Source organism: Vicinamibacterales bacterium (assembly GCA_035699745.1).
In the GTDB taxonomy this organism is placed as follows: Bacteria; Acidobacteriota; Vicinamibacteria; order Vicinamibacterales; family 2-12-FULL-66-21; genus JAICSD01.
Genome location: DASSPH010000032.1, coordinates 1 through 57671, shown reverse-complemented (window position 1 = coordinate 57671; position 57671 = coordinate 1). Strand labels below are relative to the sequence as shown.

Here is a 57671-nt window from a genome sequence, read left to right as displayed (position 1 = left end):
CGTTTGGCGCGTCGGCGCCGTCGCCGGCGTGACGAGTCAGCACCGTGTGGCCTGCGCGCTCGAGCGCGGCCTGCAGTCCCGCCGCCACGCCGCGGCGATCGCCAAGCAGCAGCCACACGCCCGGCGCACCGAGCGACGCGTCCGCGTCCGCGGCCGGAACCCACTCGGGCGCGTACTGGAGTTCGTCGGTCCGCTTGCGCGGGTCTTCGGCCGTACTGCCGGATGAGTCCGCTGCCGCGCCGGTGTAGGAACGGACGTGATCGAGCCAGAAGCGCTCGCGCTGCCAGGCATAGGTCGGCAGTGCGACCGGCTCGGCGCGTCCCGGATTCAGCCGCGCCCAGTCGATCGCGCAGCCGGCAGCGTAGAGGGTCCCGATCACCGCGCCGAGCGACGCATGACCGTCCCGCCCGCGATGGAGCGAGTGGGTCACGATCGGATCGCCGGCCGCCGCCGCAGACGAGGCGATCGCCGAACGAAGCGCCGGGTGCGGACCGATCTCGACGAACACCGGCGCATCCGCCGCGACGGCGGCAATGGCGTCCGCAAAGCGAACCGTCTCGCGCACGTTCCGCCGCCAGTACGCGGCAGTCAGATCCGTGCCGCTGCACGCGGCGCCGGTGACGCTCGAGATCATCCGGATCGACGGCGTGCGCGGCGTGAGTCCGGCGAGCGCCGCTTCGACTTCCTTCGCCGCGGCGTTCATCTGGTCGCTGTGGAACGCGTACTGAACCGGCAGGTAGCGCGCTTCGGCGCCCGCCGCGGTGAGCTTCGCGACGGCCGCTTCCACCGCCGCGGTCTCGCCCGACAGCACGGTCGACTGCGGACCGTTCACCGCGCCGATCGACAGTCCGCGCCAGTCGTCGAGCACCGCGCGGATCTCGTCGACCGACCGCTCGATCGACACCATGCGTCCGCCGCCGGTCGCGCGCTCCATCAGGCGGCCGCGAGTCACCGCCACGCGCATCGCGTCTTCGAGCGACAGCGCGCCCGCGCACCACGCCGCGGCGATCTCGCCGAGGCTGTGTCCGACCACCGCCGCCGGTTCGATGCCCCAGCCGCGCAGCGTCGCGGCCACCGCCGCCTGCACCGCGAAGATCGCCGGCTGCGCGACCTCGGTGTGATCCAGCCGCGATGGCTCCTCGCCGAGCGCCTCGATCAGCGACCAGCCCGCGATCTCCCGGACGATCGCGTCACAGCGCTGCAGGATGTCGGTCGCCGCGGGGACGCGGCCGAGCAGATCCACCGCCATGCCGCGCCACTGCGGGCCCTGGCCGGTGAACGCGAACACGATCGCGGGCTTGCGTCCGGGACGGACGCGCCCGGTCTGCACCGTCCACGACCGCTCGCCCGCCGCGAGCGCTTTCAGGCCGACGGCGAGATCGTGCAGCGAATCCCCCACGACCGCGGCACGATGCTCGTGATGCGTGCGCCGCCGTGACGCCGTTCGGCACACCTGTTCGACGGTGGCGCCGCCGGCGCCGTTCTCGATGAACGCCTGGTAACGGCCGGCGAGCGCCGCCACAGCCTCGGGGCTGCGCGCGCTCAACGGCAGCACGAGTACGGCGCTGTCCGCTGCTCCGCTCTCCGCTGCCCGCGCCGGCGGCTCCTCGACGATGACGTGCGCGTTGGTGCCGGACCAGCCGAACGAGCTCACCCCGGCGGTCAAGGGCACGTCCGCGCCCCACGACTCGACGCGCGTCGGGACGGGGAAGCTGCGGGCGTCGACCGCGATGTGCGCGTTCAGCTTCGAGAAATGCACCACCGGCGGCACCGCGCGATGGCGCAGCGCCAGCACCACCTTGATCAGCCCGGCGATGCCCGCCGCTCCTTCGAGGTGGCCGAGATTGCTCTTCACCGCGCCGATCCAGCAGGGGCGTCCCGAGGGACGGCCTTCGCTCAACACCTCGGCCAGCGCCTCGAACTCGATCGGATCGCCGAGCGCCGTGCCGGTGCCGTGCGTCTCGACATGAGTGATGGCGGACGCGGGTACGCCGGCGTTGGCCAGCGCGGCGCGCAGCAGGTCGCGCTGCGCCAGGCCGTTCGGCGCGGTGATGCCGTTGGTCCGTCCGTCCTGATTGACCGCCGAGCCGCGAATCACGGCGAGGATGGCGTCTTCATCCGCCTGCGCATCCGACAGGCGCTTCAGCACGACCGCGCCCGCCCCTTCGCTGCGGACGAAGCCGTCCGCGGAGGCGTCGAAGGCGCGGCAGCGCCCGGTCGGCGACAGCATCTGCATGCGCGAGAGCGGAATGCTCCAGATCGGGGAGAGCATCGCGTTGACGCCCCCGACCAGCGCCACGCGGCAGTCTCCGGCGCGCAGGCTCTGGCACGCGGTGTGGACCGCGACCAGCGACGACGAGCACGCCGTGTCGATGGTCAGCGCCGGTCCGCGCAGATCGAGCAGATACGCGAGCCGCCCGGCGGCGATGTTGTGCGCGTTCCCCGGCCCGGTGAACGCGTCCATCCGCTCGGGCTCGCGCAGCTGCATCCAGAAGTAATCGCTGCTGTGGCTGTGGAGCCCGAGGAACACCCCGGTATGGCTGCCGGCCAGCGCGTCGAGGGTCAGCCCGGCGTGCTCGAACGCCTCCCACGCGACCTCGAGCCACAGCCGCTGCTGCGGATCCATGCGCGAGGCCTCGCGCGGCGAAATGCCGAAGACATAGGGATCGAAATCGCCGATGCCGTCGACGAAGCCGCCCCACCGGGTCGCGACCTTGCCCGCCGCGGTGGCGTCCGCATCGTAGAGCGCCGCCGAGTCCCAGCGATCGGCGGGCACTTCGCTGACCGCATCCACGCGGTCGCTGAGCAGGCGCCAGAACGCCTCCGGCGTGTTCGCGCCGCCGGGAAACCGGCAGCTCAGGCCGACGATGGCGATCGGCTCGGCACCGCGCGGGGCGGGCGCCGACTCACCCAGCAGACGCCGCGCGAGCAGCGCGCGTTTTTCCGGCGAGAGCTGGGCCAGCCGCTCCAGCAACGGATCAGACATCCGCCACCCGCGTCCCGCCCAGGAGCGCGCGCCGCGCCGCATCGTCCAGCAACGACGCGCTTCGGGCGTCTTCGTCCGACATCGACTCGAGCGCCCCGAGCAGCTCGTCGAGTTCATCGGTGGGCGCGGTTCCCGCGGCGGCGACGCCATCGAGCGCGATGCCGAGCCGCTCCGCCACCTGCGGTGCGAGCTTGGCCACCGTCGGATAGTTCCAGATCAGGGTCGTCGGAATGCTGAGGCCGGTGTCGGCTTCGAGGCGGTTGCGGAACTCGACCGCGAGGAGCGAATCGAGCCCCATCGCGCGCAGCGGCTTGTCGACATCGATCTGGTCGGCGCCGAGCCTGAGCACGCGCGCGGCGCGGGCCGCGACGAAGCGCTCGACGATGCCGCGGCGTTCCGCCGGGGGTGCGGCGGTCAACACCTCGAGCAGCGCCGGTTCCCCGGCGGCCGGGCGATCCGCGGCCGCCTCGCCGTCGGCCTTGACGAAGTTGGCGAGGAACGTCGAGCGCGCCGCGCCCGACAGGTTCTGCCGCCACGCGTCGGCGGAGAAGCGCATCACCGATCCCTGCACGGCGCCGGACGCGAGAATGCGTTCCAGCGCCTCGCACCCTTCGGCCGGCGTGATCGCGCTCAAGCCCATCGCGCCGAGGCGATCCCCTCTGCCGGCGGCGGCGGCGCTGCCGACGCTCGACCACACGCCCCAGTTGACGCTGACCGCGGCCAGCCCGCGTCCGCGCCGGTAGTGAGCGAGACCGTCGAGGAAGGCGTTGGCGATCGCGTGATTCGCCTGACCGGCGGCGCCGAGGTAGGCGAGCACCGAGGAATACAGCACGAAGTAGTCGACGTCGTCGTCCTTGGTGAGCTGATGGAGCAGCCAGCCGCCGCGCACCTTCGGCGCGAGGACGTTGCGATACTGCTCCGGCGTCATCCGGGCGAGCACCGCGTCGTCCAGCACGCCGGCGGCGTGGATGACGCCGCGGATCGGCCGCATGGTCGCGCGGATCTCGGCGAGCGCGCGCGACAGATCGTCGGCGCGGGAGGCATCGGCCTGCAGCACCGCGACCGTGGCGCCGGCCTGGCGCATCCGCTCGATCGCGGTCAGCGCCGCGGCGGACGGTGCGCGGCGCCCGAGCAGCGCCACCGAGCGGCCGCCGTGTCCGACGATCCACTCCGCGGTGACCAGCCCGAGGCCGGTGAGTCCGCCGGTGACGAGACACGTGCCGGCGGAGAAATCGGGCAGCGTCCGCTCGCGGCCGAGCGCGGCGACCAGATCGTCGAGCCCTTCCAGCGAGCCGAGCGCGGCGCGGACCGCGGCGGGGTTGCTCTTCGCCAGCGCGGCGAGCGCATTGATGTTGTCCCCCGCGGCGAGCGCGTCGATGCCCTTCTTCAGGCGCGCGACGAAACGGCGATCGCGGCGGAACGCCACCTGATCTTCGTCGGGAGCCGCGGCCAGCTCGGCGGCCAGCGCCGCCGGCGCCGCGGCGTCATCGAGATCGATGCGCGTGCAGCGCATCTCCGGGTGCTCGACGGCGATCGCGGATCCCAGGCCCCAGAGGCCGGTGCGCGAAGGAGCCGTCACCTGCGCGCCGCCGGCGGGCTGCGCGCCCGAGGTCACGAGATACAGGCGCGGCGAGACGCCGACACGATCGAGAATCTGAACCAGCCGCACCGCGTTCAGCGTGGCCGCGTCCATCGCGTCGGCGAGCGCGTCCACCGCCGCGGGCGCGTCAGGCGCGTCGAATCCCCAGCCGTAGACGACGGCGTCGCAGTCGCTCAGCTCCGGCAGCAGCAGATCCTCGAGCGCGCGCATCTCTTCGTCATCGGTCGGCAGCCGATCGACGGCATGCAGGCGCCGCGGCGCGGGGACGATGTTGACGCGGTGGCCGCTGGACTCGAGCCGCTGCGCCGCGGCGGCGCATGCGGAGCCGGGATTCGCGAGGACCAGCCAGGTGTGCTGGCGGCCGGCGCGGACGTCCGGCAGCGGCTGCTCGATCCATTCGGTCTCGAACAGATAGCCGTCGGCCTGCTCCGCCGGCGCCCGGCGCTCGAGGTGCTCCGCGTCGAGCCAGCAGCGCTGCTTCTCGAAACAGTAGGGGCCGATCGGCACGACCCGGCCGCGATCCGCGAACACGTGCTGCCACTCGAGATCGTGGCCGTGGGCGAACAGCGCGCCGAGCGACGCCAGCATGCTGGCGCGCTCGTCGGCGTCGTCACGAACGAACGATCCGACCGCGACGCCGGCACGCTTCTCGGCGCGCAGGGATTCCTGGACGGCGGGAACGAGCAGCGGATGCGGGCTCATTTCGACGAACGTGTCGAACCCGTCGGCGCACAACCGTGCCACCGCCGTCGCGAACAGCACCGGCTCGCGCAGGTTGCGCGTCCAGTAGTCGACGCCGAGCTCGGCGCCGTCCGTGAGCGTGCCGGCGACCGTCGAATAGAACGGGACGGACGCGGCGCGCGGCGCGATGCCGTCGATGCCCCGGCGGAGATCGCCGAGGAGGACGTCCATCTGGGGGCTGTGCGAGGCGACGTCGACCTTGACGCGCTTGCAGAACACCCCTTCCGCGGTGAGCCGCGCCATCAGCAGATCGATGGTTTCGGGATCGCCCGAGAGGACGGTCGCGCGCGGCGCGTTGCTGACCGCGACGGATACCCGATCCTCGAGGCCGCGGATCGCCAGCGCCGCCTCGCTCAACGACAGCTCCACCGCCGCCATGGCGCCGCGGCCGCTGGTCGTGCGCATCAGCGCGCTGCGGCAGCAGATCAACCGCGCCGCATCCTCGAGCGAGAGCGCCCCGGCGGCATGCGCCGCCGCGACCTCTCCCATGCTGTGGCCGACGACCGCGTCGGGCGTGACGCCCCACGCGCGCCACAGGTCGGCGAGCGCGACCTGCACCGAGAACAGCACCGGCTGGATCACGTCGATGCGATCGAGACGCGACGCCCCGGGGGACGCGTTCAGCTCGTCGATCACCGACCAGCCGGCGGCGGCGCGGACGGCCGCGTCGCAGCGCTGCAGCGACGCGAGGAACGCCGGTTCCTCCTTCATCAGCCGGCGGCCCATGCCGAGCCACTGCGCGCCCTGGCCGGGGAACACGAAGGCCGTGCGGCCGGGCCCGGCGACCTCGCGCTCGCCGACCGATACGCCGGGCGCGATCTCCCCGCCGGCGAACCGCTCGAGCAGATCGGCGAGCTCCCCGGTACTGCGGGCGACCGCGGCGAGCCGCTGCGGCTGCGCCGCGCGGCGAGCGGCCGCGGTGTAACAGACGTCGCGCAGCATCAGCGCGGGATTCCCCCGCAGCGCGGAGGCGGTCGCGCGCGCGCGATCGGCGAGCGTCCGCGGCGTGTGCGCCGAGAGCAGGAACGGCAGCGCCGCGGCGTCCTCCGTGCGGCAGGTGCCGTTGGCGGCGACCCCTTCGGGAAGCGCGACGGTGTCGGCCGCCGGCGTGAACGCGTCCCAGCGCGGCGCGTGGCCGGCGACGTAGAGACGCGCCGCCGCATCGAGCAGCGCGTCACGCTCGGGCTCGGCACGGCGCATGGTTTCGATCACGCGTCCGCCCGCCGCCGAGGCCGCGAGCGCCTGCTCGATCGCCGGCGCCAGCACCGGATGCGGACCGATCTCGACGAACGTGGCAGGCCCCTCCGCCAGAATGGCGTCGACGGCCTGAGAGAACAGCACGGACTGCCGCAGGTTGCGGACCCAGTAGCTCGCGTCGAAGGCGGTTCCTTCGAGCACGCCGCCGGTGACCGTCGACACCATGGCGGCGCGGCCGCGCGACGGAGTCACCGACGCCGTCACCTCGGCGAGCTCCGCGAGGAGCGGATCCATGTGCGGGCTGTGCGCCGCGACGTCGACGCGGACCCGGCGGCAGAACACGCCGTCCCGCTCGAGATCGGCGAGCAGCGCGCCGAGCGTCTCCGGTTCGCCCGACACGAGCGTCGATTTCGGACTGTTGAACGCGACCACCCAGAGCTGATCGCCGCGCCCTTCGAGCGCGGTCCGTGTCGCCTCGGCGGAGAGTCCGACGACGGCAAGCGCGCCCTTCCCCGCTGTCTTCGCGAGCAGCCGGCTGCGGTGGCAGATGACCTTGACCGCGTCCTCGAGCGAGAGCACGCCGGCGATGTGCGCGGCGGCAACCTCGCCCATGCTGTGGCCGATGACGACGTCGGGCTGGAGCCCCCACGAGCGCAGCACGTCCGCGATGCCGACCTGGATCGCGAAGATGGCCGCCTGCGCGACGGCGACGTCGCCGAGGCGCGACGTCTTCTCGCCGGCGAGGATCTCGTCCAGGATCGACCAGCCGCCCTCGCGCTGAATCAACGGCTCGCACCGCTCGATCGCGGCGCGGAACGCCGGCTCGGCGTGCAGCAGTTCGCGCCCCATCCCGGTCCACTGTCCGCCGTGCGGGGAGCAGACCCACACGCGGCGGCCCGCCGGAACGGCGCTCGCCGGCGAGACGCCGGGGGCCGTCTGGCCGGAGGCCAGCAGCGAGAGCTGCGGTGCGAGATCGCGGGGCGCGCGCACGAGCACCGCGCCGCGGTGCGGCCCGCCGCTCAACTGTTCCCACGCGGTGCGGCTCCATGCGATCGGATCGGCGGCGTCACCTTCCGCCTGCGCCGCCGCGGCAAACGTGGCCGCCGCCTCGCGCAGCCGCTCGGGCGAATCCGCGGACAAGGGCACCACGACGCTGTCGGCGCCGCGCCACTGCTCGAGGACGACATGGCAGTTCGTGCCGCCGAAGCCGAACGAACTGACCCCCGCGATGACGGCGCGCTCGCGGACCGGCAGCGGCGACGTCTGCGCCTGCACCGCCAGGCGCAGAGCGGAGAAATCGATGTGCGGATTCGGCGTCTCGAAGTGCAGGTTGCCGGGAATCACGCCGCGGCGCAGCGACAGCGCCAGCTTGATCAGGCCGGCGATCCCCGCGGCCGCCTCGAGATGGCCGATGTTGCTCTTGAGCGAGCCGACCCGGAGCGGACGATCGTCGGGGCGGCCGGCGCCGAGCACGCGGCCGAGCGCCCCCGCTTCGATCGGATCGCCGAGCAGCGTGCCGGTGCCGTGCGTCTCGACGTAATCGACGTCGGCCGGCTGCACGCCGGCGCGCGCGCAGGCGATGCGCAGCATCTGCTCCTGCGCCTGCGGATTGGGCGCCGTCAGACCGTTGCTGAAACCGTCGTTGTTCACCCCTTCGCCGCGGATCAGGCAGTAGATCGGATCGCCGTCCTTCAGCGCGCGCGAGAGCGGCTTCAACACGACGATCCCGGCGCCCTCCGAACGGACGTAGCCGTTGGCCCGGGCGTCGAACGCCTTCGAGCGGCCGTCCGGCGCCATGCCGCCGAACTTCGACATCGCCACCGTGCTGTCGGGGGCCAGCACCAGGTTCACGCCGCCGGCGAGCGCCAGCGTCGCCTCGCCGGTGCGCAGCGCCTGGCAGGCGGTGTGGACCGCCACCAGCGACGACGAGCACGCGGTGTTGATCGCGACGCTCGGGCCCTGCAGACCGAAGGTGTACGAGACCCGCGCCGCGATGATGCTCGTGTCCTGCCCGGTCGCGGTGTGCTGCGTGATTGCCGACGGCGTCCCGGCGATGAGCCGCGCGTAGTCGCTCCACATCGCGCCGATGTAGACGCCGGTCGAGGAATCCTTGAGCGACGCCGGGCGGATGCCCGCGTCCTCGAGGGCGCGCCAGGCGAGCTCGAGCACGATCCGCTGCTGCGGATCCATGTGCTCGGCTTCACGCGGCGAGATGCCGAAGAACTGCGGGTCGAACCGGTCGACGTCCGAGAGGAACCCGCCCCAGCGGGTGCTCATCTTGCCCGGCACCGCCGGATCGGCGCTGAACATCTCGCCGATGTTCCACCGGTCCGCGGGCACTTCCGAGATCGCATCGGTGCCGTCGAGCAGCAGGCGCCAGAACGCGTCGGTATCGGGTGCGCCGGGGAAGCGGCAGGCCAGGCCGACGATGGCGATGGGTTCGCCGCTGATCCCGGATGGGGCAACGGCCACGGTGGAACCGCCGTCCGCGGACGCCGTCAGATGGCGCGCCACCGCGGCGATCGAGGGATGGTCCCAGAGCAGCGTGCGCGGCAGCGGCTGTTCCAGAAACGCCGACAGCTCCGCGGTGATGCCCGCCGCCTTCATCGAATCGATGCCGTAGCGGCTGAACCGCTCGGTCAGATCGATCCGGCGGCCGTCGATGCCGACGCGCGACGCGACCGCGGCGACCAGCCAGTCGCGAATCGCGGCGGCGCGCGACGCGGCGTCCTGCCCGAGTCGAGAGTCGCTCATACCTGCACCGCCACCTTGGCGCCGCTCGCCGGCGCCGCCGCTTTCGCCTGGACCCAGTGATCGAGGCTGCGGCCGATCGTCGCCGCCGTCTTGGCGATGTCGGGCGCGAAGCGCTCGGTGAGCCGGCGCCGCGTGTCGGGGTGCATCCGCTCCTTGCGATATCCCCCGAGCAGCGCGTTGATGCCGAGCGCGATCGGATAGTGCGTCTTGTCACGGCGCCGCACCGGGCCGCGCGGATACAGCGGGTGCGCGTTCCAGCGCCGGCTCACGAACGCCTGGAACTTCACCGACAGCGGGAAGCGGCTCTCGTTGCGCGCGTCGAGATCCGGCTCGAACGACGGATCCACGCCGAGGAACCGGTAGATCCCCTGCACCGTGCCGAGCAGATCCGACTTCAGATCGTCGAACAGGACGATGTGCACCTGGTTCCGCGGAAAGGCGTCGAGATAGCGCGCGACCTGCTCGGCATAGAGGCCCGAGTGGTAGTAGAGAAACGCGTGATAGAGCAGCTGCCATTCGCGGATGAAGCGGGGGTTGCCCAGCCGCTCCGCCTCGCGCGCCAGCCCCTTCTCGAACGTGGGCGCGTCCTCGAACCCCCAGCCGCAGATGTAGCGGTACAGCGAGTGCGCGCGCGCCACCGGGTTGCGCAGGATGATCAGAATCCTGGCGTGCGGATAGCGCTCGCGGATCCGGCCGGCGCTCTCCGGCGCCACGAGATAGTTCGTCGATCCGTCGCCGATCACCGGCCGGCCGGCCCCCTTCTCGAACAGCGAGAGGTACGAATCCAGGTCGCGGCACTCCGCCGCCCACGGCGGAACCAGGTCGCAGAAGAACGACGGCTCCTTGCCGACCACGGTCGGGGGCATGTAGATCTGCGGGTGCGCGCGCAGGTAGTCGTACATCGACGTCGTGCCGGCGCGCGCCGCGCCGACCATGAAGAAATTGGGCTCGACTCGCTGACTCATCGCATCACCTCGGCGCCGCGCGAACGGCGGACGCGCACGTCCGATCCGGCGGCGCGCCGCTGACGGACCGGCAGGTGCGCCGGAAGGCTCACGGCGACCCGCGGCAGCCGCGACAGCGCCGCCATCGTCACCACCGCGTCGTCTTCGCCGTACCGCGCGGTCTCGATGCACGTGGCGCCCCCCGCGGTCTCGCGCCGCACGATCGGCAGCAGCATCGGGTGCGGACCGATCTCGACGAACGTGCGGAACCCTTCCGCGTAGAGACGGGCGAGCGCGTCGCGAAACCGGATCGGCGCGCGGACCCGCGCGCCCCAGTACGACGGATCGTTCAGCCGGCGCCGGGACAGCCAGGTCGCGCTCACGCTCGAGAGCAGCGGCGTGGCCGGCTCCTCGAAAGACGGCAGCGCGGCGTCGCGCTCGAGCGCCGGCAGCACCGCGTCCATCCGGCTCGAATGGAACGCGCAGGCGGCGCGGATGCGGCGCCCGCGGATGTGCCGGCGGCCGGCGGCGATCAGCAGCGCGTCGAGCGCCGCCGAGGATCCGGACACCACCGTCTGGTCGGCCGCGTTCGCCGCCGCAATCTCCACGCGCGTCACGCCGGCCAGCAGGCCCCGCGTCTCGGCTTCGCCGGCGAAGAGCACCGCCATCCCCCCGCCGCGAAGGCGATCCATCTGGCGGGCGCGATTCAGGACGAGCGCCATCATCTCCTCGACGGGCGCCGCGCCCGCAACACAGGCCGCGGCATCCTCGCCGAGGCTGTAGCCCAGGACCGCCGCCGGGCGCACGCCCCACGCGATCCACGCCGAGGCGAGCGCGTACTCGAAGGCGAACACCGCAGGCTGCACGTACGAGGGACGGCCCGTCCGGAGCCGCCGGCCGAACGGCCGATCGCGCCGCGGCAGCAGCGGCGCCCCGGTCAGTTCGCGGTAAATCGCATCACAGCGATCCAGCTCCGCGCGGAAGACGCGCGACAGCCCGTACAGTCCCCGCCCCATCTCCGGGTACTCGGCGCCGAGCCCCGAAAACAGGAACACCGGCCGGGCAGCCGGCGACACCGCACCGAGCCGGCGCACGGGGCGCCGGCCGCGCGGGCCGAGCGAGGCGGACGAGGGCAGCAGCCCTGGCTTCATCTCCACAGAACGAAAGGGTTAGGAGCGAAGGACGGAATATCAAATCCCACGCCACCCCCCTGCCCCTTTTGGCGGGAGAGAGACGCGGGTTCAACGACAAAAGTCTGCTTTTTGAAGGACTTTATTCTGCCTGCTCTTAAGAGAGACGAAGAGGGCGCCGGAAAGTGTCCGGGTTCGGACACCTCGCCGCGCCCCGGAGGGGCTCAGGCGCCGGCGCTCTCCATCTGCTTTCGCAGGCTCAGAGGGCGCATGTCAGTCCAGACCTCGTTGATGTACGCGAGGCAGTCCGCCTTCGGGCCGCTCTTGCCGACCGCCGTCCAGCCGAGCGGAAGCTCACGGTCGGCTGGCCAGATCGAATACTGCTCTTCGTGGTTCTTCACGACCTGGTACGTGGTCGTGTCGTCGCGTTCCTCTGCCATGGACATCCTCCGTCTGAATTCGTGCCGGCATTTCCGGAAGCGCATGCCAGCGGACCGTGACTCCGGGCGCCGCCACCGCGACCGCCGCCTGCACGTCGGGCGCGGGTTCGAGCGCATCCATGCTCCACTCCGCCGCCGCCGCGGCACTGCCGCCAATCGCCAGCAGCCGCGCCGGGCCGTCCGGCCCGAGCGACACGTCGAAGTTCTCGAGCGGATACGACAAGCCGTCGCCGAGCGCCTTGATGAACGCTTCCTTCCGCGTCCAGCCCTTGAAGAACCCGCGGCAGCGCTCCGCGGGGGGCAGCGTGTCGAACGCGCGCTGCTCCGCGGGGGAGAAGCACTGCCGCACCAGCTCCGCCATGTCGTCGGTCGCGCGCACCCGCTCGACATCCACGCCGATCGCCGCGCCCCGGGTGACGCCCACCAGGCAGAACCCCTCGGTGTGCGAGAGATTGAACTGCAGGCCCGGCGGCGCATCCACGAGATACGGCTTGCCGCGCAGCCCCTGCCTGAACCGGAGCTGCGCCGGATTCTGGTGGCACACCATGCCGAGCACGCGCCGCAGGATGCCGTGCGACATCACGAACGTCCGGCGATCCCGATCGAATGCGAACCGCGCCGCACGCACCCGCTCGGCGGGCGACAGCAGCGCGTACATCCGCCGCACCGTCTGCGGTCCCGCATGCAGCGGGACGATGCACGCGTGGGCGACGCCTTCCTCGAGGACGACGGGGCGGCGGCGATCCGTCATTCGCCTCAGCCCGCCACGACCGCCGCCGGCGCCGCCGACAGATCGTCGACCAGCGCGGCGATCACCTCGTCGCGGCCGGTCTGCATGAAGAAGTGGTTGCCGGGGATCACGCGCACGCGGAAGCGCCCGGTCGTCTGCTCGCGCCAGCCGGCGATCTCGTGGCTCCGCACGTAGCCGTCCTGGTCGCCGCCGAACGCCGAGATCGGCATCTCGAGCGGCGGCTCGGCGCGATACTGATACGTCTCGAACGCCGTGAAGTCGGCGCGCAGGCACGGCAGCATCAGCTCGAGCAGCTCGCGGTTGTCGAGCACCGCCTGCGGGATCCCGTCGTAGCGCTTCCGCACCTCGGCGACGAACGCGTCGTCGGAGAGATGCGCGATCGGCGAGTGCGGGTTCGGCATCTGCGGCCCGCGGTGCGCGCCAACGAACAGCTGGCGCGGCATCGGGTGGCCGGCGGCCCGCAGGCGCCGCGCGACCTCGAACGACAGCAGCGCGCCGAGGCTGTGGCCGTAGAACACGAACGGCGGCTGCAGGTGCGGGACGATGGCGCGGGCGACGCGGTCGGCAATCTCCGGAATGCTGGTCAACGCCGGCTCGCGCCAGCGCCCTTCGCGTCCGGGCAGCTGAATGAGCCTGGCCTCGACATGCGACGGCAGCGCCGTCAGCCACGGCCGGTAAATCGACGGACCGACGCCGGCATACGGAAAACAGAACAGGCGGAGCGAGGCCTGCGGATTGGGCCGCGGCATCAACACCCACGGAGCCGGTACGGCGGCCGCACCACTGGACGGAACCTGCACGCGAGAATCCCCCTTCGGCATCAGATGAGGCGGGTATTTCAAGAGCTACGCCACGGAACCGCCCCCGAACGCGGACGAAACCGCCGCGCCTTCGGGCGCTCGACGACTTTAATCCGCCGAAAGGGAGACTTTAGTCACCCAGACTACTACCGGTACGGCGCGTAATAGTGCATGCCGTAGGCGGAAACGATTTCGTGCTCGGGGACCTTGTTCAGAACCACCCCGAAGATGCGATCCGCCCCGATCGACTCGACCGTCCGCTGCACCAGATCGTAGCGGGCCCGGCCCGCCTCGACGACGAGCAGCACCGCGTCCGACAGCGTGCTGAGGAGCCCGACGTCGGGGAGCATCCCGACGGGAGGGGTGTCGACGATCACCCAGTCGAACGCGGACGTCGCGCTCGCGACCAGCCGCTGCATCGCGTCGGATGCCAGCACGGAGATCGGATCGCGCACCGGCTTGCCGGCGGGCAGCAGCGCGAGACGCGGCGCCACTTCCTGCACCGAAACCGGCCTGCCCTCGCGCACCGCGTCGAGCGCGCCGCGGATGCCGTCGTTCGACGGCGTGCCGAACAGGCGGTGCAGGTTGGGCCGCCGCAAGTCCGCGTCGATCATCAGGACCTGCCGCATGTACGAGCGCGTGAGCGTCAATGCGAGGTTCGCGGCGAGCAGCGTCTTGCCTTCGCCGCTCACCGAACTGGTCACGGCGATGACCTTGAGCTCGCGTCCGGTGCGCGCCTGGTGCAGGCTGGCGGCGAGGCTGCGCAGCTGATCGAGCACCGGATCCGACTCGTCGATCACGTTGATCAGGCGCTGCATGTCGAGCGGACCCGACGTCTTGGTCTCGCGCGGGACGATCCGCGAGAACTCGACCAACGCACCGGGCTCGCCTGCCGGCCGCAGCCCGTGTTCCTCGACGGTAACGATCGCGGAGGGACGCGGCGCCGGCGTGATCAGCGCGGAGGGCGGAACAGCGGCAGGCGCCGGAACGGCGGCGACCGGATCTGGCGCCGGTTCGACCGCGGGCGCCGCGGCGGCCGCGCTCGGCGCCTCAGGCTCGGGCGCCAGCGACGCGCCGGACGCGGGAGCGGGGTCCGCAGCCATCACCGAATCGACGACGGCGACGTCCGCGTTGGACGCCTCGGCCGGATCCGCAGGCGGCACGTAGCGAAAAGGCTTCTCGAACAGTGCCATCGTCTTATCCGTTCCACCGCAGGGCCGCGAGCCCGACACAGAGCACGATGGCGGCAAATGACCAGAGCAGCCGGCGGCGGCGCAGCTGGCGCCGTTCCGGTGCGGTCACGATTTTCGGGACCAGTCCGACGACCGGCAGGTTCAGCGCGGCGAGCACTTCCTCTTCCGCGCGGATCGTCCGGTCCGTCAGCTCGCGGAGCAGGAGCAGGCCGAGGCCGAGACCGGCGCCCAGTCCGACGCCGATCAAGCCGATGGCGCGGCGGTTCGGGCTCACCGGCCTGGTCGGGCGCTTGGGCGTGTCGAGCACCTGCACCTGTTCGCCGACCGCCTGGCGATCGACGTTCGCGGCGATCCGCGATTCCTCGCGCTTGGCGAGCAGGCCGGAGTAGACGCCGTTCAGGGTGTTGTAGTCGCGCGTGAGCCGCATCCATTCGGCCTCGCGCTCCGGCACCAGGTCGACGCGGGTGCGATACACCGCCATCGCCTCGCGCAGCCGCTTCGACGTCGATTCCCGGGCGCTGATCTGCGCGTCCAGCGTCTTGAGCTCAGTCCGGAGCTGGGTGACGCGCGACGCCGAATCGCCGGCTGGCGCGGCCGGGTCACCCTGGGCCGCGGCGATCGCGACCTTCTCGGCCTGGACGATGAAGCGATCCAGCGCCACCATGTCGGGGTGCTCGGCGGTGAGCCGGCGCGCCAAACGGGCGCGCAGCGCCCGCGCCTGGCGCAGCTGCTGTGACGGCGGCCCCGGCGGCAGCGTCGCGGTCGGATCGCCGGCCGGCGGATCCGGGATCTCGGGGTCGAGCGCATCACCCGTCACCAACGCGGGTTTGGCAGTGGCGGCGTCGAGCTGACGGTTCAGATCGTCGCGGCGGGCGCGGTCCTTCGCCAGCGCGTCCTCGTTGCTCTGCAGCTCCGTGCTCGCCCCCTGCATCAGCTTCAGGTTGGCGTCGACCTGTGTCGGCAGCTGACCCGCGTAGCGGCGGCGGAACTCGGCGACTTTCTGCTCGTGCTCTTCGAGGCGCTTGCGCGCGTTCTCGAGCTCGGTCTCGAGGAACTGTCCCTGGTTGTCGGTCAGCGTCGCGCGCTGCTTCGCCGTCTCCTCGACCATCTGCGCCGTGAGGCGCCCGGCCACCTTCTCGACGCGCTGCTTGCTGTAGCCGAAGTACCCGACCGTGAAGACATCGGCGCTCACCAGATTGACGCGGACGCTGGAGCGCAGCCAGCTGAGCATCACGTCCTCGGGGACGCGATGACGCATCAGCGGGTAGATGTCGAACTCCTGAACGAGCGCCTTCAGCCGATCGTTGGTGAGGATTTGCGCGCGCGCGGTGGCCACGCGTTCCGGGATGCCGACCGTCGCCGCCCCCTTGACGTAGGCCTCCGACACGCGCGGCGGCACGATGCGCACGACGCCCTGCGCGTAATACACGTCGGGCAGCGCCTTCGCGACGACGATGGCGATGGTGCCGAAGATCACCAGCGGCGCGACCAGCATCCACCACGATCGCCGCAGCGATCGCACCGCGTACTGGACGTTGTAACGGCGGCCTGGAACCATAACTTACCTGTAGACCGGCACCGACAGCGTCACGCCGGCGCGCGTCCCGAACCGCTCGAGCGACGCCGGGATCCCCTGCAGGAGACCGAGCCGCCGCTGAAAATCGTGCTCCGCGTAGTACGCCTCGACGTAGGCCGAGAGCATCGACACCACCGGCACGCGCAGCCGGGTCGTCGCGGCGAGGGTGTCGAACGTGTTCTCCAGCTCGTCGAACGTGAAGCGGCTGTGCGAGTACGCCAGCCGGCCCGAGAGCGCCACGCCGCGCCCGAGATCGCCGGAGAACGATCCGGCGATCGTGTCGGAGAAGGTGAAGAACGGCGCGACGAATCCTTCGAGGACCTGCTGCGCGCGGAGATAGGTGAGGCCGCCGATCCACGTGCGCGCGAAGCGCCGGTAGATCCGCCCGTTGCCGGTGAGATACGCGCGGGTGAAGCGTCCGTCGTCAATCAGCGCCGTGCCGACGTTGAAGCCCACGGTGGTATGACGCCAGGCCGACAGCGGTCGGTTGTAGCCCAGGCCGAGCCCGATGTTGTGGCTCGCGAGCCGCCCGTAGCCGGAATGGCGGTACTCGTACGCCGTCAGTCCGTAGCTGGCGACGAACGACGCGTACCGGCTGAAGCGATGCCGGTAGCCGCCGCGCGGCGCGTGCGCGAGCAGATCGGGCGCCCGTTCCGCATAGTCGACGTAGTGCAGGCGGTACGAGGTGAACAGCGACCCGTCGCGTCCCACGCGACGGCCGATCGACGCCGCGCTGGCGTAGCCCGTCGTCGACAGCCGCGTCACGCGCTGATCGACCCGCGGGTCGACGCTGCTGTCGGCGTCGGGACTCACTTCCGTCTCGGCTTCCGGCCCGTCGGCGGTCTCGGTCGAGACCGCGCCGACGACATAGTACGGGGAATAGAAGACGGTCTGCCGCAGCGCGAACGAGCCGTAGCGCCCGACCGATCCGCTGAAGGTCGCGCCGCCGGAGAAGCTGAACGGCGTGCGCTCGCCGCCGGCACGCGAGTAATACGACGTGGTGCCGGACGCGTAGCTGCCGAATCTGGTGCGGCGCCCCTGATGCGCGAGCCGGCCGCGCAGCACGAGGTTGCCGAAGCCCGTTTCGCTGCGGCTCGTCCCGAGCGCGCCGTCGTCGAGCGACGTGGTCGCGACGTCGCGGCCGCCGGCGAGGAACGAGACGAAGTCGACCTGCGTGACGCTCTTCGCCGGATCGCCGCTCCCGAAGAGCCCCGGGAACGGACGGGTGGGGATGACCTGCGCGGACGCCGGCGCGGCGGCCGCGGCGCAGATCAGAGCCGCACCCGCGAGCACGGCGAGCTGGCGTCTCACGGGACCACGACCGTGTCGCCGGGCTTCAGGTCGATGTTCTGGTGCAGGTTCTTCTTCTTCATCACGTCTTTGTAGTTGAAGGAGAAGCTGACCATCTGCCCGGGCTCGCGGCGGATGATGACGATCTCGTCGCCTTTCGCGTACTCGAGCAGGCCGCCGGCGGTGGCGATCAACTGGAGCACGGTCATGGTCTGGTAGAGAGGGTACTGTCCCGGCTTCGCCACCATGCCGGTGACGAAGACGCGGCGGCTGTTCACCTGCCGGACGACCACCGTCGCGGTGGGATCCTTCACGAACTGGCGCGCCGCTTCCACCAGCTGGTTGCGCAGCTGCTCGGGAGTGAGGCCGGCCGCGGGGATCTCGTTGAGCAGCGGCAGCGTGATGCGCCCGTCGGGGAGCACGGCGACGTCGCCCGACAGTTCCTTCTCGCGCCAGAACACGACGCCGAGCACGTCGCCCGGACCGATGACGTAGTGCTCGGGCACCTCGACGCCGGCGACGACGTTCGGCGGGGGGGCCGCCGGATCCGCCGGCCGCGGCGCCGGCGCCTGCGCGAAGGAGACAACGCCGCAGGCCAGCATGGCCGCGAGCAGCCAGGCCCGAATGTGCAGTGACTTCATGGGAGTGCCTTGCTTGTTACTGACGGTAATCCTTGAACGGAAGCTGGCAGTCGTGCTTCCGCAGGAAGTTGAGGAAGCGCTTGTACTCGCTCTCGTCCATGTTGAACATCCGCGCGACGATCTTGTAGTTGCCGCGCGACTGCTCCAGCCCCTTGCGGACGACGTCGCGGACCTGGCTCTTGGTGATCTCGCGCTGCATGTAGCGCGGGTAGACCACGGTCCAGAACGATTCGCGATCGTCGACGATCTTCTTGAAGAGATCGTCCGAGACGGTGCGGCGGCGCTCGCGCTTCGGCCGCAGCGAGATGCCGTTGTGCGCGCGAATCTCGAGCGGCAGGTCGTCGGGCTGCACCGTCTCGTTGCGTCCGGTGACGACGAGACGCTCCACGACGTTCTCGAGCTCGCGGACGTTGCCGGGCCACGGATAGTTGAGCAGCAGATCCTCGGCCTCCGGCGACATCCGCCGGACGACGTACTTGCCGTTGTTGCTGAAGCGGTTGAGGAAGTGCTCGATCAGCTGCGGAATGTCTTCGCGGCGCTCGGAGAGCGACGGCACCACGAGCTGGACGACGTTCAAGCGGTAGAAGAGATCCTCGCGGAACTGGCCGTGCGCCACCATCTCGCGCAGGTTGCGGTTCGTCGCGGCGATGACGCGGACGTTGACGCGCGTCGAGTTCCGATCCGAGCCGACCTTCTGCAGTTCGCCGGTCTCGAGAAAGCGCAGCAGCAGCCCCTGCATGCGCAGCGTCATCTCGCCGATTTCGTCGAGGAAGACGGTGCCGGTGTCGGCCATTTCGAGCTTGCCGGGGCGATCGCGGTAGGCGCCGGTGAAGCTGCCCTTGGTGTGGCCGAACAGCTCGGACTCGAGCAGGGTCTCGGGCATGCCGGCGCAGTTGACCGCCAGGAACGGCCGGTGCGCCCGCGCGCTCAGGGTGTGGACGGCCTGGGCGACCAGCTCCTTGCCGACGCCGCTGTCCCCGGTGATCAGGACCTTGGCGTCGGACGACGCGACCTGCTCGATCTCGAGCTTCAGATCCCGCATCGCGGGACTGTCGCCGATCAAGTGAGTTGGGGCCTGCCTGACGCTTGTGCTCATCGTCTTGATGCCGTCAAACGGGTTGCCGACGTTCCTCTATGCGTACGGCTCCGGCGCCGCCAGCTTCAGAAAGTGATTGAGGGCCTGGCTCGCGTCCGGGCTCATGTCCTTGAACGCCACGCTGACGCTCGTCTTCCGTGCATCGACCGCCGCCGGATGGGCGCGGCAGACCTGCACGCGGGTTTCGAAGGGGCGCGCCGCGAGCATGGTCCGCAGCGTGCCGTAGTTCTCGGGCGCGACCGGGACGGACGACTCGAGCATCGCGCCGCCGCCGCTGATCTCGCGCATCAGGAGCGGCAGCCGCACCTGCAGGCGGAGATAGCACTGCTGCGTCACCACGCGCCGGCTCTGGCGCTTGTCGCGAGGTCCTCCGCTGTCGCTGATGGTCATAGCTCCTCGACCTGCCCGTCGACCGATTGCGCGAGCATGCGCTCGATCCCGTAGATCGCCGCCCGCGACAACTCCAGGAACTCCACTCCCACCACGAAGACCCGCTCGGATCCCTCCGCCGGGCCGACGTGGCGGACGCAGAACCGCACGTCGCTCTCGTCGGTGCCCAGCACCAGCCGCGCGGTGTGCACGGACTGGAGCGGGAGCGGCGCCGGGGCGTACACGAGCGCGCCCCCGAGGCCGATGTTGGCGATCTGCAGCTGTTGCGTGCTGTCGAACGTCGCCAGCAGATCCCCGTGAATGTCGTACCGCACATCGCGGCGCCGGTCGCCCAAACTTCTCCTCACAAACGTCCCGCCGATACCGCGCGGTCGGTCCCCAGGCAAAGGGCGGCCGCACGGCGAAGATGTGATTTCGATTAAGGAAACCGGCTCCGCGGAGGCCTGCCGCGGGTCCGAGGGTGGTTGTGCAAAGGCACGGCCAGCCCGGGTAGACGTTAGTCCGCTTCTGGGATGTCGAATTTGTCGTCAAGGGGCCGAAGAGAAGGACTTAGCGGCGGTGACCGGTTGTGGGACGGATGGCGGGAGCCCCTTTGTCCGCCGGCGAGCCGAAAAAGGCAGACAAAAGTCTGCCTCAAGAGAGACTTTCGTAATCGGCGGGTCGCAAGGGTCGGCGCCACTCCGCGGGCTATTATCGGTCAATGCACTATAGGACATTTGGCCGGACCGGGTGGGAGGTCTCCGAAATCGGCTACGGCATGTGGGGCATGGCCGGCTGGACCGGGTCGGACGACGAAGAATCCGCCGGCTCGCTCGACCGCGCCGTCGCCCTCGGCTGCAACTTCTTCGACACCGCCTGGGCCTACGGCGACGGCCGCAGCGAGCAGCTGCTGGGCGGGCTCCTCAAGCGCCACCCGAAGACCCGCCTCTACACCGCCACCAAGATTCCGCCGAAGAACCGCACCTGGCCGGCGCGGCCCGAATATCCGCTGCGCGACGTCTTCCCCGCCGACTACATCCGCGAGTACACCGAGAAGAGCCTGCGCAACCTGGATCTCGAGACCGTCGACCTGCAGCAGTTTCACGTGTGGAGCGACACGTGGGCCGAAGACGACGAGTGGCAGCGCGCGGTCGACGATCTGAAACGCGAAGGACTGGTCCGCGCCATCGGGATCAGCATCAACCGCTGGCAGCCCGCCAACGTTCTGAAGGCGCTCGCGACGGATCTCATCGACGCCGTCCAGGTCGTCTACAACGTCTTCGACCAGGCGCCGGAAGACGAACTGTTTCCCGAGTGCCAGCGCCGCGACATCGCCGTGATCGCGCGGGTGCCGTTCGACGAGGGGAGCCTCACCGACACGCTGACGCCCGGCTCGACCTGGCCCGCCGGCGACTTCCGCAACATCTATTTCCAGCAGCCGAACCTGCGCAACACGCTCGAGCGCGTTGCCGCGCTCCGCGCGGCGGTTCCCGCCGGCATGTCGATGCCGGAGCTGGCGCTGCGGCACATCCTTCAGCATCCGGCGGTCTCGACGGTGATCCCCGGCATGCGCAAGTTGAAGCACGTCGAAGCGAACCTCGCCGCCAGCGACGGCCGGCCGCTCGACGGCCCCGTCATGGACGAGCTCCGGCGGCACCGCTGGGATCGGTGGATCGATATTCCTTAGGAGAGTCGCTTCGCTCCCTGTCGGGCAGGGGGCTAAGGGCTGGGGGCAGGGGGGCAACGGGCGGGGGGCTCGGGGCTGGGAAGAGAGTCGCTGCGCTCGCTGTCGGGCAGGGGGCTAAGGGCTGGGAAGAGAGTCGCTGCGCTCCCTGTCGGGCAGGGGGGCAAGTCGCTTCGCTCCCTATCGGGCAGGGGGCTAAGGGCTGAGAAGAGAGTCGCGGCGCTCCCTGTCGGGCGGGGGCGTCGCGGCGCTCCCGGTCGGGCTCAGGGTTGCGGTCGTCCGGCCCGACGGCGAGCGCAGCGAGTCCCTTCGCGGCCCATAGTCCCCTGCCCGACAGGGAGCGAAGCGACTCACCAGAGTGTTATACTGAAGTTTTCCCGGAGCACCCAAGGAGCGCACTGTGAAGGAAGCCATTCACCCGAAGTACTACGACATCGAGGCGCGGTGTGCCTGCGGGGCCACGTGGAAGACCAGGTCCACCAAGCCTGAGCTCCACTTGGAGATCTGCAACAACTGTCATCCGTTCTTCACCGGACGGCAGAAGCTGATTGACACCGAAGGACGCGTGGAGCGGTTCACGAAGCGCTTCGGCGCGCAGACCTCGGAGACCCGCAAGGCCGCCGCGAAGACCGCCAAGACGGCGAAGACCGCCGCCGCGAAGAAGGCCGCTGCGCGCTGACGGCGCGCAACCTCCGGCTCTCTCGAACGCCACGGGCTCACCGGAGACCGTGGCGTTCTTTTTTTCCGCCCTCGCCGGCGCCGCTCAGATCCGCGCGGCGATCAGGCCGGCGGCGAGGAAGACCAGGGTGAGCGCCAGCGTCACCCCCCCGATGAAGACCGCCTGGACCGCGGGCGAGCGCCCCTTCAGGTAGGTGTAGCGCATCGACACCACGAGCCCGACGAAGAACGGCATCATGCCGATCGAGTCGACGACCGGGTGCTCCCCGACGCTCAGGCGAAGCGGGAGCCACGCCGCCGTGAGGGCCAGGGTGACGACAACCATCGACAGCCCCGCCTTCCACGCGTCCTCCTTCGACACGCCGGGCCCGTAGGCCCCCGCGCAGTCGAACCGCAGAATCCTGTTCAGCATCGTCGTCTCGTCCTTTCCCGAAGCGGCGGCGGAGGCCGCCGCGAGCGTCTGCGCCGGGTGCAGCCACACGTCGATCGCGCCGGCGGCGAGATCGATGGCGAGACGAACGGAGAACCGCCGTCCGGCGAGCAGTTCCGCGACTTCGGCGCCGTAGCGGCGGCGCCAGCGGCGCGGGTAGAGCGCCAGCAGCCAGGTCACGCGCCGGCCAGCCGCCTCTGGCCCACGCGAGCCACTGCCTGCAGGCTGGCGAGACGCGCGCGCAGCGCCCGCTCCCCCAGTGCCGTCAACTTGTAGGGCTGCCGCCGGTCTTCAGTGTCGAGGCGCGCGATCAAGCCGCGCCCCTCGAGCCGCGTGACCGCGCCGTAGAGCGTCCCCGGCCCGAAGCGCACGCCCGACACCCGCTCGATGTCGTCGGTCATGGCATAGCCATGCTTCGGCCCGTCCGCCAGGCTGATGAGAATCATGAGCGCCGGCTCCGCAAACCGGCCGAAGTCGTCGAGCGCGTCCGTGTCCCTGGCCATCTACTCCGTCCTGCGTAATACGTACAACGTAGTATTACGCGAAACGTAGCAACTGTCAAACGCCGGCGTTGGAAGTTCGCCGCCTTGGGAGTCGGGAGTTATTTGGTCTTGGGAATTGGGAAATGGACCGGCGCCGTCAGTCGAGCAGCGGCGCGCTAAAAGTGGAGAGCTTGCGTTCGAGGCGGGCGAGACGCCGGCGCGTCGTGTCGGTCTTGACGCGCGCGGCGGCGCCGTCCGCCTCGTCGAGCAGCTGCAGCGCGAGCTCGCGCGCGCCGGCGTAGTCGCGCTCGCGGTGCTCGTGGTGAATCGCCAGCGCCTCGACCGCCACCTGCCGAAGCGGCGCCAGCAGCGCGCTCCGCCGTCCGCTCCTCCCCTGCTTCACGTCCAGCAGGCGGCGCCAGCAGTCCGCCGCCTCCGCAAAACGCCGGTCGCGGCGCAGCCGGATGGCCAGGCGGTAGATGGCTTCGGCGACGACGTCGACGTGCGCGCCCGGCGCGGCGGCGGCGCGGCGATACGCGTCGATCGCGCGGTCGGTGCAGCCGGCGCGCTCGTACACCTTGCCGAGCGCCAGCGTCTCGGCCGCATCGCGGCACAGCGGCGTGCCGGCTTCGACCAGCTGCACCGCGTGCGCGGTGACGGCTGCAAGCGAAATCAGATCGAGCCGGTTGTGCTCGAGCACCGCCTCGAGCGGACGCACGTCTCCCGTCCGCAGGAAGCGGAAGTAGCGCCCGGGGATCTCGAGCCCGGGCACGTCGCCGACGCGGCGCACCCCGCACAGCACCCGCTCGAGCGTCGACAGCCGGCAGCCGCCGTCGTCGCCGCCGCTCAACCGATCGGTGAAGCCGTCGGCGCCGTCGCGCGAGCGCCACAGGCGCCGGGCCGGATGCAGCATGTCGAAGTGACGGACCGATTCGAGCGGCATCCGCATGCGGTGGAACATCCACCGCGTCTCCATCACCGGCACGTCGAACGTCTTGCCGTTATAGGTCACGAGCAGCGACGTGCCGTCGAAGCAGCTCGCCACGGCGTCGAGCAGCGCCCGCTCCGCCGCATAGCTGGTGAGCAGGAACTGGCGGACCTGGAACGCGCCCATGTCGAACCAGCCGCAGCCGACGAGAAACGCGACCGTGCCGGCGCCGCCGCTCAAGCCGGTCGTCTCGAGGTCGACGAAGACGGTCTTCTCTCCCGGCGCGAGCGAATCGTTCGGCGGCAGCGCGGGATCGAGCAGCCGCAGCGTCTCTCCATCCGGCACCTCGCATTCGCCGACGCGGCGCGTTCCGTGAAAGCGATCCGACTCGTAGCGGCGGTCGACGATCAGCGCGCGGCCGAAGCGGTTGGTGACGACACGGCCGGCGAGCACGTCGGCGACGCGGTCGAGATCGACGGTGGCCTCGTAGCGGCCGGTATCCGGCTCGTAGGTCAGCTCCCGCACCGGCGCGCCGGACGGCCGCACGATGGATCGAAGCCGCGAGGTGAGATCCATCAGAACGGCACGACCTCGTCGTGGTCAGGCGGGCCTCCGCCCCGCACCCCGGTTCGGCCGCCGAGCAGGCGATCGAGGAGAGCCGAGGCGACGTCCTTCGCATGCGGGCCGGTATTCCCCTCCGGCCCGACGCAGGACGGACATCCCGAAGCACACGGGCAGCTGCCGATCAGCTCGCGCGTGCGCTCCAGGAGCAGCCCGTGCATCTCGAACAGCGGCCGGCTGAAACCGATGCCGCCGGGATAGTTGTCGTAGATGAAGACGTTGGGATCGGCGGCGAGCGCGTCGGGCACGCCGCCGCGTCCGCCCGTGCGGGTGTTCCGGTCGAGCGACCCGCCGTCGATCGAGACGCCGATGTCGTGGCGATCGCACATCAGCAGCAGCTGGGCGACATGGCGCATCGCGAAGGCGAGGCCGACCACGCCGTCCCGCCGATCGTCCGTGCCGTACGGCAGCGCGCCCATGAGCGCCGCCGGAATCGTCAGCCAGTACGACGAGGTGTGCATCTGCTGCTCGGGCAGATCCAGCTCGCCGGAGCCGACGTTCTCGTTGGTGTAGAACTTGATCTTCTTGAACCCGACGACGCGGGACACGACGTGTACTTCGCCGTGCGATCTGCGGCTCGCACTCGGCGCCGGATGTCCGGCGTCCGACGCGAAGGTGTCGAGAATCGTCACCTTCGTATACGTAATGGCATCGGTGTAGTAGTCGCAGTCGACGCTGCTCACGTACGCCTTGCGCCCCTCGAAGTCCAGGCGATCCACCTGGAACAGCTGCCCTTCGACGATGTAGATCGCCTTCTCGTGCAGCATCGCGGGAGCGCTGGTGAAATCGGTCTCGGCGATGACGCGCTCGCCGCGCGTCGTGTCGACGACCACGAAGTTGTCGGACGAGACGCTGCGCAGGCTGACCGCGTCGGCCGGATACGATTCGTGGGTCCAGTTCCACTGGCCGTCCGCCTGGTGGACGAAGCCTTCCTCCGCAAGCACGGAGAGGATTTCCTGCACGTTGACCGTCTCGGCCCCACCCGCCGCCGCGAACGCCTCGTCGGTCGCGAACGGCAGCTCGAACGCGGCGCACTTCACGTGGTCGAGCAGGATGTGCAGATTGTCGGGGTTGATCAGCGCGTGCTCGGGCGAGGCGTCGAAGAAGTACGACGGATTGCGGATGATGAACTGATCGATCGGCGCGCTGCTCGCGACGAGGACCGCCGCCGAGCGCGTGGCGCGCCGCCCGGCGCGCCCGGCGCGCTGCCAGGTCGCCGCGATCGTCCCCGGATAGCCGGCCATGACCGCGACGTCGAGCGCGCCGATGTCGATGCCCAGCTCGAGCGCGCTGGTCGAGACGACGGCGCGCACCGCCCCTTCGCGCAGTCCGCGCTCGATCTCGCGGCGGCGGTTCGGCAGGTACCCGCCGCGATAGCCGCGGATCACGTCCGATGCGCCGGGCGGGCCGTGATACGCATCCTTCAAGTACGTCGTCAGGATCTCGGTCGCGAGACGGCTCTGGGCGAACAGGATCAGCTGCAGGTTGTGCTTGAGGAACTCGAGCGCGACGCGGCGCGATTCCGAGAGATACGACCGGCGGATGCCGAGCTGCGCGTTGACCACCGGCGGGTTCACGAACAGAAAGAACTTCTCGCCGCGCGGCGCGCCGCTCTGCGCGATCAGCTCGAACGGCTTCCCGGTGAGCGCTTCCGCCAGCTCGCGCGGGTTGGCGATCGTCGCCGACGAGCAGATGAAGACCGGATCCGATCCGTAGTGGCGGCAGACCCGGCGCAGCCGCCGCACGATGTTCGCGAGATGGCTGCCGAACACGCCGCGGTACGCGTGGAGCTCGTCGATGACGACGAATTTCAGGTTCTCGAACAGCTTCCCCCATCGCGGGTGGTGCGGCAGGATCCCCGAGTGCAGCATGTCGGGGTTGCTGAGCACGACATGCGCCTTGCCGCGGATCGCGCGGCGGGCATCCGACGGCGTGTCGCCGTCGTAGGTGAACACGCCGATGTCGGGCGACGCCGCGTCCGCTTCTCGCGCCCGCGCCGCGATCAACTCCGTCATCGCGTACAGCTCCGCGAGCTGATCCTGCGCGAGCGCCTTGGTCGGGAACAGATACAGCGCGCGGGTGGACGGATCCTTGAGGATGGCGTCGAGCACCGGCGCGTTGTAGCAGAGCGTCTTTCCCGACGCCGTCGGCGTGATCGTCACGACGTTGCGCCCCGCGAGCACGTGCGCGAACGCTTCTGCCTGGTGGGTGTAGAGCTGCTCGATGCCGCGCGCCGCGAGCGCGTTCACCAGCCGGTCATCGACATTGCCCGGAAACGGCGCGTAGCTCGCGCCGACCGCGGGCAGCCGCCGTGTCGCCGTCACGATGGGGTCGGCCTCCGCCCCGCCAGGCCGCGGCGAGGCCGCCAGCCGCCCAAGGGCCTGCTGCAGAAGCTGATCCTTGTCGCCGCTGAGGACCGGAAGTGATAGAGAGGCCATGGGATATCGGGGACGGTTGCGGGGGGATCGTAGCAGGCCGCCGCCCGGCGATCAATAGGCGAAAGCGCCGATCACCCGATCACCCGATCACCCGATCGCCCGATCGCCCGATCACCCGATGGCCCGATCACCCGATGGCCCGATCGCCCGATGCCTTTGCCGCGTTGGCGGCGATCTGGCTCAAGGCGAGCACGCCGATCAGGTTCGGGAAGATCTGCAGCGCGTTCATCAGGTCCCCCCACGCCCACACCAGATTGACCTTCGCGACCGCGCCCAAGGGAATCAGCAGGCAGTAGATCCACCGGTACGGCATCACGACGCGCGGCCCGAGCCAGTAGGCAAGGAACTGCTCGCCGTAATACGCCCAGCCGATCAGCGTGCCGTAGCCGAAGAGGAACACGCAGAACGCGAGCAGGTACCCGCCGCCGGGCATCACCGCATCGAACGCGAGACCGACCGCCGCGGTGCTCGTGGCCCGCTCGCCCGCCGGCAGGCTCCAGTCGACCACGCCGGACAGCATCACCACCAGCGCCGTCAGCGTGCAGGTGCCGAACGAGACGATGAACGTCTCCATGACGCCGTTGAGCCCCTGCTGCGCCGGCCGGGTGGTCTGCGCCGTGCCGTAGGCGACCGCTGCCGTCCCATAGCCCGCTTCGTTCGCGTAGAGTCCGCGGGCGAGCCCATACCGGATCGCCGTGAACATCCCGAAGCCCATCGCCGACTGCGTCGTGAACGCTTCGCGGAACACCATCGCGAGCACGTCGGGGAGCCGCGACGCGAACGACACGATCACGATCAGGCTGCCGACGAGGTAGATTCCGACCTTGGCCGGGGCCAGCTTCTCGAACGCGCGGCCGATCGAGCGGATGCCGCCGATGATCACCAGCCACGTCAGCACCGCGATCGCCAGGCCCGACGCCCACCTCGGCACCCCCACCTGCGTGTGCATCACCAGCGCGATCGAATTCGTCTGCGTGAAGGGCGTCGTCGTCAGCGCGGCAATGCCGGCGACGACCGCGTATGCCATGGCGAGCGCGGGAGACTTCAGGCCGTCGCGCAGGTAATACATCGGTCCCGAGCGCACGTCCTGGGTGCCCCGTGCTTCGCGGAACGTGACGCCGAGCACCGCTTCGGCGAACTTGATCGCGGTCGCGAAGAAGCCGTAGCACCAGATCCAGAACAGCACGCCCGGTCCGCCCGACACGATGCCCGCGGCGACGCCGGCGATGTTGCCGGTGCCGATGGTGGTCCCCAGCGCGGTCATGAACGCCTGGAACGGGGTGAGCACGCCGGCGGCGCCGCTGGCGCGGCCGCCGAAGAAGGCGCGCAGCGCCTCGCCGAACCGCCGCACCTGGACGACGCCGAGCCGCGCCGTGAGGAACAGACCCGTCCCGAAGAGCACGATCACGAGGACCGGCACGAACAGCCAGTCGGCGGCGGCTTGAACGGCGTCGGCGATGGGCTGCAGCATTGGAATGTGGGAATCTGGGAATGTGGAAATTTGGAAATCTGGACGTTACCCGAATGCTCCTGGATTTCCAAATTCCCACATTTCCAGATTTCCAAATCTAGATGTTGCTCCGGCTCTGACAGCCGTCCACGACGATCGACGCGCCGCTGATCCAGCTTGCCTTGTGCGAGGCGAGGAAGGCGACGACGGCGGCGACTTCGTCGGGGCGGCCGAAGCGGCCGAACGGCAGCTCGCGCGCGATCATGTCGGCGATGGCGGCCGGGTCGGCCTGCTGCCGCTTGTGCCAGGACCCCCCCTTGAACATGATCGACCCGGGCGCGACGCTGTTGACGCGGATGTTCACCGGCGCGAGCTGGGCGGCGAGCGCCTTCGCGAGGCTGATTTCCGCCGCCTTGACCGCGTTGTAGGTCATGCGTCCGCCGGCCTCGCGGCCGTAGATGGACGCGATCATGATGATCGCGCCGCCGCCGCGGGCCTTCATGTGCGGCACCGCCAGGCGCGAGGCGCGGATCGCCGGAAACAGCGTCTCGTCGAACGCCGCCTGCCACTCGGCGTCGGTGGTGCCGAGCAGATCGGATCCGGCGGCGCGCCCGACGTTGTTGACGAGGACGTCGAGGCCGCCGAAGGTCTCGATCGTGCGCGCCATCACCATCTCGATCCCCGCCGGCGTCGACACGTCGGCCTGCACGGTGGCGATCATGTTCGGGCGCTTCGCCGCGGCCTCCACTTCGAGCGCCGCTTCGGCGAGCTGCTCGGCGCCGCGGGCGCACAGGCAGACGCGGCACCCTTCCGCCACCAGCGCCCGAGCGCTCGCCAGCCCGAGCCCGCGGCTCGAGCCGGTCACAATCGCCACTTTGTCGGTGAGTCCGAGATCCATCAGCTGTCCGCTCTCCGCCCTCCGCTTGCCGCCTTCTATTCGAGTCTGCTGCCGCCGGTGAGATCGTTGAGCCGCCAGTCCATCTCGTGAAAGACGATGCGGAACTGGTTCTGTTTGATCTGCTCCTTCTCCATCGGCAGCAGGTGCGGGGTGATGAAGGCGATGATCGCGCGCTCGATTGGCGAGCGCTGGGCGAAGATCGGATCGGCTTTGTCGTAGGCCGCGACGAACTCCGTCTCGCGCCAGCTCAGGATCGGCGTGATCGAGATTTCGTTCGTCAGGCGATCGAAGCGGTAGAGGTGACGGTTGGCGACGAACTCGGCCTGGAGTTCGGCGAGCTGCGTCTCGAGCCGCGCCGCCGTGTAGGCCTCGCTGCGCAGCCGGCCGCCGCCGACGGCGCCGCGCCCGAGCGCCAGGTACAGCCGCGGCTCCTTGAACTCCGGCAGGATCGTCTTCTCGATCTGATCGAGCGTCACCGCGCGCCCGGCGGCGCGGAACGTCGTCTTGTCGAACGCCCCGGGAATCTGGCGGATGGTACTGCGCAGCGGGTAGTTGTCGATCACCGTCTTCAACACGAACGCGTTGTAGGCGTTCACCCAGAACGCCATCTGCTGCCCCTTCGACCAGCCCAGGTAGGTGGCCGCCGGGACGCTCAGCGACGCGATGTAGCGATCGAGCCGCCCGCGTTCGCTCTTGAGCGCGCGGTAATAGACCAGCCCGTCCCGGACGTAGACGTCGAGGATCTGATCGAGCGGCCGGTGCAGCAGCTCGGCACCGGGCGCGGGGGTGAACTGCTGTGCGGTCAGCAGCGCGGCGGAGAGGATGATTCCCAGGAACGGTACGGCGGCGCGACGCATCCGCGGATCATAGCGCGGAGCCGAGGAAGTCGGCGAGCGCGCGGGAAAACAGGGCTGGCTGCTCGACGTTCGACAGGTGTCCCGCGTCCGGGACGACGACGAGCGTGGAGCGCGCGATCGCCCGCTGCATCGTCTCGGCATGTGCGATCGGCGTCACGGTATCGGCGTCCCCGACGACCACCAGCGCCGGCACGCGGACGCGGGCGAGGTCGGCCGTCGAATCGGGCCGTTCGATCAGCGCCACGATCGCCGCATCCAGCGACGCCGCGTCCGCCGACTCGATCCAGGCGCGCACCATCCGCGTCTGTTCGGCCGTGGCGTCCGGTCTCAAGAGCTTCGGCAGCATCCGGTCCGCCACGCCGCGCCCCCCATGCTCCGCGGCCACGGCGCGGAGTTGCTGCCGCCCCTCGCGTTCGGGCGGCGTGTCGGCCTGCGCGCGCGTATCGGCCAGGACCATTGCGGTGAACCGCGCCGGCTCCTGCCGGAACAGCGCGAAGGTGACGTAGCCGCCCATCGACAGTCCGCCGATCGCCGCGCGCTCGATCTCGATGGCGTCCATGAGCGCGGCGACGTCGCGCGCATACTCATCCATGCTGACCGCGCGATCGAGCGGCGGCCCGGCGCCGAACCCCCGAAGGTGGGGCGCGACGAAGCGCCAGCCGGCGGGGACCGCTTCGAGCTGCGCGCGCCACATGCCGGCGTGCAGGGGAAACCCGTGCAGCAGTATCACCGGCCAGCCTTCGCCCGCCTCGAGCCAACCCATCCGTCCGCGTGAGGTGTCCGTCCATCGATCGCGTACTGGAGCCATTCTTGCGATGTTACCGCGCGTCGATGCGCACCGACCGCCTTCGCGTGGACGTGACCGGCCGCACCTTCCTGAAGGCGGTCATCACCGCCGCACTGGTGTGGGCCTGGCTGTACCTCTGGAAATGGGTCCTCCTCTTCGTCGTCGCCGTGTTCATCGCGGTCGGGCTGGATCCGATCGTCGGCTGGCTGGAAGCGCGGCGCGTGAAGCGCGCGTACGGTTCGGTGCTGGTGGTCGGGGCGATTGCCGCGCTGCTGCTCGCATTCGCCTGGCGCGCCGGCGCGCAGTTGCTGGAACAGGGGCGCATGCTCGGCGAGCGCATCGACGAGATCCAGGCGGAAGTCAGCCGCCGCGCGCCGGAGGGGCTGCTGCAGATGCTGCCGCAACCGGGATCGGAGCCGTCGGAGCAGACACGGTCTTCTGACGCGCCACAACCAGCGGGCTCCGGCGGGCAGTTCGCCAGCTACGCGTCGCGGCTGGGGCGCGCCATCGTCAACGGCGTGCTGGCCGTCGGCGTCGCGCTGGTGCTGACGGTATACCTGCTGATCGACGGCCGGCGGACGTACGAATGGCTCGTCGCGTTTGCGCCGGGGCCGCAGCGGCCGCGCGTGCGCCGGACGGCGCGCGCCGCGCGCGACGCGGTGGTCGGCTACGTCCGCGGGAACGTCGCCACATCCGTTCTGGCGGGCATCTGCGCCTACGTGTTCCTGCGGATCGTCGGCGTCCCGGCGGCGCTGCTGCTGGCGCTGCTCACCGGCATCTTCGATTTCATTCCGGTGCTCGGGATCTTTCTCACCGCGATTCCGATGGTGCTGCTGGCGCTCACCGTCTCCGCCGGCGCGGCAATCGCCACCCTGGTGTTCAACGTGATCTACAACGTCGTCGAAAACTACTACGTCGCGCCGAAGGTCTACGGCAACCAGATGCGCCTGTCCTCACTGGCCGTCGTCCTCGCCTTCGCGGTGGGGGCCGAGCTCGGAGGCGTCGTGGGGGCGCTGGTCGCGCTGCCGTTCGCGGCGATGTATCCGGCGGTCGAGAGCCTCTGGCTGGCGCGCCGCCTCGGCCCCGAGGTCGCGCGCGATCACCGCCGCATCGAGCAGAGCGACGAGCACTGACCGCGTCGCCGGCGGGTGAGCATCAGCGGCGGATCAGCTTGATCTCGAACACTCTCGGCCACCACTTGCCGGTGACGAAGAGGCGATCGGCGGCCGCATCGTAGGCGATGCCGTTCAGGACGTCGGCCTCGGCGCGCTCGCTGCGCGTCAGCAGGCCCGCGAGATCGATCCAGCCGGTGACCTTCCCGTCCGCCGGCGAGATCCGGACGATCCGATCGGTGCCCCAGACGTTGGCGAAGATCTCCCCCTTGACGAACTCCAGCTCGTTCAGCTGGGCGACCGGGCCGCGCCGATCGCGGACGGTCAGGCGGCCGGTCTCTTTCAGCGTCGCCGGATCGAGAAAGCGGAGCTGCGCCGATCCGTCGCTCATGATCAGGCGCGCGCCGTCGTGGGTGAGGCCCCAGCCCTCGCCGCGGTAAGTGAACGTGCGCTGCGGCGCGAACGTCTCGGCGTCGTACACGAAGCCGATGCCGTGCTGCCACGTGAGCTGCACGATCGAGCCTTTCCATTCGACGATGCCTTCGCCGAAGTACTGCGAGGCCAGCGCCCGCGCCTGCAGCACTTCGCCGGTCTCGATCTTCACCTTGCGGATGCCGGATTGCCCGGTCATCCCGGTGCCTTCGTAGAAGAACCCGTTGCGGATGAACAGCCCCTGCGTGAACGCGCCGCGATCGTGCGGGAACGACCTCACCACTTCGTAGCCGTAGGTCGGCACCGGGCCGCCGGGACCCTCGGCGCCGCCGCGGCGCTGCCCCGGGAGAAAGCCAATCGTGCCCATCAGCAGAAGCAGTCCTGCGCTGCGAACCATTGCGCTAGCATACTCGCACCATGATGCACCTTCGCATGCGGCTCCTGACCGGCGCGCTCGTCGCGCTGTCCGCCGGACTCGCCGCCGCCGGCCGCACGGACGCGCAGGCGCCGCCCCGCGGCGTGCGCGTCGAGATCTCGTTCTCGAAGAACGCGCGATCGCAGCCGGTCACCGGCATGGTGTATCTCGCCATCAGCCGGACGAACCAGACCGCGCCGATCCAGCAGGCCGATCCCGAGGGGGCGCCGCTGTTCTCGGCGTTCGTCGACAACCTGGCGCCGGGCGCGCCGGTGATATTCACCCGCGAGAACCGCGGGCACCCGATCGCGAGCCTGGCCGGCATTCCCGCCGGCGAGTACTGGGTGCAGCCGTTCGTGAACGTCTACACGCGCTTTCCGCGCGCCGACGGCCACACGGTGTGGATGCACATGGACCAGTGGGAAGGGCAGAACTGGAAGCGATCGCCAGGCAACCTCTACGGCGACCCGGTGCGCATGCGCATCGATCCGCGTTCCCCCGCTCCGATCCGTCTGGTCGCCGACAAAGTGATCCCTCCCGTCGCCGTCCCGGCCGATACCGCCATGGTGAAGCGGATCAAGATGCAGAGCCAGGTGCTGACCAAGTGGTGGGGGCAGCCGATGTTTCTCGGCGCGACGATCCTGCTGCCGAAGGGGTACGACGCGCATCCCGACGTCAGGTACCCGGTCAACTACATCCAGGGGCACTTCTCGCTGCGCGCGCCGGGCGGATTCGGCTCCGGAGGAGAGTTCGACCAGCTGTGGATGGCGGAGACGACGCCGCGGTTCATCTACGTGACGCTGCAGCACCCCTCCCCGTACTACGACGATTCCTACGGCGTGAACTCGGAGAACAACGGGCCGTACGGCGAAGCCATCATGCAGGAGCTGCTGCCGGCGATCGAGACGCAGTTCCGCGTCATCCGGCAGCCGTGGGCGCGCATGCTGTCGGGCGGATCGACCGGCGGCTGGATCGCGCTCGCGCACCAGGTGTTCTATCCGGCGTTCTACGGCGGCGCCTTCGCCAGCTGCCCCGACGCGGTCGACTTCAACTACCACCAGATCGTCAACGTCTACAAGGATGCCAACGCCTACTTCATCGAGCACGACTGGATGAAGGTCGATCGGCCGACGCGCCGCCAGCCGGACGGCAACGTCGTCTCGATGATGAAAGACGAGAACCGCTACGAACTGGTCGTCGGCGACCGGTCACGCTCGGGCGGACAGTGGGACATCTGGGAGGCGACCTACTCCCCGGTCGGCAGGGACGGCTATCCGATGCGGATCTGGGACAAGCAGACCGGCGCGATCGACCGGGCCGTGGCGGAGAAATGGAAGAAGTACGACCTGCTCGAGGTGCTGAAGACCGGCTGGGCGACGCTGGGCCCGAACGTGGCGCACAAGCTGAACGCCTACACGGGCGACATGGACTCGTACTATCTGAACAACGCGCTGGAGAACCTCCACGCGTTCCTGCAGAAGACGGAAAACCCGAAGTGGACCGGCGAGATCGTGTTCCAGCGCCGCGCCCCCCACTGCTGGGGCCCGCGGCCGGCGGAACTCATCGAGAAGATGACCAGGCAAATCGAAAAGTACGCGCCACCCGGGAGTGACCTCAAGGGGTGGCGCTACTGAGGATTTGGAAATGTGGAAATGTGGAAATTTGGAAATCTAAACGTCAAACCGTCGGGTTCCAGATTTCCAAATCCCCAAATTTCCAAATTTCCAAATTACTTTTGCCGCGTAGCGGCAAAAGTGCCATTCATCATGTCTCCCAGATTGGCCGTGCCCGCGATGGTGCCGTCCTTGTCGATCTTGCCGGCGTAGGTGACGTTCAGCGCGGTTCCTTCGACGTTCATCGCGAAGGTGATCGTCACATCCGATCCCTTCACCGTGCCGGTCAGCGGGAACTTGCCGTACTGCTGGCTGATGTACTCACCGGTCAGCTTCTCGCCGTCCTGCTTCAGCACCAGTGTGGGCGTGGCGTTGATGTTCGGCAGCTCGAGCGACACGTTCCAGGTGCCGGTCAGGGAGGCAGGCGCCGCGGTGGACGTGCTCGTGGCGGCTGAGGCGGGTGCTGCCGGCGCGGCAGATGCCGCGGCCTTGTCGCGCGTCGCCGTCCACTCGCCGGCGGGGCTGCCCGCGGCCATCGTGGTGCCCGTCAGCGTATCGCCGTCCTGAGTCGCCGACAGTTCGATCGCCAGCGGGCCGTTCTGCCCCTGCATCGTGAACCACAGGGTCACGGCCTTCCCCTTCTGTTCCGCCTCGAGCTTCGACTCGCCCATCTGCGAACTGATCGTGCCGGTGAGCTTTTCGCCGCTTTTGGCGAGCTTGATCTGCGCCGGGATCTCGCCGTTGGCCGTCTTGAAGTTGGCGTTCCATGTCCCCGCCGCGTCCGCCGCGGGCGGCGCTGCCGCCGCCGACGGGCTCTGCGCCGCCGCCGTCATCGAACCCGCCAGAGAACCCACGAGTGCCGCGATCATCAATTTCTTCATAGCAGTGTCCTTACCGTTGGTTGAGCCATTCGTCCCGCAACACCTGCAGCGGCCTGGTCAGCTTCCTGCCGCCGACCTCCAGCGTGACGACATACGTGCCTTCGCCGACTGCTCCGCCGCCGCGTCCGCCGCCGAACCCGCCGCCCGGGGCCGGCTGCTGCGGCTGCGGCGCGAGGTTCCACATCACGCGGTTGAGGCCCGCCGTCTTCGGGCCGTCGAGCGTGCGGATGACGCGGCCGGTCGCGTCGGCAATCGTGATCTTCACGTCGCCGGACGCCGCCGCCTTGAGGTAGTAGTTGATCGCCGCGCCGCGCGGCGCGTTCTCGCCGACGAACACCTTCTGCCCGCCGACCTGCTGGTTGTTCTGCTGATCGTTGAGCCAGGCCACCGCCGGGCGGATGTCGAACAGCGTCACGTCCGCATCCTTCACCGCCGGCGTGAGCTGCTGCAGCGGCGTGATGTCGTCCGCGATCCACACGCTGCGCCCGTGGGTGGCGACGATCAGATCGTTGTCGCGCGGGTGGATGAGGATGTCGTCGGTCCGCACCGTCGGGTAGTTGTTCATGAACTTCTGCCAGTTCCTGCCGCGATCGAGCGTCACGTAGAGGCCGAACTCGGTGCCGGCGAACAGCAGATCGGGATTCTTCGGGTCCTCGCGAATCACCTGCACGTTGCCGAACGGCGGCAGGTTGCCGGTGATGCTCTCGAAGGTCTTGCCGAAGTCCTTGGTCGCGAAGATGTAGGGCTTCAGGTCGTCGGCGCGGTGATCGTCCACCGAGACGTAGGCCGTCGCCTGATCGAAGTGCGACGCCTCGACGCGCGAGATCCAGTGGTTCACGTTCGGCGCCAGTCCCGGCAGGTTCCGGCTGACCTCGGTGAACGTCGCGCCGCCGTCGCGGCTCACCTGCACGTTCCCGTCGTCGGTGCCGACCCAGACGACGCCCGGCATCACCGGCGATTCCGACAGCGTCGTGATCGTGCTGTGGGAGACGACGCCGTCGTTCTTCGACAACTGCGTGACGTTGCCCGGCACGCCCATCAGCGCCACCGTGTTGCGATCGACGCTCCGGGTCAGATCGGGGCTGGCGACGTAGGTCTCCCCCTGGTTGTACGACTTGAACAGACGATTGCCGCCGAGCCAGAAGATCTTCGGGTTGTGCGGCGAGATCTGGAACGGCGTGTTCCAGTTGAACCGGTAGACGTCACCCGCGGCGGCGTTGAGGACGTTGATGTTGCCGCGCCCGCCGCGGCCGCCGGCGTTCGGCCGGACGCTCTGTCCGCGTCCGGTGCGCAGATCGTAGCGGTTGGTGTTGCCGTCCTGCGACTCGGTGAACACGATGTTGTGGTCGGTCGGATCGACCGCGGTGTGGAAGCCGTCGCCGCCGCCGATGCCGAACCAGTGCGAGTTCATGATGCCGCCGCGGCCGCGCACCGCACTGGGTCCGCCCCAGCTGCCGTTGTCCTGCAGTCCGATGTAGACGTAGTACGGCCGCCGCATGTCGGCGCTCACGATGTAGGGAAGCGCCGTCGCCATCGTGTTGACGAAGTCCCAGCTCCGGCCCTGATCCCAGCTGATGTTCAGGCCGCCGTCGTTGCCGATCAGCAGATGCTTCGGATTGCGCGGGTCGATCCACAACGCGTGCTGATCGACGTGGCCGGGATCGCCGTGTCCGCCCGCCTCGTCGAGCGACGCGAAGCTCCTGCCGCCGTCGAGTGACTTGTAGATCGGCAGGCCGGCCACGTAGACCGTCCTGTCGTTCGCCGGATCGACGCGCACCTGGCTGAAGTACATCGGCCGCGCGTTGCAGTTGCTCACGAGCGTCCAGGACTGCCCCTTGTTCTCAGAGCGGAACACGCCGCCGCGCGCCGGGTCGAGCGGCGGGACCGTCGGCGGATCGCCTTGCGCGGTCTGGCCGCCGCGGCCGATGGGGAATCCGCGGCCGGGTCCGGCGTTGTTGCACCAGTTGTACGCCTGGCCCCGCCCGGCGCCGCCCGCTCGGCCTCCGCCCGGCTGGGTCGTCCCGGGCTGCGGCGGGACGCCCGCGGCTCGACCGCGACCCGCGGGCGGCGGCGTCGGCGTCGGCGGCTGCGCCGGCGCGGTGACCGGCGGCACGACCGCAGCCGCGCCCGCCGGCGTCGCTTCGGTCGCAGCGCTCTGCTGCACGCCGGGCGTCGTCAGCGGCTGGCCGACCTGCCCTGCCTCGATCTGCACGTAGACGACGTTCGGGTTCGATCGCGACACGTCGAGGGCGATGCGGCCGTAGGTGCCGGGAGGCAGCCCGTTGGTCAGCTTCGTCCACGTCCTGCCCGCGTCAGTGGTCTTCCACAACCCGCTGCCGGGGCCGCCGCCGTTGAAGCAGCAGCCGCTGCGGCGGCGCTGATAGCTCGCGGCGTACAGAGTGCTGGTGTTGGCCGGATCGATCGCGATGTCGGTGAAGCCGGTGTCGTCGTCGATGAACTTCACCAGGTTCCAGTTCTTGCCGCCGTCGGTCGACTTGTACACGCCGCGCTCCGGGTTCGGACCGAAGAGGTGCCCCGGCGACGCCACGTAGACCGTCTCCGGGTTCTTCGGATCGATCACGATCCGCGCGATGGTCTGGGTGTCTTTCAGGCCGATGTGGGTGAAGGTCCTGCCGCCGTCGGTGGTCTTGTAGATGCCGTCGCCGAACGACGACGTCTGGCGGTTGTTCGGCTCGCCGGTGCCGACGTAGACGACGTTGGGGTCACGGGGATGAATGGCGATGTCGCCGATCGAGGCGGTGCTGTAGGTGTCGAAGACCGGCTCGAAGGTGACGCCGTTGTTCTCGGATTTCCACACGCCGCCCACGGCGTAGCCGAGATAGATGACGTTGGGATCGGTTTCGGACACCGCGATGTCGTCGATGCGCCCGCCCATGCTGGCGGGACCGATCGAGCGGAACCGGAAACTGCGCAGCAGCGGGTCGCTCGATTGATTGATGGGCGGCGGAAGCGGCGCGACGGGCGCCTGTCCGCCCTGCGCCGACGGCTGAACCGGAATGATGGCAAGCAGCAGCGCGCCGAGCGACGCGGCGAGCACGCCGGCGCTGCGCGACGGCGTGAAAACGATCGGCATATGGGCGCGAAGTTTATCACGCGCTCATGTGCCGTTCGCCCGCTGGCCGCTTGCGGCTTGCCGCGTTCCGCTTTCCGATCCCGATCCCCGGCTACTTCAGCTCGATTGGCAGCACGCTGAAGAAGACCGGTTGCCCGATCGCCGACAACTTGTCCCCCGCCAGCCGGCCGATCGTCGCGCGGTAGCGGCCGGGCGCAACCGGCGTCCCCTGGTTGACGCCGCGGCCGAAGCCGCCGCCACCGCCGCGCCCCTGGTCCGCCGGATTCCCGGGCTGCGGATCGGTTCGCAGGTTCCACGCGATGCGCCGCAGGCCCGACGTCTTGTCGAGATCGAGACGGCGAATCTGGCGCCCGTTCTCGTCGGCGATCGTCAGCACCAGCTTCTCGGCGTCGGGGAGGCTCGCGTTGACGCTGTAGGTGAACACCGCGCCGTAGGGCGGATTCGGCGCCGTCCAGTTGCCCGACATCGCGCCGATGCCGGCGGTGCCGGGGGGCGCCATCCCGAGCTGATTGAAGATGTAGGCGTCGCGCAGCGGGTAGAGCCGCGCGACATCATCCAGCGGAAATGCTTCTGATGACGGCGTCATCTCGCGCAGCGGCGAATAATCGTCCAGCACGTAGAACCCGCGGCCGAACGTCCCGAGCACCAGATCGTTCTCGCGCCGCTGCACCGCCATGTCGCGCACCTGAATGGTCGGCAGTCCGCCTTTCAGCTGCACCCAGCGCTGCCCGCCGTCGACGCTCGTGAACACGCCGAACTCCGTGCCCGCGAACAGCAGATTGCCGTTCACGTGATCCTGGATCACCGAATACACGTCGTGCTTGTCCGGCAGGTTGCCGGTGATGTTCGTCCAGGTGCGGCCGCGATCGGCGCTCTTGACGATGTACGGCTTGTAGTCGCCGCGCTGCCAGTTGTTGAGTGAGACGAACACCGTGTCGGCGTCGAGCGGTGACGGGAAGACGTCGGTGACGTAGGTGTACTGCGGCACGCCGGGGAACTGCTCGATCTTCCGCCAGCTCCTGCCGCCGTTCTCCGTCACCTGCACCAGCCCGTCGTCGGTCCCGACCCAGATCAGCCCTTCGCGCAGCGGCGACTCGTCGATCGCCACGACGTTGCTGAGCGCGGTCGTCGATTCGTGGTACGCCACCGAGTCGAGCGGCCACACCTTTCCCATGATCGGCAGCTCCTGCCACTTCAGGTTGCGCGAGAGATCCGGACTGATGCGCGCCCAGTTGTCGCCGCGATCGTCGCTGCGATAGACGTACTGGCTCGCCCAGTACAGCCGCCGCGGATTGTGCGGGCTGATGATGTAGGGCGCGTCCCAGTTCGGGCGATCGGCGTTGGCATCGGGCGGTCCGCCGGCGGCCCCGCGCCCGCCACGCCCGGCCCCGCCCTGTTGCTCGCGCGAGGCCGCCTGCTGCTGCGCCGCCTGCTGCCCCTGCTGCTGCGCGCTCTGCGCGCCGCTCTGCGCGCCGCTCTGCGGCGGTCCCGGCGGCGGCCCCGCCGGGGCGCCGCCGCGCTGCCCGATCGGCGCCTGGTTCGGCCCCGCGGGTCCGCCTTCATCCGCGGTCGACACCGGAATGCTGCGCGGACGGATGCTGCGCGAGACGCCGGTGCGCAGATCGAGCCGCGAGATGTTGCCGTCCTGCGACGAGGCGTAGACGATCCGCGGGTCCTCGGGATCGCTGCGGGTCTGGAACCCGTCGCCCCCGGCGACGACGTACCAGTCGCTGGTGCGCACGCCCCAGCGATTCGCGCTCGCCGCCGGTCCGCACACCGACCAGTTGTCCTGCGTTCCGCCGCACACGTTGTAGAACGGCTTCGCGTTGTCGACCGACAGCCGGTAGAACTGCGTGATCGGCAGGTTGGCGAAGAACCGGAACGTCTGCCCGACGTCGTAGGTCTCGTACACGCCGCCGTCGTTGCCGATCAGGATGTGGTTCGGATCCGTCGGATCGAACTCCACGACGTGATGGTCGACGTGCATGCCGGTCTTGCCCTCGAAGTCCGGCGTCTCCCACGTCCTGCCGCCGTCCTTGCTCACGTTCATGTTGGTGTTGATCGACCAGATCCACTCGGGGCGGTGCGGGTCGACGAAGATCTCGAAGTAGTAGGCCGCGCCGCCGCCGCGATACCACTCGCCGCCGCCGGCGCCCTGAGTCGCCTGGGGCGGCTGCGGCGAGCCGCCGCCTGGGGCGACGGTCGTGCCGCCGCGTCCGGCGGGGGGCGCCACTCTGCCGACGCGCGCCCACGTGTTACCCGAATCGTCCGATCGATAGAAGCCCTGCTCGTCGACGACTGCCGCCGCGGCCGTCACCGGCGCGGGCGGACCGGCCGCGCGTCCCTGACCGCCGGCGCCGCCGCCGAACCCGCGGCCGCCGCGCGGAAACTTCGCGCTGATCATCGCGTAGACGCGCGCCGGGTTCTTCGGGTCGACGGCGAGCGCCACGCGGCCGACGTCGTCTTTGGGGAGGCCCCTGGTGAGCTTGGTCCACTTCTTCCCCGCGTCCGTCGACTTCCAGATGCCGCCCTCGGGACTGCCGCCGATCATCTGGCCGACGTGGCGGCGGCGCGGGTAGGCGCCGGCGTAAATCACGTCGGCGTTGCGCGGGTCGAAGACGATGTCGCTGATGCCGGTGTCGTCGCTGACGTGCAGGACGCGCTCCCACTTCGCGCCGCCGTCGGTGGTCTTGTAGAGACCGCGCTCGCCGCCGGCGTTGAACAGCGGTCCCTGCGCGGCGACATAGACGACGTTCGAGTTGCGCGGATCGATCAGAATCTGGCCGAGGTGCTCGGACTTCTCGAGGCCCATCCGCTTCCAGGTCTGGCCCGCGTCGGTCGACTTGTAGATGCCGTCGCCGAAGTGGGCGCTGCGCTGGCTCTTGTTCTCGCCGGTGCCGAGCCACAGCACGTTCGAGTTCTTCGGATCGATGACGATGCAACACAGGTTGAACGCGCCGCCGTCGTCGAAAATCGGCGTGAAGGTGGCGCCGCGGTTGACCGTCTTCCAGACCCCGCCGAACGCGGCGGCGATGTACCACGTGTTGGGGTTCTTCGGATCGATGGCGATATCCTGGACGCGGCCGGTCTGAATCACCGGGCCGATGCTGCGAAAGGTCAGTCCCTTCAGGACGTCGGCGGTCAGCCGGTCCGCGGACGCCGCGGGCGCCGGCGCCTGAGCGATCGATCCGCCCAGCGGATGGCGCGCGCCGGTGGTCGTGCCGGATCCGAATGTCGCGACGATCGCGCAGGCGGCGAGCGCCGCGGCCAGAGTACGGTTCTGATTCATAGGCCGAGATTCTGTTAGGATTCGGCAGCGGGGTCAACCCACCTTGAAGCACATGCTCAATCGTCTGGCCGCCCGGTTGCTCGTTGTCGTGATCGCGGCGATGCCTGCCGGCTGCGCGCGGCACGCGCCGCCGAGCGCCGGCCCTCCTCCACCGCCGCCGCCCGCGGCGGCCGCCGCGTCCGCACCGGCCCCCGCACCGGCTCCGGCGCCGCTGAAGCTGCCCGAACGGCTCTCGAACGAAGAGTTCTGGACGCTGGTCAACGATCTGTCGGAACCGAACGGCTACTTCAGATCCGACAACCTGCTGTCGAACGAAGTGTGGCTGCAGTACGTCATCCCGGATCTGCTCGCGGTCGCGAAGCCGGGTCGCGTCTACATGGGCGTGGGCCCCGAGCAGAACTTCACGTACATCGCCGCGTTGAAGCCGGCCATGGTGTTCATCACCGACGTGCGCCGCGGCAATCTCGATCTGCACCTGATGTACAAGGCGCTGTTCGAGACCTCGGCCGACCGCGCCGAGTTCGTCGGCAAGCTGTTCTCCCGGCCGCGCCCCGAGGGGTTGACGGCGGCCTCGACCGTCCGCGACATCTTCCGCGCCTACGCGGCGGTCGCGCCCGATCAAAAGCTCTACGACAGCAACTACAAGGCGATCATCGACCACCTGCAGAAGACCCGGAAGTTCGCGCTGACCCCCGATGACGCGCCGGGCATCGAGTACGTCTACCAGTACTTCTTCAAGTACGGCCCGGACCTGACCTACTGGATGAGCGGCGGCATGGGGGGCCGCGGCGGCCGCAACTCCCCCACCTACGCCGACCTGATGGTCGCGACGGACGAATCAGGCACGCTGCGCGGGTATCTGGCGAGTGAAGAGAACTTCACCGTGCTGAAGTCGCTGCACACCAGGAACCTCTTCGTGCCGATCGTCGGCAACTTCGCCGGACCGAAGGCGCTCCGCGCCGTCGGCGCGTGGCTGAAGAAGCACAACGCGATGGTGTCCGCGTTCTACCTGTCGAACGTCGAGCAGTATCTGAACATGGACGGCATCTGGATGGACTTCTGCCGCAATGCCTCCGAGCTGCCGATTGACGACAGCAGCCAGTTCATTCGCTCGTACCGCGGCCCCGGCCCCGGCTTCGGCGGCGGCGCCTCGCTGGCGCAGGGGATCTTCCCGATGGTGCAGGACCTGAAGCTCTGTCAGTGAGCGAGGAACGAGGAGCGAGGCTCGATCCTCGATCCTCGCTCCTCGAGCCTCGCTCCTCCTACCAGTTAATCCTGAACATGATCTGGCCCAGGCGTCCACCCGGATCGTAGGTGTTGCTCAGATCCGTATAGGCGCTCGTCACCTGGAAGATCGTCGCGCCGGTGCCCGGGTTGGCGACCGGGTTGAAGTTGATGTTGTCGAACACGTTCAGCACGTCGATCTGGATCTGGAAGTTGCTGCGTCCCTTGATCGGGAACTCCTTCGCGACGCCGAGATCGAACCGGGTGAAGAACGGCGCGCGGATCAGCAGGTTCCGTGAGGCGCAGTCGCCGGCGCGCACCTGGATGCAGTCCGCCGAGTTCGCCGGCGCGATGTACCGCCCTTCCGGCGCCCCGAGACTCGTCGAGTAGCCGTTCAGCGACGTCGAGCTGGTGCTGTAGGCGCGGCGGGTGTTGACGATCACGTCGTCCGGCAGCATGTACACCGTCCGCAGTCCGGTCTCGGGATCGACCCGGATGTCGAACTTGTACATCTTCTGCAGGTCCTTCTCGGTCATGCCGATCAGCCGCACGTTGCCGAAGTCGAGCGTGCGGGCCTGGATGCGGCCGACGCCGTTGAACCGCCAGCCGCCGACGATCCCCTGAAGGAGCGGGGGCAGATTGTTGCCGAAACGCTGGCCGCGTCCGACCGGCACCGTCCAGTCCCACTGCGTCTTGATCGCGTGGCGCACGTTGCCCTGATCGGCCATCTCGCGGCCGAAGGAGAAGCCGTCGAACGCGGAGCCTCGCTCGATCGCGTACTGATAGTTCACGTTCGCCGACAGCCCCTTCGACAGGCGGCGGCGCAGCTCGAACTGGAACGCGTGATAGTCGCTGAACGCGCCGCTGTCGGTGACGTCGACGTCGTCCACGTCCGGATTGGGCACGAAGTAGTTCGCCGGGATGCCGGCCGCGATGGCGTTCGCCCGCCGCGTCGCGTTGCCGTCGAGATCCGTTTCCGCCGAGGCGACCGGATTGGGCACCGCCGCCATGCGCCCGGCGAACGTGGTGTTGGTCCAGTTCGTCCCCGAGTACGCGGATGGGTTGCCGAAGTCGCGCGACCCGTTCAGATACGCGAGGTAGACCGGCAGCGGGCTGGTGCCGGTGCCGGGGCCGAAGTAGGCGAACGATCCGACGCGGTTGCCGCCCGCCGCGTTGTTCGCCCTGAGGTTGGCCATGGCGTTCCTGAACTCGTTCAGGAACCCGTTCTTCTGCAGGACCTCGCCGCGCACCGCGTTGTAGTTCAACTCCGACCACTGGTTCCAGCCGCGGGTGCCGACGTAGCGCACTTCGAACGCCATGTCGCGCGTGATCGAGCGCTGGAAGCCGATCGTCCAGGTGCCCGCCGACGCGATCTCGAGGTCGGGCGCGAAGCCCGCCATGTCGTCGGCGCGGGCGGCGCGCACGGCAATGGGGAACGTCGGATCCTCGCGGAACGTCTGCGGCGACAGCCGCTCTCGCTGGCTGAACAGCACCGGCCACTGTCCCGCCGGCGCGAGATTGCCCAGGTTCTCGTTGCGCGCCAGGTTGATCGTGCTCCCCTGATTCGATCCGTAGACGCCCGTGAAGATGCCCATGCCCTGGCGCTCGTATGACAGGGTGTAGCCGCCGCGCAGCGTCGCCTGCTCGGGATCGCCGAGCAGCGTCCGCCAGAAGCCGCTCTGCTGGTTCGGCCGCCACGCCACGCTGACCGACGGGGCGAGATTGTTCCAGTCGGTCTTGTAGCCGAGCGTGCCTTCGGTCAGCTGGCGGAACGCCGGCGGCTGCCCCGACGTGACGCCCGGCTGGAAGAAGTTGCAGCGGCTGTAGCGGCCGCCGTCACCGAGGCCCGAGATGCCGCACATGTCCGCCATGGACACGCTGGTCATGGTGCTGTTGCCGGCGGAGAACGGCAGCTGCACGTCGTAGCGGAGACCGCCGGTCAGGGTCAGCGTCGGGCTCAGACGCCACGAGTCCTGGGCAAATCCCGAGTACAGATCGATCTTCCCTTCGCGGCGCCGCGGCCCGAGGAAGACGTACTTGTTGGTCTTGGGGTCGAGCGCCGCCTGGCCGGTGACCGCCGACACGCGTCCGGTCAGCATCGCGTAGAGATCCCGCGCGTCGCTCAGCTGTCCGGTGGACGCGTTCGGGAAGTTGGTCGAGTTGAAGAGTCCCGCCGCGGGATCGAGCGTCGTGCTGAAGCCGAAGTCGATGCCCGGCACGATCTGCTGCGCCATCTCCCACGCGGTCGCGCGGAGGAACGCGACGCCGAAGTTGAAGCTGTGCTTGCCCTTCAGCCAGGTCAGCGACTCGTCGATGCTGTAGGTCGGCGCGCTGCGCCAGCTCGGGCCGTTGGTCGCGTGCCAGTTCGTCAGCACATTGTCGTTGTCGAAGTCGGGGAAGTTCAGGGCGAAGCCGCCGGTGTCGGCAAAGCTCTCCGGATTGCCGCTCGGATCGGTTGGAAACCCGAACTTCGACGCGCCGCCCTTGGCGGTGATGCCGACCTTGATTTCGTTCACCCTGTTGCCGGCGAGCGTCGAGCGGAGCGTGTACGAGTGCAGCGGCCGGCGGGAGCGGAAGAACCGGTAGTTGGGACCGCCGGGGAATCGCGAGTCGACGCCATTCAGGTAGTCGGGATCGCGCTCCGCCCAGATGATCGCGTACGACCCGCTCAGGCGGTGGCGATCGGTCAGGTTGTAGTCGATGCGGCTGGTCGGCTGGTGCTCGAACAGCCTCCCCGGGCTCTGCCAGACATATTGATTCAGCATCGGATCGCTGGTGGGATTGAGCGTGCCCTGCGATTGCGCCGCCGCGTTGATCCGGGCGAGCGTCGCCATGACGGTCGGGTCGGTCGCGGCGAGCTGCCCGTTCGCCGCCGCGAGCTGCAGCACGTTGACCTCGCGCGTCTGCCCGCTGACCGTGTAGCGGAACCAGCCCTCGGCCGCGCGCGGGTGCAGCGTCACCCTCGTGCGGGTGAAGTTGTTGGGGAAGCGAATCTGCTCGTAGTTGGTGAAGAAGAACGCCTTGTTGTGGCCGTCGTAGATCCCCGGGATCACGATCGGGCCGCCGAGCCGCGCGCCGTACTGATTCAGCTTCACGGCGTTCTTCGGCAGGCCGTTGCGCTTGTTGAACCAGTAGTTCGAGTTCAGCTGCGGATCGCGCCAGTACTCGTAGGCGCTGCCGTTCAACCGGTTGGTGCCCGAGCGGGTCGAGAAGTTGATGCTGACCGCGCCGCTGCCGCCGGTCTGCGCTCCCTGCACCGCCGTCGTCACGTTCACCGCTTCGACCGCGTCCTGGCGCGGCGTCACCGACGCGAAGAACGAGTCGGACGAGCGCAGGAAGTTGTCGTTGTTGCTGACGCCGTCCAGCGTGATGCTGACGAACGATTCCGGCAGCCCGTTGATCCGCGACTCGCGGTTGGTCGTCGCGGTGTTGATGCCGGGCAGGAAGGTGACCGCGTTCAAGGCGTTGCGCGTCGGCGTCGGCATCCGGAGCAGCTGATCGGAGTTCAGCGTCGACGAGACCGTCGCCGTCTGCGTGTTGATCAATTCCGAGCTGGCCGCGACCGTCACCGTCTCGGTGAGCTGGCCGACCTCCAGCACCGCCTTGAGCGACGCGGGCGTGCCGGCCGCGACGCGTACGTCCTTCAGGACCGCCGTCTTGAAGCCGCTCAGCGAGATCGTCACCGTATACACGCCCGGCGCGACGCTGGGTACGGTGAACAGCCCTTCGCCGTTCGAGATCGCCTCGAACGAGACGCCCGATTCACCTTTCACGACCACGTTCGCGCCGGGAATCGCGCCGCCCGAGTTGTCGACGACGGTGCCGCTGATCGAGGCATTGGCGCCCTGCGCGAAGGCGGGAACGCTGACGGCGAGCGCCAGCGCGAGGCAGACATACACGCGGAACAGACTTCTGGGAATCAAGGCCCCTCCTCCTTGATGGCAAAGAACCGGAAGTTGCGGCAACCATAGCGCCGCTCCCGCCACGGGTCAATCGGGTTTATGCTTCCGCGCATGATGAGCCGGCTTCTTCTCGCCGCCGGATTCAGCGTCGCGATCGCAGGGCTGTCCAGAATTTCCATTTCCGGACAGCAGGTGCAGTCACCCCCTGCGGAGCGGGCGACCCCTTACCTGCCGGTCAGCTTCGCCGTGGTGACCAGCGGCGGCATGCCGATCCAGGACCTCAAGATGGAAGAGGTGTCCGTCAGAATCGACGGGCGGACCAGGGACGTCCGGTCGCTGCAGCTGGTCGCGCTCGGCGGCTCAGGCCGGAGCGCCGCGGCGGCGGCGCCGCCGCCGTTCGGCTCGAACGGCGTCACCTCCCGCGGCCGCGACATCCATCTCATCGTCGACGACGAGTCCTTCGCCGCCGGCGGCGAGCAGGCGCTGCGCGGCGCCGCGGAGCGGCTGCTCACCGGCGCCGGCCCCAGCGATCGCATCTCGCTGATCGCGATTCCGCGCGGCGGGGTCAACATCCCGCCGACGACGGATCGCACGCGGATCCGCAGCGCGCTCGCGACGCTCGCCGGACGCGGCGACTCGCGCCAGACCGGATCCGAGCTCGCGTGCCGGACCCGCGAGACGCTGTTCGCGCTTTCCCGGCGGCTCCGCACGCTGCGCGCTCCTGACGCGCCCACCGTCGTCGTGCTGCTGACCTCCGGCCTCGCGCCGCCGCGGCGCGACGCCCCCTCGACGATGGCGCCGGGCATGTGCGAGCTGCGGCTCGACGCCTTCCGCGAGGCCGGCGACGCCGCCGGCGTGGCCCGCGCGCAGTTCTACATCGTCCCGCCGGTGGACATCATGTCGACCGGCTCGGTGCTGCGCGAGAACATCGCCGGCGTCGGCGCCACCGGCGGCGACAATCCGGTCGAGGGGATCGAACAGCTGCTCGGCGTCACCGGCGGCAAGCTGCTGAACGTGGGGGCCGGCGAGCGTTCCGCGTTCGACCGCATCCTCGACGAGAGCGCCGCGTACTACGTCGCGTCGGTGGACCTGCAGAAGTCCGACGGCGGACGTACGCACCCGCTCGAGGTGCGCGTCTCGCGCGGCGGCGCCGAAGTCCGCGCCAGCCGGGCGATCGCCTACGAGCCGCCGGACGCGCGCAGCGCCAAGGGGGCGTCGCCGTCCACGCGCGACATGCTGTCGACGACGGCGGAGTTTCGCGACCTGCCGCTGCGCGCGGCGGCGTTCGCGTCGTTCGAGGAGAGCGACGGCAGGATCCGGGTCCTGACGATCGGCGAAGCGGTCGAGCCGAACGTGAAGCTCTCGGCGCTCGCGGCCGCGCTCTTCGATCGCGACGGCAAGGTCGCGGGCGGATGGCTCGCGCAGCCCGCGGATCTCGAGCGCTCCCCCATCCTGGGCGCGACGACGGTTCCGCCCGGCGCCTACCGCCTGCGCGTCGCGGCGATCGACGCCAGCGGCCGCGCCGGCGCGGCGGACTACGGGATCGACGTCGATCTCGCGCGCACCGGCACGTTGAAGATCAGCTCGATCATTCTCGGACTGTCGCGGGAGGGGGGCTTCGTGCCCCGTCTGCAGTTCGTCAACGAGCCGGTCGCGATCGGCTACGTCGAAATGGCGGGCGCGGCGCCGGGCGCGAAAGTCAGCGCCGTGCTGGAGCTGGCCGACGCACCGAACGCGGCGGCGCGCCTGTCGGTGCCGCTCGGCATCGAAGCGGGGGCGAGCGGACGCTACGTCGGCAGAGCGGCGCTGCCGATCGGCGCGCTCCCTCCCGGCGACTACACCGTCCGCGCCGTCGTCGCGCTCGACGACCATCCGCCCACACGGGTGATCCGGACGCTCCGCAAGGTCGTGCCCGCGAAATGACCGGCGGCGGGCTACCGCGGCGCCTTCCGCAAGGTCCGGACGACGCGTCCGGTCGTGCCATCCTCGAGGCGGACGACACCTCGGATCACGTAGTCCCCCGGCGGCAGCGCGCCGAGCGGCACCGCACCGGTTGCCACCACGCGCTGGTCATCCGTTCGCTTCAGCGCCAGCGGCACGGTGACGATCGCGGCCCCGCCGAGATCGCGGGCGACTTCGATCGCCGCGGACAGGCGCAGACCGGCCGCGCCGCCGTAGATGTCGAACGAGGCGATCGCGGCCGGCTCCGCGGCGAACAGCAGCTGCAGCCGCGTTCCCTCCGGTCCCGATACGCCGAGCATCAGCGAGCCCAGGGACAACGGCCCGACCTGCGCCAGTCCGACCTCGATGTGTTCTTCCGCGACGCCGGCGCGGCCGGCCGCGTCGAGCGCGGCGACGCGAAGCGTGTAGCTGCCTGGCTGCGCGGCGATCGCGCCGAGCAGCGGGCGCTCGCTGGCGTCCTTGGCAAACCAGCGGCCGGCAACGCGGCCGTCCGCGATCAGGATCGCTCCGACCGACGACAGCGTCACAGCCGGATCCCCGGTCTCGACGGCCACGCCGACGCGCAAACGATCGGCCGCTTCGCGGACGGTGAACCCGGCAACGCGGAGCGGCAAGTCGGTTACCGCCTCGAATGAACCCAGCAGATCCGGGACAGACAGCTTCGTCCCGGCGGGGTGCCTGGCGGGATCGCGCAGCGTGATCTCGGGCCGCGCCCGGACGGTCACGTCGCGGCGCAGCGCTTTCACCGAGAACGGCCGGCTGCGCTCGAACACCTCGTTCCGCTCCGGCACCAGCTCCGCCTGGTAATACGACGCGCTCTCGCGCGCCACGCGCACGAGCGATCCCGTTCCCGTGGCCTCGAGCGGCAGCCGCCGCGCGCCGGTCACTCCTTCGAGGTGCTCGATGCCTTCGAGCGGGTTGTCGGACCCGCGGAAGTTGCCGCCGCCGATCGATTCGCGCGATCCGGCGGCGTTCATCGCCACGTCTGCGGGCACGAGCACGTAGACGTTGGCGCGCGCTGCCGACATCGCGGCGGCGAGACGCCTGAACTGGTCCGGCACCAGCTCGCACATTCCCGGCGCCATCGCCATCGGTGCGTCCCGTCTGGGCGCGGCCAGACCCGCGGTGAAGACGACGAGCGTGGTCGGCTGCTCCGCCGAGCCGTGCTCGATCACGAACGGTTCGAGACTCTCGAGGAACCGCCTCGTCCGGCACGCCAGGTCCGATCCGGTTTCGCCGCGCGACCCCTGGCCGGCCACGCGATCGATGCCGCGGCGCACGCGCGCGCCGTCGGTCGTGAGCGGCACGATCACGCCGCCGAAGGGGAGCGCGGCGAGCATCGACGCGTCGTACGGCGTCAGGTTCGCCACCAGCCCTTCGACCGCATTGCGGAGCAGCGGCTCGCTGCCGGCGCGGAACGATTCCTGATCCACGATCAGCACGAAGCGGCGTCCGGTAATGACGTCCTCGTTGGTGCCGAAGGGCGGGCGCATGCGCGGCGCGGCGGGCTCCGGCGGCGGAGCGGCGGTGACCCGATGCAGCGATCGCACCACTCGCAGGCGATCGCCGATGCGGATTTCCACCTCGTGGGCGGCCAGATTCGGGACGGGCGTGCCGTCCGAGTGCAGCGCCGCGAAGTCGACGATGACGCCGCGCGGCCTTTCGCGAGCCACCCCGGTCTGTTCCACGGGTCCGGCCGCCAGCAGCGCCAGCAAGAGGAACATGGTCATGGGCCGCTTCCGGAAGAACAAAGCCGGTGCGATCCGTCGGGATCGCACCGGCCATCAGACTGCCTTGCGGCGCTACCAGCTGAAACGGGCTGTCAGCTGACCGATGCGGCCGCCGGGGTCGTAGGTGTTGCTCGGGTCGGTATAGGCGGCGGTGGTTCTGAAGATCGTCGCGCCGCTGCCCGGATTCGACACCGGGTTGTAGTTCGGGTTGTCGAAGAGGTTGAGGACGTCGAACCGGATCTCGACGTTCTTCGGCCCGCCGACGTCGACGCGCTTGGCGACGCCGAAGTCGACGCGCTTGAACCACGGCGAGAGCAGCAGCAGGTTGCGCGGCGCGCAGTCGCCCGCCTTGACCTGGATGCAGTTTGCCGAGTTCGCCGGCGCGATGTACTTGCCGGTCGGCGCGCCGAGGCTCGCCGAGTAGCCGTCCGCGGTCGCGTTGCTGGTGCTGAACGCGCGGCGCGTGTTGAGGATCACGTCGTCGGGCAGCATCCAGACCTCCTTGATGCCGGTCGCCGCATTGTCCTTGATGTAGAACTTGTACATCTTCTGCAGCTCGGATCTGCTCATGCCGACGAGCCGCACGTTGCCGAGATCCTGGACCGTCGTCTGGAAGCGGCCGACGCCGGTGACGCTCCAGCCGCCGAGCAACCCGTTGACGAGGTGATTGACGCCGTTCCCGAAGCGCTGCCCGCGCCCGAACGGCAGCGTCCAGTCCGCCTGCCACTTGATCGCATGGCGGATGGTCGGATTGCCGGTGACCGGGGTGTCCGTCCAGGCGCGCCCGAAGCTGAACCCGTCGAACTGCGAGCCGCCCTCGAAGGCGTACTGGTAGTTGAGGTTCGCCGAGAAGCCCTTCGAGAGCCGGCGCCGCAGCTCGATCTGCAGCGCGTTGTACTTGCTGAAGGCGCCGCTGTCGGTGACGTTCACGTTGGCGACGTCGGGATTGAGCACGAAGAAGTTCCGCGGGTAGCCGAGCGCCTGCGCCTGGTTGCGGCGGGTCAGGTTGGCATCGAGATCCACCGCCGCCGCGTTGGGATTGGGGTTCGGCGCGGCCAGCCGGCCGGCGATCGTCGAATTCGTCCACGTGGTGGAGGCGTTGACGTACGCGGCCGGATTCCCGGCGTCGCGGCTGCCATTCAAGTACGCGAGGTAGATCGGCAGCGGATTCGTGCCGCTGCCCGGCCCGAAGTAGGCGAACGATCCCACCCGGCTGCTGACGCCCGACGCGTTGTTGGCCTGGAGGTTCGCCATCGCCAGCTTGAACTCGTTCAGGAAGCCGTTGGCGACCAGGTTCTCGCCGCGGATGCCGGTGCACGCATTCGTGTTGGTCGTGTTGCCGGTGCAGTTGTAGTTGATCTGCGACCATTCGTTGTCGCCGCGGTTCCCGACGTAGCGAATCTCGACCGCCATGTCGCGCGAGATCGACCGCGCGAAGCCGACGGTCCAGTTGCGCACGCGCGCGATCTTGATGTCGGGGGCGAACGCATTCAGGCTGTCCGAGCGGTTCGCGCCGACGGCGATCGGGTACGTCGGATCCGGGTTGAAGTCCTGCGGGACCAGGCGATTGGTCTGGGACAGCAGCACCGGCCAGGACGTGCCGGGCTGGACGAGTCCAGTGTTGGCGTTGCGGTTCAGGCTGATGGTGCCGCCGCGATTCGAGCCGAAGACGCCGATGAGCGTGGTGAGCGCCGCCCGATCGTAGGCCTCGGAGTAGCCGGCCCGGACCGTCGCCTGGTCCGGCTCGCCGAGCAGCGCGCGCATGAACCCCGACTGGACGTTCGGACGCCACGCGACGCTGGCGGATGGCGCGAAGTTGTCCCAGTCGGTCTTGTAGCCCTCGGTGCCCTCCTTCAACTGAATGAACTGCGGCACCGCGCCGCCCGACGCCCCGGGATTGTTGAAGTTGCACTTGCTGTAGAGCCCACCGTCGCCCATGCCCGAGAGGCCGCAGATGCTGTTCATCGTCACCGACGAGAGTACGCTGGTGAACGGCTTGAACGGCGTCTGCACGTCATAGCGCAGGCCGCCCGTCAGCGTCAGGTTCGGTTTCAGCCTCCAGGAATCCTGAACGAAGCTGCCGTAGACCTTGATGCCGCCTTCCTGGGTGACCGGCCCCAGCTCGACGTACTTGCCGGTCGAGTCGAGCACGGCCTGGCTGCTGATCGTCGCGACGCGGCCGGTGAGCGACGCAAACGTCGCGCGCGCCGCGTTGAGCTGATCGGTCGACGCGCCGGGGAAGTTCGCGGTGGTGAACAGCCCGGCCGCGGGATCGAAATCGGTGTTGAAGCCGAGCGTGATGCCGCGGACGATCTGCTGGCTCGACGAGGTCGCATTCGAGATCAGCAGGTTCCCGCCGGTGGTGACCGTATGGCTGCCCCGCTGCCACGTCAACGTCTCGTCGAGGCTGTAGGTCGGCGCGCCGCGCCAGCTCGGGCCGTTCGAGGTGAACCAGTCGGTCGTGCTCCCCGGGGTGGTAATCGCGAAGCCGTTCGAATCCGCGAACGTCGTCGGATCGTTGCGCGATGCGACGCTCGACGGCTGCCCGAAATGCGACCCCGGCCCGAACGCGGTGGCGCCGCCGCGCAGCTCGTTGACGATGTTCCTGGTCAGCGTCGAGCGCAGGGAAATCGACGTCAGCGGACGGATCGACTCGAAATCGCGCTGGTTCGGCGCGCCGGGGAATCGGGGATCGGCGTTGTTCAGGTAGTCCGGCGTGCGCTTCGCGGTGATCTGGGACCACGACCCGCTCAGCCGGTGATTCGTGCTCAGGTTGTAGTCCAGGCGCACCGTCGGCTGGTACTCGAGCAGCTTCGCCGGGCTCTGCCACACGTAGGTGTCGTAGAGCGGATCGTTCGAGGCGCTGCGCGTGCCGGTCGTCTTCGTGGCGGCGTCGATCATGCCGAACAGCTTCATCATCGTCGGATCGGCGGCCGCGGACTGTCCGTTCGCCGCCGCGAGCGTGAGCAGGTTGACTTCGCGGATCTCGCTGCCGAACTGATAGCGGAACCAGCCGTCGAGCACGCGGTTGTTGAACACGGTGCGCGTGCGCGTGAAGGTGTTCGGGAACCGGATCTGTTCGAAGTGCCCGAAGAAGAACGCCTTGTTCCGGCCGTCGTAGAGGCCGGGAATCACGATCGGGCCGCCGGCCCGGCCGCCGAACGTGTGCAGCTTGACCTGGTTCTTCCCCTGGTGGTTGTACTGGTTGAAGATGTAGTTCGAGTTGAAGCGCGGGCTGCGATAGTACTCGTAGACGCTGCCCGAGAAGCGGTTGCCGCCCGAGCGCGTGGTGAATGCCATGGTGACGGCGCCGGCGCCGCCGCCGACGTTGGCGCCCGCCGCCGCGAGCGTGACCGACACGGCTTCCACGGCGTCCTGGCGGGGCGTGACCGACGCGAAGAACCCGTCGGTCGCGCGCAGGAAGTTGTCGTTGTTGCTCACGCCGTCGAGCGTGATGCTCAGGAACGTTTCGGGCAGGCCGAGAATCGTCGAATCGCGGTTCGTGCCGGTGGTGTTGACGCCGGGAAGGAACGCGACGGCGTTCAGCGCGTTGCGCGTCGGCGTCGGCATGCGGGTGAGCTGATCCGCGTTGAGCGTCGCCGCCACCGTCGCGGTCTGCGTGTTGATCAATTCCGAGCTGCTCGCGACGGTCACCACCTCGCTGAGCGCGCCGACCTCGAGCGTCAGCGGAATCGTGACGGGCTGTCCAGGCGCAACCCGCACGCCCTTGGCGGTTGCGGTCTTGAATCCGGCGAGCGACGCCGTGATCGTGTAGGAGCCGGCGCCGAGCGCCGTGAACTGGTAGGCGCCATCCGTATCGGTGACGCTTTCTTGCGTGTTACCGGTCGTATCGTTCTTGACGACGATGGTGACGCCGGGGATGACCCCCCCCGACGCGTCCTTGACCGTGCCGGAAATCGACGCCGTGGATTGCGCCCGCGCGGCCGGCGCGGCGAACGCCGCGATCAGCAACAGGGCACACGTATACCGCAGGCAACGCAACATCCTCTTCCCCTCCCCATGACGCGATCCGATTGCAGACGGGGCACCCTCAGAGCCGGAGCCCTGCGCACGTGGGTAGCCCTGTCCCTGGGATTCGCTGCCGGAGTCTAGGCGCCGGCGGGAGGGACGGTCAACCGGTTTTTGCTCCCTAGAGTCCCGCCGCCTCTGCCTTGGCTTCGAGCGCCTCCAGTTCCTTTTTCAGCGCCTGGTAGCGCTCGATGGCATCGCGGCCGATCTTCTGATCGACGCCGCTGGTCATGCCGCCGAGATACTGGATGTGCGCCTGCAGGCCGGGCTTGGCGTAGCGCACCCCTTCGGGCGTGTTCACCAGCTGCTCGTAGATCGCCCTGGCCGCCTGCGCCTTCGCCGCGTCTCCCGCCATCGCACCGCGGACGCGGGCGAGGAGCTGGCCGGCGCGCGTCGACAGCTCGCGGACGCGGACGTTGTGATCGAACTGCTCCTTCAGATCCGCGACCGTCACACCGCCGGCGGCGACGCGGGGATCGATCAGCAGGGTGAACGGCTGCGTGGCGCTCCACTCGCCCGCTTTCACCCGCGCCTGGTACGCGCCGGGGACCGCCGCGAAGCCGGCTGACGTCTGCGCGTTCCACACGAAGCGATTGTGCCCGCCGTCCTTGGTGACGCGCGGCGCCGGCCCGCCGCGCCCGCGGCCGCCGCCGCCCGTCTCGGGATCCGGCGGCTCCATGCTCGTCGTCATCGGGGCGCCGCCGCCGCGTCCTCCGCGGCCCCGGCCGCCACCCGCCGGGGCTTCGCTGTTGTAGCTGTTCACGACCGTTCCCGCCGCGTCGAGGATGTCGATCGTCACGGGACCGCTGTGCGAAGCGGGCAGGTAGTAGTCGATCGCGGGGCCCAGCACGCTCGGACTCACGCGCGTGCGATAGCCGTCACGCGGCTTGTACAGATGCGCCGCACTCGTCGTCACCTGCGGCGCGATCTGGTGGAGCGGGGTGACGTTGTCGAGCACCCAGAAGCCGCGCCCCTGGGTGGTGACGACGAGATCCTTGCGATGCAGCCTGAGGTCGGTGATCGGCACCTGCGGCAGGTTCAGGTTGAACGGCTGCCAGTGGCCGCCATTGTCGAACGAGATGTACATTCCGAACTCGGTGCCGGCGTACAACAGTCCTTCGCGCTCCGGATCCTCGCGGACGACGCGCGTGGGCGTGTCGGCGGCGATGCCGTTGCTGCCGTCGGTGAGCCGCGTCCAGGTCCTGCCGTAGTCGTCCGTCCTGTAGATATAGGGCGCGTAGTCGCCGAGCAGGTAGCGATACACGCTGTAGTACGCCGAGCCGCGGCGGTGCGGCGACGCCTCGATCCACTGCACGCGGCCGCCGGTCGGGAGATCCTTCGGCGTGATATTGGTCCACGTCTTGCCGTTGTCGCGCGTGACGTGGAACGGACCATCGTTCGACCCGGTCCAGATCACGCCGCGCTCGGTCGGCGCCTCCGTGATCGCGTAGAGCGTGCTGTAGAACTCTTCGCCGGTGACGTCGCGCGTGATCGGCTCGCCGCTGGGACCCTGGCAGCAGTCGGGAAACGCCGTGAGATCGGGGGAGATCTTCTCCCACGTCACGCCCTTGTCCCGGGTGCGGTGCACGTACTGCGAGCCGTAATACAGGACCTCGGGATCGTGCGGCGACGTCGCCATCGGCGAGACGCGCTGGAAGCGCAGGATCAGGTCCCTGCCGGGATTGCCGTAGAGCGACTGCGCGCCGATCCAGTACTGCTTCTCCTGACCGGTGCGCAGATCCATCACGCCGTACTGCCCCTTGCACGAGCCGTAGACGATGTTCGGATCCTTCGGGTGCGGCATGATCGGGCCGGTCTCGCAGCCGGGTCCGTTGGCGTTGTACTCGTCGGGGTTGAAGGGATTCGCGGTGCTCGGGATGATCAGCGTGCTGTTGTCCTGCTGCGCGGCGTAGAGCTTGTAGGGGAACTCGTTGTCCACCCACACGCCGTACAGCTCCGAGGTCGGCTGGTTCAACTGCGTCGACCACGTCCGCCCGCCGTCGAACGACACGTTCGCGCCGCCGTCGTTGGACTGGATCATCGTGTTGCCGTCTTTCGGGTTGATCCAGATGTCGTGGTTGTCGCCGTGCGGCGTCCGCATGCTGGTGAAGGTCTTGCCGCCGTCGACGGACTTGAAGAACCCTTCCGCGCCCGCGTAGACGACGTCCGCGTTCGTCGGATCGGCGCCGAGCGTCGTGTAGTAGAACGGGCGCTGCAGCAGCGACGGCTGCGGGTTGATCAGCGTCCAGGTCTGGCCGCTGTCGTCGGAGCGGTAGAACCCGCCGCCCGGCCTGGCCTCGATCAGCGCGTAGACGCGATCGGGCCTGGCCGCCGTCACCGCGAGGTTCGCCTTGCCGATCAGATCCGACGGCAGTCCGGTCGCGATCTTCGTGAAGCTCTCGCCGCCGTTGGTGCTCTTGTAGAAGCCCCCGTCCCTGGAGCCGCTGATGATCGTCCACGGCTTGCGCTCCAGCCGCGACATCCACGCATACACGACGTTCGGGCTGCCCGGCTGCAGTTCGACGTCCATCGCGCCGACCGTGTCGCTGACGAACAGCGTCTTCTTCCACGTCTTGCCGCCGTCGATGGTCTTGAAGACGCCGCGCTCGGCGTTGGCCTTGAAGATGTCGCCGGTCGCGGCGACCCAGACGATGTTCGGATCGGTGGGATGGATGCGGACGGCGCCGATCTGTCCGGCGTCACGCAGCCCGGCGAACTGCCACGTCTCGCCGCCGTCGGTCGTCTTGTAGACGCCGCGGCCCGTCGACACGTTGCTGCGCACGCCGTCCGAGCCGGTGCCCAGATAGATGATGCGCGGGTCGGACTCGGCAACCGCGATCGAGCCGGTCGATCCGAGCGGGACCTTGCCGTCGGTGATCGGGACCCACGAGGCGCCGCCGTCCGTGGTGCGGAACAGTCCGCCGCTGGCGACGCCCATATAGAAGGTGCGCGGCTGCGACGGCACGCCGGTCACGGTCGTCACGCGCCCGCCGCGCGACGGCCCGACGAGGCGATAGCGCATGCCGTTGAACAGTGCGGGATCGACGGCATCCATCATGACCGACGGCGGCCGCTTCGCCGCTGCAGACGTGACGCCCTGCACGGGGCGGGTGGGTGAACGCACCGGCTGCGCGGGTGGTTGCGACGCCGTCTGGGCATTGAGCAGTGCGAAACCGGCGGCGGTGACGAGGCTGAGAGCGAAAAAGTGGCGTCGCATCGGCACACTC

Annotated in this window: 34 protein-coding genes and 1 pseudogene (1 of these 35 running past the window's edge); 6 read left to right on the top strand and 29 right to left on the bottom strand. The window is 69.4% G+C overall.

The features are described from left to right. The 13 genes from VFK57_06295 to VFK57_06235 all read right to left on the bottom strand — a co-directional run. On the bottom strand, positions 1-2986 hold the 5' portion of the coding sequence (locus VFK57_06295) for a type I polyketide synthase (GenBank protein ID HET7695300.1). Its footprint begins 1703 nt before the window's first position; 2986 of the gene's 4689 nt are visible here — the first part of the coding sequence; it begins with the start codon at positions 2984-2986; its stop codon lies off the left edge, out of view. Beyond that, a complete protein-coding gene (locus VFK57_06290) occupies positions 2979-9278 on the bottom strand; it encodes a type I polyketide synthase (GenBank protein HET7695299.1) in 6300 nt (2099 codons plus the stop codon). Before VFK57_06290 ends, VFK57_06295 begins: the two co-directional genes overlap by 8 nt. Beyond that, positions 9275-10243 carry a sulfotransferase gene (locus tag VFK57_06285; GenBank protein ID HET7695298.1) on the bottom strand — a complete coding sequence of 323 codons (969 nt, stop codon included), beginning with the start codon at positions 10241-10243 and terminating at the stop codon, positions 9275-9277. The genes VFK57_06290 and VFK57_06285 overlap by 4 nt, the downstream gene beginning before the upstream one ends. Next, a complete protein-coding gene (locus VFK57_06280) occupies positions 10240-11373 on the bottom strand; it encodes an acyltransferase domain-containing protein (GenBank protein HET7695297.1) in 1134 nt (377 codons plus the stop codon). Before VFK57_06280 ends, VFK57_06285 begins: the two co-directional genes overlap by 4 nt. Before the next feature lie 333 nt (positions 11374-11706). Then, positions 11707-12543: a 4'-phosphopantetheinyl transferase superfamily protein gene (locus tag VFK57_06275; protein ID HET7695296.1), complete on the bottom strand. Its 837-nt coding sequence runs from the start codon at positions 12541-12543 to the stop codon at positions 11707-11709. Positions 12544-12548: 5 nt separating this feature from the next. Beyond that, positions 12549-13343 carry an alpha/beta fold hydrolase gene (locus VFK57_06270; GenBank protein HET7695295.1) on the bottom strand — a complete coding sequence of 265 codons (795 nt, stop codon included), beginning with the start codon at positions 13341-13343 and terminating at the stop codon, positions 12549-12551. Positions 13344-13489: 146 nt separating this feature from the next. Continuing rightward, positions 13490-14536, bottom strand: a complete 1047-nt coding sequence (locus tag VFK57_06265) for a CpsD/CapB family tyrosine-protein kinase (GenBank protein HET7695294.1) — start codon at positions 14534-14536, stop codon at positions 13490-13492. Between the two features lie 4 nt (positions 14537-14540). After that, complete coding sequence (locus VFK57_06260; protein ID HET7695293.1) at positions 14541-16094, bottom strand: GNVR domain-containing protein; 1554 nt, start codon at positions 16092-16094, stop codon at positions 14541-14543. A gap of 3 nt (positions 16095-16097) precedes the next feature. Beyond that, a complete protein-coding gene (locus VFK57_06255) occupies positions 16098-17423 on the bottom strand; it encodes a hypothetical protein (GenBank protein HET7695292.1) in 1326 nt (441 codons plus the stop codon). Further along, positions 17420-18043, bottom strand: coding sequence for a polysaccharide biosynthesis/export family protein (locus tag VFK57_06250; GenBank protein HET7695291.1), 624 nt, complete (start codon positions 18041-18043; stop codon positions 17420-17422). Before VFK57_06250 ends, VFK57_06255 begins: the two co-directional genes overlap by 4 nt. Positions 18044-18059: 16 nt before the next feature. Further along, positions 18060-19139 (bottom strand): sigma-54 dependent transcriptional regulator, encoded by a 1080-nt coding sequence (locus tag VFK57_06245; GenBank protein HET7695290.1) that lies wholly within the window; start codon positions 19137-19139, stop codon positions 18060-18062. Positions 19140-19175: 36 nt separating this feature from the next. Further along, positions 19176-19529 carry a PilZ domain-containing protein gene (locus VFK57_06240; protein ID HET7695289.1) on the bottom strand — a complete coding sequence of 118 codons (354 nt, stop codon included), beginning with the start codon at positions 19527-19529 and terminating at the stop codon, positions 19176-19178. Continuing rightward, entirely contained in the window at positions 19526-19876 is a 351-nt protein-coding gene (locus tag VFK57_06235; GenBank protein HET7695288.1) for a PilZ domain-containing protein, read from the bottom strand. The genes VFK57_06240 and VFK57_06235 overlap by 4 nt, the downstream gene beginning before the upstream one ends. Positions 19877-20229: 353 nt before the next feature. Between VFK57_06235 and VFK57_06230 the strand changes: the two genes are divergently transcribed. Both VFK57_06230 and rpmE read left to right on the top strand, forming a co-directional pair. Further along, entirely contained in the window at positions 20230-21195 is a 966-nt protein-coding gene (locus VFK57_06230) for an aldo/keto reductase (protein HET7695287.1), read from the top strand. A gap of 397 nt (positions 21196-21592) precedes the next feature. Continuing rightward, positions 21593-21790 (top strand): annotated as a pseudogene (gene rpmE, locus VFK57_06225) (50S ribosomal protein L31). 165 nt (positions 21791-21955) lie between these two features. On the opposite strand, the gene VFK57_06220 reads toward rpmE, so the two are convergent. The 8 genes from VFK57_06220 to VFK57_06185 all read right to left on the bottom strand — a co-directional run bounded on the left by VFK57_06220 (position 21956) and on the right by VFK57_06185 (position 30782). After that, positions 21956-22480 (bottom strand): hypothetical protein, encoded by a 525-nt coding sequence (locus VFK57_06220; protein HET7695286.1) that lies wholly within the window; start codon positions 22478-22480, stop codon positions 21956-21958. Further along, positions 22477-22803, bottom strand: coding sequence for a PadR family transcriptional regulator (locus VFK57_06215; protein HET7695285.1), 327 nt, complete (start codon positions 22801-22803; stop codon positions 22477-22479). The genes VFK57_06220 and VFK57_06215 overlap by 4 nt, the downstream gene beginning before the upstream one ends. Before the next feature lie 136 nt (positions 22804-22939). Then, positions 22940-24286, bottom strand: coding sequence for a ribonuclease H-like domain-containing protein (locus VFK57_06210; GenBank protein ID HET7695284.1), 1347 nt, complete (start codon positions 24284-24286; stop codon positions 22940-22942). Next, a complete protein-coding gene (locus VFK57_06205) occupies positions 24286-26769 on the bottom strand; it encodes a DEAD/DEAH box helicase (GenBank protein HET7695283.1) in 2484 nt (827 codons plus the stop codon). Before VFK57_06205 ends, VFK57_06210 begins: the two co-directional genes overlap by 1 nt. Positions 26770-26896: 127 nt before the next feature. Further along, a complete protein-coding gene (locus VFK57_06200; GenBank protein HET7695282.1) occupies positions 26897-28240 on the bottom strand; it encodes an amino acid carrier protein in 1344 nt (447 codons plus the stop codon). Between the two features lie 97 nt (positions 28241-28337). Continuing rightward, entirely contained in the window at positions 28338-29117 is a 780-nt protein-coding gene (locus tag VFK57_06195; GenBank protein HET7695281.1) for an SDR family oxidoreductase, read from the bottom strand. 35 nt (positions 29118-29152) lie between these two features. Further along, positions 29153-29974, bottom strand: coding sequence for a DUF547 domain-containing protein (locus VFK57_06190; protein HET7695280.1), 822 nt, complete (start codon positions 29972-29974; stop codon positions 29153-29155). A gap of 7 nt (positions 29975-29981) precedes the next feature. After that, on the bottom strand, positions 29982-30782 hold the full coding sequence (locus tag VFK57_06185; protein ID HET7695279.1) for an alpha/beta fold hydrolase: 801 nt from the start codon (positions 30780-30782) through the stop codon (positions 29982-29984). Between the two features lie 23 nt (positions 30783-30805). On the opposite strand from VFK57_06185, the gene VFK57_06180 reads away from it, so the two are divergent. After that, positions 30806-31894, top strand: a complete 1089-nt coding sequence (locus tag VFK57_06180; GenBank protein ID HET7695278.1) for an AI-2E family transporter — start codon at positions 30806-30808, stop codon at positions 31892-31894. A 22-nt stretch (positions 31895-31916) separates the two neighbouring features. On the opposite strand, the gene VFK57_06175 is transcribed toward VFK57_06180, so the two are convergent. Further along, complete coding sequence (locus VFK57_06175; GenBank protein HET7695277.1) at positions 31917-32702, bottom strand: glutaminyl-peptide cyclotransferase; 786 nt, start codon at positions 32700-32702, stop codon at positions 31917-31919. 20 nt (positions 32703-32722) lie between these two features. On the opposite strand from VFK57_06175, the gene VFK57_06170 reads away from it, so the two are divergent. Beyond that, a complete protein-coding gene (locus tag VFK57_06170) occupies positions 32723-34354 on the top strand; it encodes an alpha/beta hydrolase-fold protein (GenBank protein ID HET7695276.1) in 1632 nt (543 codons plus the stop codon). 95 nt (positions 34355-34449) lie between these two features. On the opposite strand, the gene VFK57_06165 is transcribed toward VFK57_06170, so the two are convergent. The 3 genes from VFK57_06165 to VFK57_06155 form a co-directional block, all read right to left on the bottom strand. After that, a complete protein-coding gene (locus tag VFK57_06165; GenBank protein HET7695275.1) occupies positions 34450-35214 on the bottom strand; it encodes a hypothetical protein in 765 nt (254 codons plus the stop codon). 10 nt (positions 35215-35224) lie between these two features. After that, the gene (locus tag VFK57_06160) at positions 35225-38308 is read right to left on the bottom strand and encodes a hypothetical protein (protein ID HET7695274.1); all 3084 of its coding nucleotides are present in this window, start codon (positions 38306-38308) and stop codon (positions 35225-35227) included. A 91-nt stretch (positions 38309-38399) separates the two neighbouring features. Then, a complete protein-coding gene (locus VFK57_06155) occupies positions 38400-41597 on the bottom strand; it encodes a hypothetical protein (protein ID HET7695273.1) in 3198 nt (1065 codons plus the stop codon). Between the two features lie 52 nt (positions 41598-41649). Between VFK57_06155 and VFK57_06150 the strand changes: the two genes are divergently transcribed. Next, on the top strand, positions 41650-42801 hold the full coding sequence (locus VFK57_06150; protein HET7695272.1) for a hypothetical protein: 1152 nt from the start codon (positions 41650-41652) through the stop codon (positions 42799-42801). A 58-nt stretch (positions 42802-42859) separates the two neighbouring features. On the opposite strand, the gene VFK57_06145 is transcribed toward VFK57_06150, so the two are convergent. Next, positions 42860-46744, bottom strand: a complete 3885-nt coding sequence (locus VFK57_06145; protein ID HET7695271.1) for a carboxypeptidase regulatory-like domain-containing protein — start codon at positions 46742-46744, stop codon at positions 42860-42862. 93 nt (positions 46745-46837) lie between these two features. Between VFK57_06145 and VFK57_06140 the strand changes: the two genes are divergently transcribed. Continuing rightward, on the top strand, positions 46838-48646 hold the full coding sequence (locus VFK57_06140) for a hypothetical protein (protein HET7695270.1): 1809 nt from the start codon (positions 46838-46840) through the stop codon (positions 48644-48646). A gap of 11 nt (positions 48647-48657) precedes the next feature. On the opposite strand, the gene VFK57_06135 is transcribed toward VFK57_06140, so the two are convergent. The 3 genes from VFK57_06135 to VFK57_06125 all read right to left on the bottom strand — a co-directional run bounded on the left by VFK57_06135 (position 48658) and on the right by VFK57_06125 (position 57568). After that, complete coding sequence (locus VFK57_06135; protein ID HET7695269.1) at positions 48658-50415, bottom strand: hypothetical protein; 1758 nt, start codon at positions 50413-50415, stop codon at positions 48658-48660. 72 nt (positions 50416-50487) lie between these two features. After that, positions 50488-54420, bottom strand: coding sequence for a TonB-dependent receptor (locus tag VFK57_06130; GenBank protein HET7695268.1), 3933 nt, complete (start codon positions 54418-54420; stop codon positions 50488-50490). A 145-nt stretch (positions 54421-54565) separates the two neighbouring features. Beyond that, entirely contained in the window at positions 54566-57568 is a 3003-nt protein-coding gene (locus VFK57_06125) for a hypothetical protein (protein HET7695267.1), read from the bottom strand. Between the last annotated feature and the right edge of the window lie 103 nt (positions 57569-57671).

Excerpts from the sequence above, each read along its gene's own strand:
- VFK57_06205 (HET7695283.1), bottom strand. The coding sequence starts at position 26,769 with ATGGCCTCTCTATCACTTCCGGTCCTCAGCGGCGACAAGGATCAGCTT.
- VFK57_06250 (HET7695291.1), bottom strand. The coding sequence starts at position 18,043 with ATGAAGTCACTGCACATTCGGGCCTGGCTGCTCGCGGCCATGCTGGCC.
- VFK57_06265 (HET7695294.1), bottom strand. The coding sequence starts at position 14,536 with ATGGCACTGTTCGAGAAGCCTTTTCGCTACGTGCCGCCTGCGGATCCG.
- VFK57_06190 (HET7695280.1), bottom strand. The coding sequence starts at position 29,974 with ATGCGTCGCGCCGCCGTACCGTTCCTGGGAATCATCCTCTCCGCCGCG.
- VFK57_06175 (HET7695277.1), bottom strand. The coding sequence starts at position 32,702 with ATGGTTCGCAGCGCAGGACTGCTTCTGCTGATGGGCACGATTGGCTTT.
- VFK57_06180 (HET7695278.1), top strand. The coding sequence starts at position 30,806 with ATGCGCACCGACCGCCTTCGCGTGGACGTGACCGGCCGCACCTTCCTG.
- VFK57_06130 (HET7695268.1), bottom strand. The coding sequence starts at position 54,420 with ATGTTGCGTTGCCTGCGGTATACGTGTGCCCTGTTGCTGATCGCGGCG.
- VFK57_06285 (HET7695298.1), bottom strand. The coding sequence starts at position 10,243 with ATGAGTCAGCGAGTCGAGCCCAATTTCTTCATGGTCGGCGCGGCGCGC.
- VFK57_06245 (HET7695290.1), bottom strand. The coding sequence starts at position 19,139 with ATGAGCACAAGCGTCAGGCAGGCCCCAACTCACTTGATCGGCGACAGT.
- VFK57_06260 (HET7695293.1), bottom strand. The coding sequence starts at position 16,094 with ATGGTTCCAGGCCGCCGTTACAACGTCCAGTACGCGGTGCGATCGCTG.
- VFK57_06140 (HET7695270.1), top strand. The coding sequence starts at position 46,838 with ATGAGCCGGCTTCTTCTCGCCGCCGGATTCAGCGTCGCGATCGCAGGG.
- VFK57_06185 (HET7695279.1), bottom strand. The coding sequence starts at position 30,782 with ATGGCTCCAGTACGCGATCGATGGACGGACACCTCACGCGGACGGATG.
- VFK57_06165 (HET7695275.1), bottom strand. The coding sequence starts at position 35,214 with ATGAAGAAATTGATGATCGCGGCACTCGTGGGTTCTCTGGCGGGTTCG.
- VFK57_06290 (HET7695299.1), bottom strand. The coding sequence starts at position 9,278 with ATGAGCGACTCTCGACTCGGGCAGGACGCCGCGTCGCGCGCCGCCGCG.
- VFK57_06170 (HET7695276.1), top strand. The coding sequence starts at position 32,723 with ATGATGCACCTTCGCATGCGGCTCCTGACCGGCGCGCTCGTCGCGCTG.
- VFK57_06160 (HET7695274.1), bottom strand. The coding sequence starts at position 38,308 with ATGCCGATCGTTTTCACGCCGTCGCGCAGCGCCGGCGTGCTCGCCGCG.
- VFK57_06240 (HET7695289.1), bottom strand. The coding sequence starts at position 19,529 with ATGACCATCAGCGACAGCGGAGGACCTCGCGACAAGCGCCAGAGCCGG.
- VFK57_06230 (HET7695287.1), top strand. The coding sequence starts at position 20,230 with ATGCACTATAGGACATTTGGCCGGACCGGGTGGGAGGTCTCCGAAATC.
- VFK57_06200 (HET7695282.1), bottom strand. The coding sequence starts at position 28,240 with ATGCTGCAGCCCATCGCCGACGCCGTTCAAGCCGCCGCCGACTGGCTG.
- VFK57_06150 (HET7695272.1), top strand. The coding sequence starts at position 41,650 with ATGCTCAATCGTCTGGCCGCCCGGTTGCTCGTTGTCGTGATCGCGGCG.
- VFK57_06135 (HET7695269.1), bottom strand. The coding sequence starts at position 50,415 with ATGACCATGTTCCTCTTGCTGGCGCTGCTGGCGGCCGGACCCGTGGAA.
- VFK57_06275 (HET7695296.1), bottom strand. The coding sequence starts at position 12,543 with ATGACGGATCGCCGCCGCCCCGTCGTCCTCGAGGAAGGCGTCGCCCAC.
- VFK57_06195 (HET7695281.1), bottom strand. The coding sequence starts at position 29,117 with ATGGATCTCGGACTCACCGACAAAGTGGCGATTGTGACCGGCTCGAGC.
- VFK57_06280 (HET7695297.1), bottom strand. The coding sequence starts at position 11,373 with ATGAAGCCAGGGCTGCTGCCCTCGTCCGCCTCGCTCGGCCCGCGCGGC.
- VFK57_06155 (HET7695273.1), bottom strand. The coding sequence starts at position 41,597 with ATGAATCAGAACCGTACTCTGGCCGCGGCGCTCGCCGCCTGCGCGATC.
- VFK57_06215 (HET7695285.1), bottom strand. The coding sequence starts at position 22,803 with ATGGCCAGGGACACGGACGCGCTCGACGACTTCGGCCGGTTTGCGGAG.
- VFK57_06210 (HET7695284.1), bottom strand. The coding sequence starts at position 24,286 with ATGGATCTCACCTCGCGGCTTCGATCCATCGTGCGGCCGTCCGGCGCG.